Source organism: Agrobacterium sp. LEGMi-208b, from assembly GCF_059511785.1.
The window spans coordinates 2,844,627-2,900,297 of the sequence record NZ_CM183445.1 but is presented as its reverse complement, the minus strand read 5'-3'; the positions used below and the strand labels follow the sequence as shown (position 1 = coordinate 2,900,297).

The 55,671-nt window shown below is 59.5% G+C and carries 57 protein-coding genes and 1 tRNA gene (2 of these 58 running past the window's edge); 27 read left to right on the top strand and 31 right to left on the bottom strand.

Annotation, left to right across the window (positions count from 1 at the left end):
- The 3 genes from AC5YUO_RS14205 to AC5YUO_RS14195 form a co-directional block, all read right to left on the bottom strand.
- Positions 1 to 209 carry the 5' end (the start) of an SPOR domain-containing protein gene (locus AC5YUO_RS14205; RefSeq protein ID WP_496153741.1) on the bottom strand. The gene continues 2,842 nt to the left of window position 1, outside the view, so only the first 209 of its 3,051 coding nucleotides appear in the window; it begins with the start codon at positions 207 to 209; its stop codon lies beyond the left edge, outside the window.
- Positions 210 to 275: 66 nt separating this feature from the next.
- Positions 276 to 2,033, bottom strand: a complete 1,758-nt coding sequence (gene argS / locus AC5YUO_RS14200; protein ID WP_496153740.1) for an arginine--tRNA ligase — start codon at positions 2,031 to 2,033, stop codon at positions 276 to 278.
- Positions 2,034 to 2,108: 75 nt separating this feature from the next.
- Positions 2,109 to 3,326 carry a deoxyguanosinetriphosphate triphosphohydrolase gene (locus AC5YUO_RS14195; RefSeq protein WP_496153739.1) on the bottom strand — a complete coding sequence of 406 codons (1,218 nt, stop codon included), beginning with the start codon at positions 3,324 to 3,326 and terminating at the stop codon, positions 2,109 to 2,111.
- Between the two features lie 215 nt (positions 3,327 to 3,541).
- Between AC5YUO_RS14195 and erpA the strand changes: the two genes are divergently transcribed.
- Positions 3,542 to 3,874, top strand: a complete 333-nt coding sequence (erpA, locus tag AC5YUO_RS14190; RefSeq protein ID WP_404502603.1) for an iron-sulfur cluster insertion protein ErpA — start codon at positions 3,542 to 3,544, stop codon at positions 3,872 to 3,874.
- Between the two features lie 311 nt (positions 3,875 to 4,185).
- The gene (gene xth / locus AC5YUO_RS14185) at positions 4,186 to 4,983 is read left to right on the top strand and encodes an exodeoxyribonuclease III (RefSeq protein WP_496153738.1); all 798 of its coding nucleotides are present in this window, start codon (positions 4,186 to 4,188) and stop codon (positions 4,981 to 4,983) included.
- 58 nt (positions 4,984 to 5,041) lie between these two features.
- On the opposite strand, the gene exoR is transcribed toward xth, so the two are convergent.
- From exoR to AC5YUO_RS14140, 9 genes are all read right to left on the bottom strand, one after another.
- Complete coding sequence (gene exoR / locus AC5YUO_RS14180; protein WP_003509731.1) at positions 5,042 to 5,836, bottom strand: exopolysaccharide production regulator ExoR; 795 nt, start codon at positions 5,834 to 5,836, stop codon at positions 5,042 to 5,044.
- Positions 5,830 to 6,132, bottom strand: coding sequence for a hypothetical protein (locus AC5YUO_RS14175; protein ID WP_496153737.1), 303 nt, complete (start codon positions 6,130 to 6,132; stop codon positions 5,830 to 5,832). The genes exoR and AC5YUO_RS14175 overlap by 7 nt, the downstream gene beginning before the upstream one ends.
- A gap of 268 nt (positions 6,133 to 6,400) precedes the next feature.
- Positions 6,401 to 7,690 (bottom strand): outer membrane protein transport protein, encoded by a 1,290-nt coding sequence (locus AC5YUO_RS14170; protein ID WP_496153736.1) that lies wholly within the window; start codon positions 7,688 to 7,690, stop codon positions 6,401 to 6,403.
- A gap of 454 nt (positions 7,691 to 8,144) precedes the next feature.
- Complete coding sequence (locus AC5YUO_RS14165) at positions 8,145 to 10,988, bottom strand: valine--tRNA ligase (RefSeq protein ID WP_496153735.1); 2,844 nt, start codon at positions 10,986 to 10,988, stop codon at positions 8,145 to 8,147.
- 219 nt (positions 10,989 to 11,207) lie between these two features.
- On the bottom strand, positions 11,208 to 12,197 hold the full coding sequence (gene popZ / locus AC5YUO_RS14160; RefSeq protein WP_496153734.1) for a cell division protein PopZ: 990 nt from the start codon (positions 12,195 to 12,197) through the stop codon (positions 11,208 to 11,210).
- 388 nt (positions 12,198 to 12,585) lie between these two features.
- Entirely contained in the window at positions 12,586 to 13,257 is a 672-nt protein-coding gene (locus AC5YUO_RS14155) for a protein-L-isoaspartate O-methyltransferase family protein (protein WP_496153733.1), read from the bottom strand.
- A 180-nt stretch (positions 13,258 to 13,437) separates the two neighbouring features.
- Positions 13,438 to 13,635, bottom strand: coding sequence for a hypothetical protein (locus AC5YUO_RS14150; RefSeq protein ID WP_496153732.1), 198 nt, complete (start codon positions 13,633 to 13,635; stop codon positions 13,438 to 13,440).
- An 89-nt stretch (positions 13,636 to 13,724) separates the two neighbouring features.
- Positions 13,725 to 13,798, bottom strand: a tRNA-Cys gene (locus AC5YUO_RS14145).
- Between the two features lie 237 nt (positions 13,799 to 14,035).
- On the bottom strand, positions 14,036 to 14,188 hold the full coding sequence (locus AC5YUO_RS14140) for a DUF3309 family protein (protein WP_269314773.1): 153 nt from the start codon (positions 14,186 to 14,188) through the stop codon (positions 14,036 to 14,038).
- A gap of 701 nt (positions 14,189 to 14,889) precedes the next feature.
- Between AC5YUO_RS14140 and AC5YUO_RS14135 the strand changes: the two genes are divergently transcribed.
- A complete protein-coding gene (locus AC5YUO_RS14135; RefSeq protein ID WP_496153731.1) occupies positions 14,890 to 15,195 on the top strand; it encodes a hypothetical protein in 306 nt (101 codons plus the stop codon).
- 94 nt (positions 15,196 to 15,289) lie between these two features.
- Positions 15,290 to 15,535, top strand: coding sequence for a DUF982 domain-containing protein (locus AC5YUO_RS14130; RefSeq protein ID WP_496153730.1), 246 nt, complete (start codon positions 15,290 to 15,292; stop codon positions 15,533 to 15,535).
- A gap of 512 nt (positions 15,536 to 16,047) precedes the next feature.
- Here AC5YUO_RS14130 and wrbA read toward each other — a convergent pair.
- Positions 16,048 to 16,647 (bottom strand): NAD(P)H:quinone oxidoreductase type IV, encoded by a 600-nt coding sequence (wrbA, locus tag AC5YUO_RS14125; RefSeq protein ID WP_496153729.1) that lies wholly within the window; start codon positions 16,645 to 16,647, stop codon positions 16,048 to 16,050.
- A gap of 278 nt (positions 16,648 to 16,925) precedes the next feature.
- On the opposite strand from wrbA, the gene AC5YUO_RS14120 reads away from it, so the two are divergent.
- The 6 genes from AC5YUO_RS14120 (at position 16,926) to AC5YUO_RS14095 (ending at position 24,942) form a co-directional block, all read left to right on the top strand.
- Positions 16,926 to 17,717 (top strand): competence/damage-inducible protein A, encoded by a 792-nt coding sequence (locus AC5YUO_RS14120; protein ID WP_496153728.1) that lies wholly within the window; start codon positions 16,926 to 16,928, stop codon positions 17,715 to 17,717.
- Between the two features lie 205 nt (positions 17,718 to 17,922).
- Positions 17,923 to 18,768 (top strand): universal stress protein, encoded by an 846-nt coding sequence (locus AC5YUO_RS14115; RefSeq protein WP_400817758.1) that lies wholly within the window; start codon positions 17,923 to 17,925, stop codon positions 18,766 to 18,768.
- A 302-nt stretch (positions 18,769 to 19,070) separates the two neighbouring features.
- A complete protein-coding gene (gene gpt / locus AC5YUO_RS14110; protein WP_496153727.1) occupies positions 19,071 to 19,568 on the top strand; it encodes a xanthine phosphoribosyltransferase in 498 nt (165 codons plus the stop codon).
- 841 nt (positions 19,569 to 20,409) lie between these two features.
- The gene (locus AC5YUO_RS14105) at positions 20,410 to 24,228 is read left to right on the top strand and encodes a vitamin B12-dependent ribonucleotide reductase (RefSeq protein ID WP_496153726.1); all 3,819 of its coding nucleotides are present in this window, start codon (positions 20,410 to 20,412) and stop codon (positions 24,226 to 24,228) included.
- A 113-nt stretch (positions 24,229 to 24,341) separates the two neighbouring features.
- Complete coding sequence (locus AC5YUO_RS14100) at positions 24,342 to 24,620, top strand: BrnT family toxin (RefSeq protein ID WP_496153725.1); 279 nt, start codon at positions 24,342 to 24,344, stop codon at positions 24,618 to 24,620.
- Complete coding sequence (locus tag AC5YUO_RS14095) at positions 24,610 to 24,942, top strand: helix-turn-helix domain-containing protein (RefSeq protein ID WP_496153724.1); 333 nt, start codon at positions 24,610 to 24,612, stop codon at positions 24,940 to 24,942. Before AC5YUO_RS14100 ends, AC5YUO_RS14095 begins: the two co-directional genes overlap by 11 nt.
- A gap of 6 nt (positions 24,943 to 24,948) precedes the next feature.
- Here the strand turns inward: AC5YUO_RS14095 and AC5YUO_RS14090 are convergent, their stop codons facing one another.
- Positions 24,949 to 26,274 (bottom strand): Nramp family divalent metal transporter, encoded by a 1,326-nt coding sequence (locus AC5YUO_RS14090; protein WP_496153723.1) that lies wholly within the window; start codon positions 26,272 to 26,274, stop codon positions 24,949 to 24,951.
- 337 nt (positions 26,275 to 26,611) lie between these two features.
- Here AC5YUO_RS14090 and AC5YUO_RS14085 point away from each other — a divergent pair, with 337 nt between their 5' ends.
- Both AC5YUO_RS14085 and AC5YUO_RS14080 read left to right on the top strand, forming a co-directional pair.
- Complete coding sequence (locus tag AC5YUO_RS14085) at positions 26,612 to 26,977, top strand: VOC family protein (RefSeq protein WP_496153722.1); 366 nt, start codon at positions 26,612 to 26,614, stop codon at positions 26,975 to 26,977.
- A gap of 198 nt (positions 26,978 to 27,175) precedes the next feature.
- Positions 27,176 to 27,403 (top strand): hypothetical protein, encoded by a 228-nt coding sequence (locus AC5YUO_RS14080; RefSeq protein ID WP_496153721.1) that lies wholly within the window; start codon positions 27,176 to 27,178, stop codon positions 27,401 to 27,403.
- 25 nt (positions 27,404 to 27,428) lie between these two features.
- Here the strand turns inward: AC5YUO_RS14080 and AC5YUO_RS14075 are convergent, their stop codons facing one another.
- The gene (locus AC5YUO_RS14075) at positions 27,429 to 29,162 is read right to left on the bottom strand and encodes an ABC transporter ATP-binding protein (RefSeq protein ID WP_400817771.1); all 1,734 of its coding nucleotides are present in this window, start codon (positions 29,160 to 29,162) and stop codon (positions 27,429 to 27,431) included.
- 228 nt (positions 29,163 to 29,390) lie between these two features.
- Between AC5YUO_RS14075 and AC5YUO_RS14070 the strand changes: the two genes are divergently transcribed.
- Positions 29,391 to 30,629 (top strand): AI-2E family transporter, encoded by a 1,239-nt coding sequence (locus AC5YUO_RS14070; RefSeq protein WP_496153720.1) that lies wholly within the window; start codon positions 29,391 to 29,393, stop codon positions 30,627 to 30,629.
- Between the two features lie 491 nt (positions 30,630 to 31,120).
- Here AC5YUO_RS14070 and AC5YUO_RS14065 read toward each other — a convergent pair whose 3' ends face one another.
- Complete coding sequence (locus AC5YUO_RS14065) at positions 31,121 to 31,576, bottom strand: GNAT family N-acetyltransferase (protein WP_496153719.1); 456 nt, start codon at positions 31,574 to 31,576, stop codon at positions 31,121 to 31,123.
- Between the two features lie 106 nt (positions 31,577 to 31,682).
- On the opposite strand from AC5YUO_RS14065, the gene AC5YUO_RS14060 reads away from it, so the two are divergent.
- A complete protein-coding gene (locus tag AC5YUO_RS14060; RefSeq protein WP_400817777.1) occupies positions 31,683 to 32,102 on the top strand; it encodes a hypothetical protein in 420 nt (139 codons plus the stop codon).
- Between the two features lie 269 nt (positions 32,103 to 32,371).
- On the opposite strand, the gene AC5YUO_RS14055 is transcribed toward AC5YUO_RS14060, so the two are convergent.
- The 3 genes from AC5YUO_RS14055 to AC5YUO_RS14045 all read right to left on the bottom strand — a co-directional run bounded on the left by AC5YUO_RS14055 (position 32,372) and on the right by AC5YUO_RS14045 (position 34,830).
- Entirely contained in the window at positions 32,372 to 33,526 is a 1,155-nt protein-coding gene (locus AC5YUO_RS14055; protein ID WP_496153718.1) for a DUF2336 domain-containing protein, read from the bottom strand.
- A 105-nt stretch (positions 33,527 to 33,631) separates the two neighbouring features.
- Positions 33,632 to 34,249 (bottom strand): flavin reductase family protein, encoded by a 618-nt coding sequence (locus AC5YUO_RS14050; RefSeq protein WP_496153717.1) that lies wholly within the window; start codon positions 34,247 to 34,249, stop codon positions 33,632 to 33,634.
- Complete coding sequence (locus AC5YUO_RS14045) at positions 34,249 to 34,830, bottom strand: nitroreductase family protein (protein ID WP_400821153.1); 582 nt, start codon at positions 34,828 to 34,830, stop codon at positions 34,249 to 34,251. The genes AC5YUO_RS14050 and AC5YUO_RS14045 overlap by 1 nt, the downstream gene beginning before the upstream one ends.
- A gap of 109 nt (positions 34,831 to 34,939) precedes the next feature.
- Between AC5YUO_RS14045 and AC5YUO_RS14040 the strand changes: the two genes are divergently transcribed.
- On the top strand, positions 34,940 to 35,920 hold the full coding sequence (locus AC5YUO_RS14040; RefSeq protein WP_496153716.1) for an RgsD C-terminal domain-containing protein: 981 nt from the start codon (positions 34,940 to 34,942) through the stop codon (positions 35,918 to 35,920).
- A 223-nt stretch (positions 35,921 to 36,143) separates the two neighbouring features.
- Here the strand turns inward: AC5YUO_RS14040 and thrS are convergent, their stop codons facing one another.
- From thrS to AC5YUO_RS14020, 4 genes are all read right to left on the bottom strand, one after another.
- On the bottom strand, positions 36,144 to 38,147 hold the full coding sequence (thrS, locus tag AC5YUO_RS14035) for a threonine--tRNA ligase (RefSeq protein ID WP_496153715.1): 2,004 nt from the start codon (positions 38,145 to 38,147) through the stop codon (positions 36,144 to 36,146).
- A gap of 126 nt (positions 38,148 to 38,273) precedes the next feature.
- Positions 38,274 to 38,798, bottom strand: a complete 525-nt coding sequence (locus AC5YUO_RS14030; protein WP_496153714.1) for a DUF1697 domain-containing protein — start codon at positions 38,796 to 38,798, stop codon at positions 38,274 to 38,276.
- Entirely contained in the window at positions 38,795 to 39,154 is a 360-nt protein-coding gene (yidD, locus tag AC5YUO_RS14025; protein WP_496153713.1) for a membrane protein insertion efficiency factor YidD, read from the bottom strand. Before yidD ends, AC5YUO_RS14030 begins: the two co-directional genes overlap by 4 nt.
- A gap of 3 nt (positions 39,155 to 39,157) precedes the next feature.
- Positions 39,158 to 39,604 (bottom strand): iron-sulfur cluster assembly scaffold protein, encoded by a 447-nt coding sequence (locus AC5YUO_RS14020; RefSeq protein WP_496153712.1) that lies wholly within the window; start codon positions 39,602 to 39,604, stop codon positions 39,158 to 39,160.
- Between the two features lie 281 nt (positions 39,605 to 39,885).
- Between AC5YUO_RS14020 and folE the strand changes: the two genes are divergently transcribed.
- The 3 genes from folE to AC5YUO_RS14005 all read left to right on the top strand — a co-directional run bounded on the left by folE (position 39,886) and on the right by AC5YUO_RS14005 (position 42,125).
- On the top strand, positions 39,886 to 40,512 hold the full coding sequence (gene folE, locus AC5YUO_RS14015; RefSeq protein WP_003495569.1) for a GTP cyclohydrolase I FolE: 627 nt from the start codon (positions 39,886 to 39,888) through the stop codon (positions 40,510 to 40,512).
- Between the two features lie 125 nt (positions 40,513 to 40,637).
- Complete coding sequence (gene hisI, locus AC5YUO_RS14010; RefSeq protein WP_496153711.1) at positions 40,638 to 41,090, top strand: phosphoribosyl-AMP cyclohydrolase; 453 nt, start codon at positions 40,638 to 40,640, stop codon at positions 41,088 to 41,090.
- A 96-nt stretch (positions 41,091 to 41,186) separates the two neighbouring features.
- A complete protein-coding gene (locus AC5YUO_RS14005; protein ID WP_400821137.1) occupies positions 41,187 to 42,125 on the top strand; it encodes a patatin-like phospholipase family protein in 939 nt (312 codons plus the stop codon).
- A gap of 224 nt (positions 42,126 to 42,349) precedes the next feature.
- On the opposite strand, the gene AC5YUO_RS14000 is transcribed toward AC5YUO_RS14005, so the two are convergent.
- A complete protein-coding gene (locus AC5YUO_RS14000; protein ID WP_080816834.1) occupies positions 42,350 to 42,784 on the bottom strand; it encodes a CBS domain-containing protein in 435 nt (144 codons plus the stop codon).
- 154 nt (positions 42,785 to 42,938) lie between these two features.
- The gene (locus AC5YUO_RS13995) at positions 42,939 to 43,676 is read right to left on the bottom strand and encodes a rhomboid family intramembrane serine protease (RefSeq protein WP_400821132.1); all 738 of its coding nucleotides are present in this window, start codon (positions 43,674 to 43,676) and stop codon (positions 42,939 to 42,941) included.
- A gap of 353 nt (positions 43,677 to 44,029) precedes the next feature.
- Here AC5YUO_RS13995 and AC5YUO_RS13990 point away from each other — a divergent pair, with 353 nt between their 5' ends.
- From AC5YUO_RS13990 to AC5YUO_RS13980, 3 genes are all read left to right on the top strand, one after another.
- Positions 44,030 to 44,587, top strand: a complete 558-nt coding sequence (locus AC5YUO_RS13990; RefSeq protein WP_496153710.1) for a PAS domain-containing protein — start codon at positions 44,030 to 44,032, stop codon at positions 44,585 to 44,587.
- Positions 44,588 to 44,770: 183 nt separating this feature from the next.
- Complete coding sequence (locus AC5YUO_RS13985; protein WP_400821127.1) at positions 44,771 to 45,388, top strand: PilZ domain-containing protein; 618 nt, start codon at positions 44,771 to 44,773, stop codon at positions 45,386 to 45,388.
- Between the two features lie 718 nt (positions 45,389 to 46,106).
- Entirely contained in the window at positions 46,107 to 46,715 is a 609-nt protein-coding gene (locus AC5YUO_RS13980; RefSeq protein ID WP_035260634.1) for a transglutaminase-like cysteine peptidase, read from the top strand.
- A gap of 82 nt (positions 46,716 to 46,797) precedes the next feature.
- On the opposite strand, the gene AC5YUO_RS13975 is transcribed toward AC5YUO_RS13980, so the two are convergent.
- On the bottom strand, positions 46,798 to 47,232 hold the full coding sequence (locus AC5YUO_RS13975) for a DUF1489 family protein (protein WP_496153709.1): 435 nt from the start codon (positions 47,230 to 47,232) through the stop codon (positions 46,798 to 46,800).
- A 65-nt stretch (positions 47,233 to 47,297) separates the two neighbouring features.
- Entirely contained in the window at positions 47,298 to 48,701 is a 1,404-nt protein-coding gene (locus AC5YUO_RS13970) for an L-serine ammonia-lyase (protein WP_496153708.1), read from the bottom strand.
- On the opposite strand from AC5YUO_RS13970, the gene AC5YUO_RS13965 reads away from it, so the two are divergent.
- Complete coding sequence (locus AC5YUO_RS13965; protein ID WP_496153707.1) at positions 48,700 to 48,966, top strand: hypothetical protein; 267 nt, start codon at positions 48,700 to 48,702, stop codon at positions 48,964 to 48,966. The genes AC5YUO_RS13970 and AC5YUO_RS13965 overlap by 2 nt on opposite strands.
- A gap of 392 nt (positions 48,967 to 49,358) precedes the next feature.
- The gene (locus tag AC5YUO_RS13960) at positions 49,359 to 49,709 is read left to right on the top strand and encodes a hypothetical protein (protein WP_496154871.1); all 351 of its coding nucleotides are present in this window, start codon (positions 49,359 to 49,361) and stop codon (positions 49,707 to 49,709) included.
- Between the two features lie 9 nt (positions 49,710 to 49,718).
- Here the strand turns inward: AC5YUO_RS13960 and AC5YUO_RS13955 are convergent, their stop codons facing one another.
- Both AC5YUO_RS13955 and AC5YUO_RS13950 read right to left on the bottom strand, forming a co-directional pair.
- Complete coding sequence (locus tag AC5YUO_RS13955) at positions 49,719 to 50,471, bottom strand: phosphodiester glycosidase family protein (RefSeq protein ID WP_496153706.1); 753 nt, start codon at positions 50,469 to 50,471, stop codon at positions 49,719 to 49,721.
- Positions 50,472 to 50,589: 118 nt separating this feature from the next.
- Positions 50,590 to 50,751 (bottom strand): entericidin domain-containing protein, encoded by a 162-nt coding sequence (locus tag AC5YUO_RS13950; RefSeq protein ID WP_003495552.1) that lies wholly within the window; start codon positions 50,749 to 50,751, stop codon positions 50,590 to 50,592.
- Between the two features lie 193 nt (positions 50,752 to 50,944).
- Here AC5YUO_RS13950 and AC5YUO_RS13945 point away from each other — a divergent pair, with 193 nt between their 5' ends.
- Both AC5YUO_RS13945 and AC5YUO_RS13940 read left to right on the top strand, forming a co-directional pair.
- Positions 50,945 to 51,721, top strand: a complete 777-nt coding sequence (locus AC5YUO_RS13945) for a formyl transferase (RefSeq protein WP_496154870.1) — start codon at positions 50,945 to 50,947, stop codon at positions 51,719 to 51,721.
- A 91-nt stretch (positions 51,722 to 51,812) separates the two neighbouring features.
- On the top strand, positions 51,813 to 52,733 hold the full coding sequence (locus tag AC5YUO_RS13940; RefSeq protein ID WP_496153705.1) for a methylenetetrahydrofolate reductase: 921 nt from the start codon (positions 51,813 to 51,815) through the stop codon (positions 52,731 to 52,733).
- 52 nt (positions 52,734 to 52,785) lie between these two features.
- Here the strand turns inward: AC5YUO_RS13940 and AC5YUO_RS13935 are convergent, their stop codons facing one another.
- Complete coding sequence (locus AC5YUO_RS13935; protein WP_496153704.1) at positions 52,786 to 53,724, bottom strand: LysR family transcriptional regulator; 939 nt, start codon at positions 53,722 to 53,724, stop codon at positions 52,786 to 52,788.
- 126 nt (positions 53,725 to 53,850) lie between these two features.
- On the opposite strand from AC5YUO_RS13935, the gene AC5YUO_RS13930 reads away from it, so the two are divergent.
- The gene (locus AC5YUO_RS13930) at positions 53,851 to 54,069 is read left to right on the top strand and encodes a hypothetical protein (protein WP_496153703.1); all 219 of its coding nucleotides are present in this window, start codon (positions 53,851 to 53,853) and stop codon (positions 54,067 to 54,069) included.
- Between the two features lie 269 nt (positions 54,070 to 54,338).
- Positions 54,339 to 55,379 carry a GlxA family transcriptional regulator gene (locus tag AC5YUO_RS13925; RefSeq protein ID WP_496153702.1) on the top strand — a complete coding sequence of 347 codons (1,041 nt, stop codon included), beginning with the start codon at positions 54,339 to 54,341 and terminating at the stop codon, positions 55,377 to 55,379.
- A 267-nt stretch (positions 55,380 to 55,646) separates the two neighbouring features.
- Here the strand turns inward: AC5YUO_RS13925 and AC5YUO_RS13920 are convergent, their stop codons facing one another.
- Positions 55,647 to 55,671 carry the final stretch of an NAD(P)H-hydrate dehydratase gene (locus AC5YUO_RS13920; protein ID WP_496153701.1) on the bottom strand. It continues 1,451 nt past the right edge of the window, so the window shows 25 of its 1,476 coding nt (coding positions 1,452–1,476); its start codon lies beyond the right edge, outside the window; the stop codon is at positions 55,647 to 55,649.

Below are 55,671 nucleotides of genomic sequence, written 5' to 3'. Positions count from 1 at the left end.
ACTTCGAACTCCCGAAGCAACTCGTCCTCGAGGTTGAATTCGGGTTCGCGACGGGTTGCCGGTGAGGCAGCGCGCGGCGCAGCCTCGGAACCCGCAGGCGAAGGACGATCTTCAAAGCCGACGATACGCGCCAGTTCTGCCAGAGGATCGTTGTCAGCGAACCCTTCGGACCGGGCGTCCCGGTTATACGCGACATTTTTTTCGACCATTACGTGTTCCACCATCTACGCATTGCAGCTCTTGCCAGCGTATTGTGAGCAAATAATGGTGATATGTTATCGCATTTCAGCAGGTGCGTCCGCTCCTAAAAGCGTGAGGCCGGACCTCAAAACATTTGCGACAGCATTCACCAGCCCAAGTCTGGCAATGCTCAATTCTCGGTTTTTATCGTTAATAAAACGTAATTCCGGCTGGTCTTTACCCTTGTTCCAGTGTCCATGGAAGGAACTGGCGAGATCGTAGAGGTAAAAAGCAAGCCGGTGCGGCTCGTGCGAAAGGGCCGCGGATTCGATCAGGCGCGGATATTCGGCGAGCTTCGCAACCAGTTGCAACTCATTGATATCACTGATCAAAGCAACGGATGCCGCCATCTCTTCCGCAGAGGGAGAAAGGCCCGGAAACGCCTCCTGCGCCTGCCGGAAGATCGACATCGAGCGGGCATGCGCATATTGCACGTAAAAAACCGGATTATCCTTCGATTGTTCGGTCACTTTCGCGAAATCGAAGTCGAGCGGCTCGGAATTCTTCCGATAAAGCATCATGAATCGCACCGGATCGCGACCCACTTCGTCGACAACATCGCGCAGCGTCACGAAGTCGCCGGACCGTTTCGACATCTTCACCGGCTCGCCGTCACGGAACAGCTTGACGAGCTGGCACAGAAGCACCGTCAGCTTCGACTTGCCCTCGGAGACGGCGCGCGCAACGGCTTCCAGACGCTTGACGTAACCGCCATGGTCGGCGCCGAGCACATAGATCATCTCGGAGAAACCACGGTCGAACTTGTTCTTGAAATAGGCGACGTCGGCGGCGAAATAGGTGTAGGAACCGTCCGACTTCATCAGCGCACGGTCCATGTCGTCCCCCACTTCCGTGGAGCGGAACAGCGTCTGCTCGCGGTCTTCCCAGTCCTCCGGCAATTCACCCTTCGGCGGCGGCAGCGTGCCCTTGTAGACATGGCCCTTGAAGGTGAGATCGTTGATGGCCGAGAGGATCGGGCCACCATTGCCCTCATGCAGCGTGCGTTCCGAGAAGAACACGTCGTGCCGGACGTTGAGCAGCGCCAGATCTTCGCGGATCATCGCCATCATCGCGTCGATCGCCTTGTCCTTCACGATCGGCAGCCATTTTTCTTCCGGCATGGCGCGTAGCTTGATGCCATATTCATCCGCCAGCGCCTGGCCGACGGGAACGAGATAGTCACCGGGATAAAGACCGGACGGAATGGTGCCGATATCTTCGCCCAGCGCCTCGCGGTAACGCAGGAACACCGAACGGGCCAGCACATCGATCTGCGAGCCGGCATCGTTGATGTAATATTCCTTGGTGACGCCGTAACCGGCAAAAGCGAGCAGGTTCGCCAGCGTGTCTCCCACCACGGCGCCACGGCAATGGCCGACATGCATCGGGCCGGTCGGGTTGGCGGAGACATATTCGACGTTGATCTTCTGGCCCGCACCAATGGTGGAGCGGCCGAAATCGATGCCCTGCCCGATCATATCGGCCAGCAGACGCTGCCAGTAACCAACGGAGACCTTGAGATTGATGAAGCCCGGGCCGGCGACATTGACGCTGTCGACATCGCCATCCGCCTGAAGGGCGGGCACGATGAGTTCGGCCAGCGCCCGCGGATTGGTGCCGAGCGGCTTCGCCAGCACCATGGCGGCATTGGTTGCGACATCGCCGTGGCTGAGATCGCGCGGGGATTCGACGGTAATTCGACTGAAATCGACCTTTTCGCGGTTCTCTTTCACGAGATCGAGGGTCTCGAGCGCGTTTTTGATCCTGGTATCGAAATCGGCAAAAATGTTCATCGTTCCAACCTGCGCGAAGGGCTTCTGTTTAGTCCGGCCATCATAACCGGGTCGGCTTCGCGATTGCCCGCTGCCCTATCGCAAATCGGGGGTGTGGTCAAACAGCCGCTGGTGGGCGCGCAGTGCATAACTGTCGGTCATGCCGGCCAGATAGTCGCCCACATGCCGGGCTTTTGCGGCCACGCTCATGCCGGAAATGCTGTCCACCCAGTAATGGCTCTGCATTTCCGCCGGCGTTTCCATATAACGGTGGAAAAGATCGGTGACGATCTGCGTCGCGCCGGCGCGGATGCGCATGATTTCCGGATGCCGGTAGATATGGCCGAACAGCAACTTCTTGATCTGGCGGTCGGTCTCGGCCATCTCAGGTGAGAAGGTCGCGACGGTGAAATCGGCGGCGCGAATATCCGCCGCACTCTTCGGCTTCAGACGGGCGAGATTTTGCTGCGCAACACCGATCACGTCTTCCACCATATGGGTGATCTGGCGACGCATGATTTCGTTGGCGAAACGCTCCTTGTCGAGCACGGGATATTTCGCCCGCACCTCGGTCATCAGGCCGCCGAGGAACGGGACCTCCTCCAGCATCTCGAAGGTGAGATAACCGGCGCGCAACCCGTCATCGATGTCGTGGGTATTATAGGCGATGTCATCGGCAATCGCCGCCACCTGCGCCTCGAGGCTGGCATAGCTGCCGATTTCCAGATCCTGCAGCTCGCAATATTCGAGAATGGGCAGCGGAACCGGTCCCTTGATCCCCTCGCCCCTGGCATTGACCAGCGGGCCATTGTGCTTGACCAGCCCTTCCAGCGTCTCCCAGGTCAGGTTGATACCGTCATATTCGGCATAACGGCGCTCCAGCTTGGTGACGATGCGCAGCGACTGGGCATTATGATCGAAGCCGCCATAGGGCAAAAGCACCGCATCCAGCGCATCCTCGCCGGTATGGCCGAAGGGCGTGTGGCCGAAATCATGCACCAGCGCCACGCCTTCGGCGAGATCCTCGTCCAGCTTCAGGGCGCGGGCGAGCGCCCGGGCGATCTGCGCCACCTCGATGGTGTGGGTAAGCCGCGTGCGATAATGGTCGCCGTCAGGGCTGATGAACACCTGCGTCTTGTGCTTCAGGCGGCGAAAGGCGGTCGTGTGGACGATGCGGTCGCGGTCGCGCTGGAATTCCGAGCGCGTCAGGCTTCCCTCTTCCGGAAAAAGACGCCCGCGCGTGGTCCATGGATCCGAGGCGAAAACCGCCCTCTCGCCGCTTCCGAAACCCAATGCGCGCTGGTCTATGATCATGCATCCACCTGTTGTCTTCGCCGGCCGGGGCTTCCTTTTGGTCTCGGCCATTGACCTTTTCATTCACCCTTCATACCTATCGCAGAGGTCGGCGCAAAGCATCATCGCCGCGCTGACCGCCTTCACACAGGCTATAGACCGTTAATTTGACCGGTTTATAATGGTGACAACGAGATTATTGCTCTCCGGTTCTTGACCCCGGCAGGAGAAACGACATGGAAAACAGCGACATTACCCTTTCTGAAGCTGCGGCGAAGCGAATCGCGCAGATCGTTGCCGCCGACGCCGGCAAACAGGCGCTGCGCGTCTCGGTGGAGGGCGGCGGCTGCTCGGGCTTCTCCTACAAGTTCGATCTGGCCGAAGACCCCGCCGATGACGATATCGTGATTGCGCGCGGCGACGCCAGGGTGCTGATCGACAGCCTGTCGGTCGTCTATATGGCCGGCTCGGAAATCGACTTCGTCGACAATCTGCTCGGCCAGTCCTTCCAGATCAAGAACCCGAATGCCGTGGCAAGCTGCGGCTGCGGCACCAGCTTTTCTATTTGAGTGGGAAATACCGGCGCGCAATCCGCACGCCAGTCACCAAGCTTTGAAGTAACTCGTATCTCTCTCCTCTCCTCATTCCTGTGCTTGTCACAGGAATCCAGTCGACGCGCGTCTGCGCGGCGGGAAGAGTCCTTTCAGCCCAAGGACTTGGGCTGACTGGATTCCTGTGACAAGCACAGGAATGAGGGAGGAGAAACACAGCGACCCCTCCCGCCTGGCGTCTTTCCACCACATCCGCACCACCAATGTCCAAAAACGGTGGCAATCGCTTTTGCATCGGGTAAAAGTACCCTCACAAAAGGGAAACTCCGATGAAGATTGTCACCTGGAACATCAACGGCGTTAAGGCGCGTATCGAAAACCTCTGCCAGTGGCTGCAGGATTCATCGCCCGATATCGTCTGCCTTCAGGAAATCAAATCGGTCGACGAAGGTTTTCCGCGGCTGGAGCTGGAGGCGCTCGGTTATCACGTCGAGACCCATGGCCAGAAGGGCTTCAACGGCGTCGCCCTGCTCTCGAAGGTCAAGCCCGACGAGGTCAATCGCGGCCTGCCGGGTGACGATGCCGACGAACAGGCGCGTTTCATCGAAGGCGTGTTTTCCGTCGATGGCGGCGCGATCCGCGTCTGCTCGCTTTACCTGCCGAACGGCAATCCGCCCGACGATCCGGTGAAATATCCCTACAAGCTTGCCTGGATGGAGCGGCTGCGGCGCTTTGCCGAAGACCGCCTCGCGCTTGAGGAGCCGCTCATTCTGGCGGGCGACTATAACGTCATTCCCGAACCCTTCGATTGCCATGACCCCCGTGTTTGGGAGGGCGACGCCCTGTTCCTGCCGAAAACACGCGCAGCCTTCCGCAAGCTGGAGAATCTGGGTTTCACCGATGCCGCGCGTGCAACCACGGATGAAGCAGGACTTTATTCCTTCTGGGATTATCAGGCCGGCGCATGGCCGAAAAACAACGGCATCCGCATCGATCATCTGATGCTGTCGGCCGAAGCTGCCGACAGGCTGCAATCCGTCAGCATCGAAAAACATGTGCGGGCCTGGGAAAAACCGTCCGACCATGTGCCGGTCTGCGGTTATTTCGATTTTAATCCGGTCGGCTGACCCGCTTCCATCGGGCGGATGAAACCGTCCCGATCGGCGTTCTCAATCCGGCCCATTCTCAATCAGGATCGTTGAACTGCATGTTCTGCGCCATGGCGATGGCGGCGCGGCGATCGTTTTCGCCGGCCAGAGAAAAGGCCTGCTCCTGCAGGTTCTGGATCCAGGTACAGTCGGCCGCCGTGCATTTGTCGAGCGCCGCAGTCATGAAGGCCAGCCCCTGCGTCGTCTGGCCTTCCTGAAAGATCAGATTGCCGAAAATCGACATGGCGCCGGCATGGCCGTGCTTGCGGGCCTGGTTGAGCCACTTCTTGGCCTGCTGCACATCGGCGCGACCGCCCTCGCCGGCAAGGATCATCTCCGCCAGACGGAACTGCGCTTCAGCGACGCCGAAGGTGGAAGCCACCTGGAAATAAAGCTGGCGGGCCTGCGAAAGGTCCATTTTCACCGGGCTGCCGGGAATGCCGTGACGGTAATAATCGGCGAGCGAAAGAAGTGCGTTGACGAAGAAGCCGGTATCTTCCGAACCGGGCTCCACACCCTGATTGGCGATTTCGCTGTAGATCTTGAAAGCTTCGAAGTCGTTCTTGGCGACGCCATCGCCATAGGCATACATATTGGCCAGCGCCCAGCGCGAGCCGGTATGGCCCTTTTCAGCCGCGTAGCGATAGGCCTCGACGGCTTCGCCCTTGTTGCCGTTCTTGTAGGCCTTGAAGCCGAACTTGAACAGGTCGAAGGGGCCGGATTCCTTGGTCACGCCCGCATTGATGTCAAAAGCCGCAGCAGGCATTGCGAGCGACGCAAGCAACATGCCCATAAGGAGCGGCTTTAAAACGTTGGCTTCACATTTCAGCATTTCAGCGAACTTCTCTTAACTCTTCCCGGCATATAGCCAATACTTGCGGAATACTGCAAAGCCGAACCCCGCCGGGTCGCGATTTTTCGAACACACTGCGTCTTTCCGGCAGCACTTTCCAGCGCACCACCGGTGGTCTTTTGCGGCAATTGCCCTAATTTTCCAGTGAGACAGATATAGGCATAATTTCCGGCAATATAACGGCATTCCGCCGCCCGCCAGTCAGTGCCAAACAAGAAAGCCGGATGAAATTCCCGTATTACTTGCTTAAACCCTGAATCCAAATCCGTTTTCACTTTCCGGCCTTGCGCACCACCACATCAAACGCCTGCATGTTCTTTCATTCCCGCGTCCCTAAACATAAGCCAAGCACCCTGTTTGTGGCGGGAAATGGACAGATATGCTCACATTCCAACGCGACCACACGCTTGCAGAAAAGTGTTGCCAAATCGTCACAAAACTTTTGGCCTAGAAAATTTTATCGAGAAGGAATCATAGTCGCGCATGAAAAAAGGCCCGGCTGGTAAACCGGACCTTTATTTTAGCTTCTGCGGAAGGATGGTGTCAGAACTTGACCTTTACGCCCGTGGAGATTGCTGCCACGAGGTCGTTACCGAAGTCGTAGCCCGCTTCGTTGCCGCAGGTGAACCCGGCACCGCACGGTCCGCCATTGATGGAAGAGCTACCGGAGGTCAGGAGGCCGAGAGCACCGGCAATCTTGAACTCGATATTCTTGTTCGGGGAGTAGACGATCTGCGTGCCCAGCGTCCAGGTGTCGGTCTGGGTGCCGATGACAGTCGATGTACCGCGATCCCAGGTCAGGCTCACAGCACCGCTCCACTGCTCATTGAACTTGTGACCGACGCCACCGGAAATCGTCCAACCGTCGCGATAAAACAGGTCGAGCGTGTTCAACGTGTCAGCGCCACTCGGAACGCAGGGAGACGTGCCCACCGCGCAGAAAGGAATGACCTGAATCTGGCTCCAATCGGTCCATTTCACCGAACCGAAAGCAAGCCAGTCCGGCGCAATGCCGGATTGCACCTTGAGTTCGATGCTGTCTGGCATGGAAACAGAGCCGTAGATCGGCACGAGCTTGCCACCGTATTTCGCAAGCGTCGGCGAAATGGACACCGGCGTCTGCGGGATCGCCCTGACGTCGGCAAAACCGGTCAGGTCGTGATCGACGGCGCTGTTATAAACGAGGCTCGCACGGAAGGCGATCTCGGGAATCTCGTAGGCCATGCCGGCGCGCCAGCCCCAGCCGTCACCTTCCATCTCAAGTTTGCCAACGCCGCTGAAGCTGGACCAGGCCGGATTGAGGCCCAGAACGGCCGGCCCGAGAACCTGACGGTATTTATAACCGCTGAGTTCCTGATAGAAACCGCCGCCGATGATCGAGAAGTCGCCTTTGCCAAGATCGAACTTCACCCGGCAGGTGGTGGCGTAATTGTGCGACTTGACCTTGGTTTCGATATTGTAGCTCGATCCCTGCCAGATGCCGGGATTGAGATGCGCGCCCCAGGGCTGCGAATAATCGAACATGCAGTCGGCAAAATCGCCGATTGCCGCCTTGGCGCCGATGCGGGTCGACCAGAAGTTTTCAGAGTCGTCTGCGCTCCTTGACCAGGTCGCAGGCAGCGGGCCGCTCTTCAGCGGATTGTCGCGCGCATTCTCCACCTTGCGCTGCGGCGCGACGAAGGTTGCGGAACTGTCGAGAACATAATCGGACGGATCGAACAGCAGGTCGATATTGTAACCGCCGCGCTCAAGGCCGCCGGCCAGTGAGGGCGTTACCGCCGCGATGCTGACTGCGAAACATACCGCGCCGCGAAAAATTGCAGTTTTTGCCATCTCTCTCCCCAATCAAGGCAATGTGATCGTCAAAAGAGTGAAGCGCTTCGCGGCAAATGACAATCTGCCGCACTCTGGCACAGTTCTGCGACACTTCTCCATTTTTTACGTAAGAATTTCATGTCGATCCCCTTGAATAATCATTTTAGGTTATTTTTCTAATCCAATTGAAGCAATCAGACATAAAATGAAACAAATTCCCACTTGAGACCGGAATTGTCGCCAAATAACCACACTCGTGAGTTTCCCGAGGAAACACGCTTATCAGGCCGTTTTTGTTGGTTTTTTCGGGTGTTTTCAGCGATTTCGGCCGGATAAGGCGTGAAATAATCGCTCTTTCAGCGCGCATGATTCGCCATTGCAGTGCAGCAATCAATCGAGACGAATTGTTACGCCAAAGAAAAAACGCCCCGTTGCAAACGGGGCGTTTTGTTCTGCAAAGCCGTAAGCGGTATTACCCCGCTTCGCTGACCCGTGTGAGCGCCGTTCTCAGGCTTGCGAGCTGAACTTCCAGCTCCGCCTTGCGCTCGCGCTCGGCGGCGACGACTTCCGGATCGGCATTGGCCACGAATTTTTCGTTCGACAGCTTCTTGTCGATACGTTCCATTTCCGCATCCACCTTGCCGATCGCCTTTTCGAGACGGGCTTCTTCGGCCGCAAGATCGATGAGGTTGCCGAGCGGCAGGCAGACCGTGGCCTCACCGACGATGATCTGCGCGGAACCCTTCGGCGCAACATCGGCGGCGCGGATTTCATCCGCCCGCGCCAGGCGCCGGATGGCGGCGGCATGGCGGTCGAGCCGCGCTTCGGTAGAGGTATTGGCACCGACAACCACCAGCGAGGCGGTGGCGCCCGGCGGCACGTTCATCTCGGCGCGCGCCGAGCGGATGCCGGAGACGAGATCGATCAGCCAGTTGATTTCGGCCGCTGCGGCATCGTCGCGGAATTCCGGTTCCGGCCAGTCGGTGAGGCAAAGCAGGTCATCCCGCTCCTCGCCCTCGCCCGCCGTGTGCGCCCACAGCTCTTCGGTCATGAAGGGCATGAAGGGATGCAGCAGCTTGTAGATCTCCTCCAGAACATAGGCCGCGCAGGCCTGCGATTCCCTCTTTGCCTTCTCGTCCTCGCCGCTGAAGACGGGCTTCAGTAGTTCCAGATACCAGTCGCAGAACTGGTTCCAGACGAACCGATAGAGAATGCCGGAGGCATCGTTGAAGCGGAAATTCTCAAGCGCCGCCGTCACGTCGCGCGCCGTATTGGCAAGCTCGGTCAGGATCCAGCGGTTGATGGTGAGCGAGGCGGTTTCGGCGAGGAAATGCGGATCGCGCTTCACGCCGTTCATCTCGGCAAAACGCGTCGCGTTCCAGAGCTTGGTGCCGAAGTTGCGGTAACCGGCGATACGCGCCGGATCGAGCTTCACATCACGGCCCTGCGCCGCCATGATGGCCAGCGTGAAACGCAGCGCATCCGCGCCATATTCGTCGATCAGTTCCAAGGGATCGATGACGTTGCCCTTGGACTTCGACATCTTCTGGCCGTTCTTGTCGCGAACCAGCGCGTGGATATAGACCGTGCTGAAAGGCTCGACCGGGTTGCCGGCGTCGTCCTTCATGAAATGCAGGCCCATCTGCATCATCCGCACCACCCAGAACGGGATGATGTCGAAACCGGTGACCAGCACGTTGGTCGGATAATAACGCGCCAGTTCCGGCGTCTGCTCGGGCCAACCGAGCGTCGAGAACGGCCAGAGCGCCGACGAGAACCAGGTGTCGAGAACGTCTTCGTCACGGGTCAGGATTTCGCCCGGCTTGAAGTTCTCAAGCTTCTCCTCGACCCAGGCCTTCCACGGACCTTCATGGGCGATGTAATGCTGGATGGCCGCCTGCAGCGCCTCTTCTTCGGTCTTTTCAACAAAGACCTGCCCGTCCGGGCCATACCATGCGGGGATCTGGTGACCCCACCACAATTGCCGCGAAATGCACCAGGGCTGAATGTTTTCCATCCACTGGAAGTAGGTGTTTTCCCAGTTCTTCGGCACGAAATTGGTGCGGCCTTCGCGAACCGAGGCAATCGCCGGCTGGGCGAGCGTCTTGTTGTCCACCCACCACTGGTCGGTCAGGCGCGGCTCGATCGGCACACCGCCGCGGTCGCCATGCGGCACCACATGCTTGTGCGGCTCGATCTTGTCGAGCAGGCCAGCCTCCTCGAAGATTTCCACGATGATCTTGCGGGCGGTAAAGCGGTCCTGCCCTTCCAGACGATCCCACGCGCCATGCAGGGCTGCGGGATGGCTGAGGCCTTCGAGGAAATCCTCGTTGTCCTTGATCGAAATCGTGCCATCAATATTCATGACATTGATGGCGCGCAGGCCACAGCGTTTGCCGACTTCGAAATCGTTGAAGTCATGCGCGGGTGTGATCTTGACCGCGCCGGTCCCGGCCGTCGGATCGGCATAATCATCGGCAACGATCGGGATCTTGCGGCCGACGATCGGCAGGAGGACATGCTTGCCGACAATGCCCTTGTAACGCTCGTCTTCCGGGTTCACCGCAATACCGGTATCGCCGAGCATGGTTTCCGGACGCGTCGTGGCGACGACGATATAATCGCGGGTTTCGAACTCGGTGGGCTTGCCCTCTTCGTCGAAAGCGATCGGGTACTGATAGGTGACGCCCTTTTCCAGCGGGTAACGCAGGTGCCAGAGATTGCCCTTGACCTCGATCTGCTCGACTTCCATGTCGGAAATCGCGGTCAGCAACTTCGGATCCCAGTTCACAAGGCGCTTGTCCTTGTAGATCAGGCCCTGCTTGTAGAGCGTGACGAAAACTTCCAGAACGGCCTCGGACAGACCTTCATCCATGGTGAAGCGCTCACGCGACCAGTCACAGGAAGCGCCGAGACGTTTCAGCTGGTTGAAGATCAGGCCGCCGGATTCGGCCTTCCATTCCCAGACCTTCTCCACGAAAGCCTCGCGGCCCATCTCGCGGCGGCCCGGAAGCTGCTGCTCCATCAGCTTGCGCTCGACGACCATCTGCGTGGCGATGCCGGCATGGTCCATGCCCGGCTGCCACAGCACGTCCTTGCCGCGCATGCGCTCGAAGCGGACCAGAATATCCTGCAGCGTGTTGTTGAGCGCGTGGCCCATATGCAGCGAGCCGGTCACATTCGGCGGCGGGATGACGATGGTGAAGGTTTCCGCGCCCGGCTTGGCGTTGGCGCCGGCACGAAAAGCGTTAGCCTCGTCCCAGGCTTTGGCGATCTTCGGTTCGACGGATGCGGAATCGTAGGTCTTTTCGAGCATTTCCTGACCTGAATTTTAGAGTTCTTGTGTGGATTTTTTTAAATAAGGATGGACGGGAGAGAGTCAACAGAAACCCGCCCGCGAGCCAACCATTGAGTGGACCCACGGGTGACTATGACCCCATAACACCTTCATCTTCAACAAAAAAGCCGCCCCTATGCCGGAGCGGCCCCTGTTTCATCGCATCCGCCGCAATCGCGGATGCGGCACGAGCTTGACTTAGCGGCGCGAACCGCGCGCCACCCGCTCGATTTCCTCGCGCACGAGACGCTCCACCAAAGTCGGCAGATTGTCTTCCAGCCAGTCCTGCAGCATCGGGCGCAGCATCTCGGCGGCCATATCCTCGATCGAGCGCCGCTCGACACCGTCGAAAACCTCCGCCAGCTCGCTGAAGGAACGGGCGATCTGCGCGCCGGCAGCGGCGGAAAGCAGATTGAGCGACAGACCGTCCGCAATATCCACCTCGTCTTTTGCCTGTGGCTCAGCCAGATCGAATGTGGGTTTTTCAACGACGGGCTCCAGCACCGCGATATCGAAACGCTCCGCTGTCAGCGGCGTTTCGATGGCACCGCGCAGCGAAAGCTGATCGAAGCGGCTTTCGGCCGAAGGCACGTTTTCGATGGCGGCAGCGGCGGCGCGATCCTCAGCGGCAAAAGATGCCGGGTGTTCGTTCACGCCTGCGGCGGCCGCAGCGGCCATCAGCGGACGAACATCCGTCGGGCGCTGCGGTGCGGCGCGTTCGGAAGACGGTGCGGACAAAGGCTGCGATACAGTCGGTACAGCAGCAGCAGCCGACGGCGTGGTCTCGGCCGCGCCGCGCTGTGCCTGAGCTGCAAAAGCCTGCGGTCCCATGGCGGCGTTACGGTCGGCGGCGGCACGCACACGGGCGGCAACATCGGCAAGGGACATGGTCTTGTCGGCGGAGCTTTCCTGCCGTTCAGCCATGGCCTTTTCGGAGACCGGCGAAAAATCCTGCGCAGGCCGTGCGCCAAAAGCCTGGTTTGCGGCGGGGGGAACGCGCGCCGGCGGGCTGATGGGCTCCGCCACGAAGGCCGCTTCGCTGGCAGCCTCGTCTTCGTCGTCATAGACCGGCGGCAACTGCCCGGAAAACGCACCGGCAGGTCCGGTCTCGTTGCTTTCGATGATCCGGCGAATGGACGCCAAAATCTCTTCCATGGACGGTTCACGCGCTACGCTTGGCTGAGCCATATCAATCCCCGGTTTCCACTCTGAGCGCCCTTACCGTATCCATCGGACACCGGAGGAAGCGCTCCTTGACCTGTTCAATGCACACATCGCGCTCGCAACGACCGAAATCGATCGCCACACCGATGCTCTGAAACACGGTCGGCCAAAGCGCCTGAGCATTTTGCCGTCCCTGTCGCAGGATCATGCGGGGCAGAAATACGCACACCCCGAATCACCCTTAGTTTAGGTCAGCATAGCGGGGAACTAAATCACTGATTCGACAAGTTTCGGGATGATGCACAGCTTTGTGAAATCGGCACGGCAGAAAGCGCCTTGCCGGCAAACCAAACACAAAACGCCGGGGCAGAAACTCCACCCCGGCGTTTAGAAGAAAAGGATCGCTTGCCGATCAGAAAACGAATTCGGCCGCCTTGGCAAAACCCGGCAGCGGCTTGACCGAAGCATTGAAGAAAGTGGCGGCCGATGTGCTGTTGCCATCGCGGCGATAGACGGTGGCCTTGGCGGCGCCGCCATATCCGACAACGACGACCAGACGTCCGCCGTCGCGCAGCTGATCGGTCAGGGCGGACGGCACTTCTTCCACCGCGCCGTTGATGAAAATGAGGTCATAGGGCGCTTCGCCCGCATAGCCCTTTTCGAGATCGCCGGTCACGACGGCGACATTGTCATATCCGAGCGAAGCGAGCGTCTCGGTCGCCTGTGCGGCCAGCGCCTCATCGCTTTCAAGCGAAACCACCGAACCGGCGAGCTGTGAAAGGATCGCAGCCGCATAACCCGCGCCGCCACCGACTTCCAGCACCACGTCCTCCTTCGACACGGCCGAAAGCTGCAAAAGCTTCGCCAGCGGCGAGGTCTTCATGACATAACGGGCCGGACGGCCATCGCGGGCGGGACAGATCTGCAGATCCTCGTCCACATAGGCAATCTGCCGCACGCCCGCCGGCACGAAAGCCTCGCGCGGCACGCTCAAAAACGCTTTCAGCACGGAATGCGACGTTACGTCGGTCGTGCGCAACTGGCTGTCGACCATATTGGCGCGTGCGGTTTCGAAATCCATCATATCGTGTCGCCTCAATTTCAAGGATAGGGCCAAACGAGCCCAAAGTCGGAAGATGCAGCCGACCGTTAAAACAATCTCATAATTGCCAGAAGCTGCGCTTTCAAGCGCGCTCATCGGATGTGATCCCAAAAAGCGTCGGCTGAGGGCGCAAATTTCTCGCGATGGCCATGAAATATATCGTCAGGAGGCGGGAATATCCGGCATGATCCACCAGAAAAGCTGAACAAGATCGCTCCAGAGCCGGGCGGTGTCCTCCATCATCTGGATCGTCGTGGTATAGGCATAGATAGAAAGAAGGGTCACGACACCCAAGAGCAGCCAGGGCCAGAGCCGTCGCTTGCTCCCGCTATCCGTACCGTCCTGCCGATCCTCATTCATGGCTGTTCTCCCACATCGTCACCATAAACGATGCGCATGCGCGATCTGGCGACCAAGGACGTCTATCATATTCATGATGGGAGAAATTTTGGAGGCCTCGCCCGGAATTGAACCGGGGTACAAGGATTTGCAGTCCTCTGCGTCACCACTCCGCCACGAGGCCTCACACGCTCTTCAATCAAGCGATGGCGGGCATTTAGAACGAATCCATTATGGGCGCAAGAGGGTTCGTTCCGAATGTGGTGTTTTTTCGGATCGGACCGGCGCGCCGTGACAGCCGAACTCCTAAGCACTTAAGATTCCGAAGCTTTTTGTATCTGCCTCATATTTCAGAAAAACAAAGCCCGCATCCGACGCATCTGCGCCGTTGCGGGCAATGCTGCATTTCCGTGCCGGCCGCTCAGAGCCGCCCAAGCAGAACCAGGATCAGAACGATCACCAGAACCAGCCCGAGGCCGCCCGACGGACCGTAGCCGTAATTATGGTAACCCCAGCTGGGCAATGCGCCGATCAGGAAAAGAATGAGCAGGATGACGAGGATGGTGCCGAGCATGTGTAACCCTCCACTATTGGCATGTGTCCTGCCTGTTTGAATGATGAAGCGCGCAAAAGGTTCCCTTGCCCGCATACCCCCCGCGACACAATCATCGTAAAGCATCCTCTTGCCTTTCAACGGGTTACACTGGCAATTCAGGACTATGCCGCCTCTCCGGGACAAATTTTCCGGCTAATTATATCGCGACGGGAAGCCCCGGATGCGAAGGAGCGGCAGGTCTTTCCGGAGACCGACTAAAGCAGCGATTTATTCGAGGTAATTTCTCGGCCTATGTCTATCGGCAGTTGTCCGTCATATTAGTGCCAGTCCCCCGTACCCTGAAACTGGCGGGAGACGGAGAGATCCGGCATCACTGGCAGTGCGCCGGATCTCTCCCGCCCCTCCCCCACGACCTCGAAGTCTCCTTTGCAGGCACACGGATATTTTACCGGCTGTGTGATGCGTTTCCCTTGCCTTGCCGGTTTCACTCCGGCTAGACCCCGGACCGGGAGGGAGAAACGAGAATCATATGTCCGGTTTTGCGAACCTCATCCCGCTTTTCATCTTCGGCCTCCTCGTCTACCTTTTCTTTCGCTGGGTCGCGCGCGACATTCAGAATCCCAAGAGCAAATAATCGGGGAAAATCGTCTCCGGCCTCTTGCCCGCCGGGAACCGCCGCGCCTGCCCATCGTTTTCACGGACGCACCTGGGAGGACAGGATGAAAACGCTCGCATCAACGGCCATTATAACGCTCGCACTGGCAATTGCGGGATGCACCGCAGGCGGACCGGGCGTCTATCTCGGCCCCGCGCCCTATGTCGAACCCATCCCCGGCAGCATCATCTACAGGGGCCAGCCCCGCACCAAGCTGACGAAATCGCCGATCGGCAGTACCTTTACCCATGAATTCCGTATCGACGCCAGCACGAGAGCGGTGGAAACCTATCGCATCGCGCCTGATCGTTCGCTGGAACTCATCGACCGCCGCATCATCCGCGAATGGCTGTTCGGGCGCGACGACTGACCGCACCGCAACGGCAAGAAACGGGCCGGGAACGGGATTGCGCATCCCGGCCGCTTCGTTTAGAGCCGGGCGCAACGACCAATATGGATAGGCGATGAATACGCGCTGGCAAAAACCCGTCCTGATCGCGTTCGAAGCGCCGGGCGACTATACGAGCATCGACACCACGCAGGCAGCCTCCTGGGCGCTGATCGAGGATTGGCCGATCGAAGACGGCGATGCGCTGGACAAGGCGCTGCTGATCTGCGCCGCCGTCGATGCCGGCAGGAAAAAGCCCGAGGACGCCCGCAAGGCCTTCATCGCAGCCGCAATCGAAGCGGGTCTCGATATCAAGGCCTGAGAGCGGAATACCTGCAGGCCGCAGACCATAAATGCCGCTTGCGGGTGCGAGATTTTCAACAAAACGGGTTCGATGGATCGCAACAGATGGAAGCTTCCGGAAACATGAAAAAAGCCCTGTTCATTTTTCTCCTCTCCTGCCTGGCGATCGGCCTTCTCGGCCATCTCGTGGTCGCCTTCGTCGTCACGGGCTGAAGCGCGAAAATGCCCTCTGCCGAAAGGTGGAGCGGCCGGATTTTAGAATTTCCTGAATTTCATTCTTTCGTTATGGAACCGCGATAAACTTCGACCGTTCTCTTTTCACTCAACAGGAGGAGGGTTGGAATGCGTGACGGATTGAACGGTTTTCTCGAAATCTCGATGCTCGGCTTCGTGGTCGCAAGCTGCCTTTTCATGGTCAACCTGCCGATCTGACCGCTTCAAAAGCTCTTTTCCGAAAGCACCGGCGACGTGAAGTTCCGGTAAAAAAATGCGGCCTGCCGGCCGCATTTCATTTTTCAACACATCGTCAAATCAGGCCGAAAGCTTGGCCGCCAGTTTGGCGACATGGGCGCCCTGATAACGGGCGGCTTCCAGCTCGATTTCGGAAGGCTGGCGCGACCCGTCGCCATCGGTGATGGTGGAGGCGCCATAGGGCGAACCGCCCTTGATTTCATCGACGCCCATCTGGCCCTGGAACGCGTAAGGCAGACCGACGACCGCCATGCCATGGTGCAGGAAGGTGGGGATGAAGCCGAGAATGGTCGATTCCTGTCCGCCGTGCTGGGTGGCGGAAGAGGTGAAGGCCGAGCCGATCTTGCCGACCAGCTTGCCGCTGAACCACAGGCCACCGGTCTGGTCCCAGAAATTGCGCATCTGCGAAGCGACCGTGCCGAAACGCGTGCCGGCGCCAACGATGATGGCGTCGTATTCGGCAAGCTCGTCCACCGTCGCCACCGGAGCCGGCTGATCCAGCTTGAAATGGGAGGACTTGGCAACCTCTTCCGGAACGAGTTCGGGAACGCGCTTCACCACGGCTTCCGCGCCGGTGGACTTCACGCCCTCGGCAACGGCATAGGCCATTGTCTCGATATGGCCGTAAGAGGAGTAATAAAGTACCAGAACCTTCGTCATTCTCTTCGTTTCCTTTGCTGGAACTGTTTCCGGCGTACCGGCGACAAGCTTCTTTAAAAACTCGATGATCATCGGCGTTGACCTGTAAAAAGCGTATGACAAAAAGGTAGCGGACGGATCGGCCCCCCGCCAGCCAGGGATTGGCATACGCACTGTTCACGATGAGTGAACGCTCGGGGCCATCGTCAACCAATCCCCCTTTTGCGTTTCTTTAAAACCGCTTTGCATTCGCACTGGCGCGGCGTTAACGTCTGACAAAACAGATGACGAGTGCAACCATGTCCAATCCCTCCTCCGCCCAGTCCGTCGTGACCGCCGCCATGCTCGCCATTGGCGACGAACTGCTTTCGGGCCGCACCAAGGACAAGAATATCGGCCACCTCGCGGATGTGCTCACCATGTCCGGCATTGACCTCAAGGAAGTGCGCATTGTCGCCGACGAGGAGGAATCGATCGTCGAGGCGCTGAATGCGCTGCGAAGCCGCTATGATTATGTCTTCACCTCGGGCGGCATCGGCCCGACCCATGACGATATTACAGCGGATGCGGTATCGGCGGCGTTCGGCCTGCCCTGCGAACACGATGCCGAGGCGCTGCGCCTGTTGGGCGACATGTACCGCGTCCGCGAAATGGAATTCACCGAGGCGCGCAAGCGCATGGCGCGCATGCCGAGAGGTGCGGCGCATATCGCCAACCCCGTTTCCGTTGCCCCCGGCTTCGTCATCGGCAATGTCCATGTCATGGCCGGCGTGCCGCAGGTGTTTCAGGCGATGCTCGACAATGTCATGCCGACCCTGCGCACCGGCGCGAAGGTCATGTCGCAGGCGGTGCGCTCGCCCTATGGTGAGGGCGATATCGGCACGCCGCTGACGGCCATCCAGAAAGCCCATCCCGAAACCAGCATCGGCTCCTATCCGAAATATGACGGGCAGCGTTTTTCGACGGAGATCGTGGTGCGCGCCCGCGATGCCGGCGTGCTGAAGGCGGCAACCGACGCGGTTGCGGCCATGATCGAAACCATCGGCCATGAAAAAAGACTGGCAGCCAGCAGCGGCGATGCAACCGCATGAGACAGAAAAGGCTTGAGACCGGGAAGCTTTGACCAAAATCAAGGTGGCGGCCTGTAAAGGCGGCCACTCTCCCCCTGAGCATTTCCGGGAAAAGCGCAACAGCTTTTCCGTCCGGACAATGCGTAAAACAGAGACTTGGATCACTCTGGCGATTCGAAGAAAAGCCGGAACGATCTGAAAACGAGATGTCACCGAGGAGAGAGAAATGGGTTACAAGACGATATTGGCAGTGGTCGATAATGTTTCGAACACGCAGAAGCTCGGCGAATTCGTGGTGAGCCTTGCCGACCAGTTTTCCTCGCATGTGATCGGCCTGCATATGGAAACGCTGGCCGCCGTTCCCCTCGTCGCGCCGATGGAAATTCCCGACCCCGCCACCGTGCAGGCGCTGCAGGATGTGGCGCACAAGGAAACCACCGATGTCGGCACGCTTTTCGAGCGCACGCTGTCTGCCAACGGCGTCTCGCATGAATGGCGCAGCTTCGTCACATCGGTGGGTTACGCTTCCGCCTCGGCCATCGACAGCGCCCGCTGCGCCGATCTCATCGTCGCCCGCCAGAGCAGTTCTTCCGCACTGTCGGACAGCCGTTCGGATATTGACGGTTTCCTTTATGAAAGCGGCCGCCCCGTTCTCCTCGTGCCGCATGTGCTGACGGTGGCCAAACCGATCAAGCGCGTCCTTATCGCCTGGAACGGCTCGCGCGAGGCGACCCGCGCCACCTTCGACGCCCTGCCCTTCCTCAAGGCGGCCGACAGCGTCGAGATATTCTCCGTCGATCAGGCCGAGAGCGAAACGCAGTCTTCCGGTCTTGCCGGTGCGGAACTGGCCGCCACGCTTGCCCGCCACGGCGTCAATGTCACGGTCACCTCGCAGGAAAAGATCGCCGGCGTCTCGCCGCAGGCGGCCATCGAAAACCGCCTGTCCGATAACAGCATCGACCTTCTGGTCATGGGCGCTTACGGCCATTCCCGCTGGTGGGAACTGCTGTTCGGCGGTGTCACCCGCACCCTGCTCGATTCCATGACGGCGATGACGTTGCTGTCGCGTTGAAAATGGATTGGGCGCGGATAACCCCTCGACATTCGACATGAAGCGGGCGATTGCCGCTTGTTTCTTCTCCCCGCCGGGGAGAAGTCCGCGGCAGCGGGATGAGGGGGCAAGCTCTCCGCATATCTCTACCGTTGCCCCCTCATCCGGCCCTTCGGGCCACCTTCTCCCCGGCGGGGAGAAGAAACAGGCGGCAATCTCTCGGCCCCTCCACAATAACAGTCCTGTGCGCAAAGCTTGCCTTTTTGCCGGTCTTGCGGCTATTAGCCAAAGCCATCGACAATTTTGACCAGATGGTAGACGACATGTCCCTTCCCGATAAAGCCTTTCCCGTCTCCTGGGACCAGTTCCACCGCGATGCCCGTGCGCTTGCCTGGCGCCTTGCCGGTCTCGACAAAGAGTTCCGGGCGATCGTCTGTATCACCCGCGGCGGCCTCGTTCCGGCGGCGATCATTTCCCGCGAGCTGAACATCCGCATGATCGACACGGTCTGCATCGCCACACGTCATGACTATGTCAATCAGGGCGACACGGTTCTCCTGAAGGGCGTGGCCCCGGAACTGACGGCTGATGCCGGCGACGGCGTGCTTGTCGTCGACGATCTCACCGATACCGGCAAGACGGCGCTGGAAGTGCGCGAAATGTTGCCGAAGGCGCATTTCGCCTGCGTTTACGCCAAGCCGAAGGGCGTGCCGACCATTGACACTTTTGTCACCGAAGTGAGCCAGGACACCTGGATCTATTTCCCCTGGGATATGGGTTTCACCTATCAGGAGCCGATCGCCAAGGGATCGCGCGGCTGATTGCCCACAGGGGAACCCATTTCTCTTCCGTCATTCCGGCCTTGAGCCGGAATCCAGCCACGGTGCGTCTGCGCCGTGAGAAGAGTCTCTCGCGATCAAGGACTTGATCGCGCTGGACCCCGGATCTGGTCCGGGGTGACAGAGTGCGGATGCACCAACCGCGCAAAACTTCGCCCCCAGCAATATCCACTCTTTCGCCGCCCCACCGAGGGCGGTTTTTTGTGGAGAAACGTCTTTTTTGACGGCTGCGAAAAACACGGAAAAGCCGCAGTGTCGCCATTATGCCTCACCCCGGAAATGCGGGGTTTTGCCTTTCCGTTGCGGAAACCAGCCTCGCGCAAGCTTCAAATTTCCCCGCCAAGTCACTGATTTTTCTAATCGCTTTTCCTATCCCCGTTTTCCACAGGCACTCCACACAATATCTTGTGGTTAAAAATGGGTTTCAATCTATGGCTTGACGAATCTGTGCCGCGAGAGGAAAGTGACAATTATGTTGCGGCGGCAACGGACCGGAAAGTAACGAGGCCGGTTCCTCTCCATCTTCAGCGCGCATGTTCAAAGCGGCGTCCCGGCCATGAGGGGGCGGTTCGCCGCGGGCTTTTGCGCGCCTTTAGGAAACCGCCAAAAACATGATGCGGGGACTGGCGGCAGGAAGCTGTTGATACTATATTTAGTATTCCAAACTATGCTTGCAGCCGAATAAGCCACGAGATACAGGGATGACATCCAAGGATGAACATCCCTTACAGATCGGCAACACCCGGCTGCGCGAAGGCATCGCACGGCTGGACCGGATTTTTGCGCCCTTCACCGGGCGCCCAATGGACGAGGACAGGAAACCATGCGCATTGAACGCCGCTTCACGAAGCCCGGCCAATCGCCTTATGCGGAGATCGACTTCCGCAAGGCCGTCAGTGAAATCAAGAACCCGGATGGATCGATCGTGTTCCGTCTGGCGGATATCGACGTTCCCGCGCAGTTCAGCCAGGTTGCCACCGACGTTCTGGCGCAGAAATATTTCCGCAAGGCAGGCGTGCCGAAGTTCCTGAAGAAGGTTGAGGAAAACGACGTTCCTTCCTTCCTGTGGCGCTCCGTTCCCGATGAGAAAGCCCTGAAGGACGTGCCCGAAGCCGAACGTTACGGCTCCGAGACCGATGCGCGCCAGGTTTTCGACCGTCTGGCCGGCACCTGGGCCTATTGGGGCTGGAAGGGCAAATATTTCTCGTCCGAAGAAGATGCGCTCGCCTTCCGCGATGAGCTTGCCTACATGCTCGCCACCCAGCGCGTTGCGCCGAATTCCCCGCAATGGTTCAACACCGGCCTGCACTGGGCCTATGGCATTGATGGCCCCGGCCAGGGCCACTTCTATGTCGACCCCTTCACCGGCAAGCTGACCAAGTCCAAGTCCGCTTACGAACATCCGCAGCCGCATGCCTGCTTCATCCAGTCCGTCGAAGACGATCTGGTCAACGAAGGCGGCATCATGGATCTCTGGGTGCGTGAAGCGCGCCTGTTCAAATATGGCTCCGGCACCGGCTCCAACTTCTCTTATCTGCGCGGCGAAGGCGAAAAGCTTTCCGGCGGCGGCAAGTCCTCCGGCCTGATGAGCTTCCTCAAGATCGGTGACCGCGCGGCGGGCGCCATCAAGTCCGGCGGCACCACGCGCCGTGCGGCCAAGATGGTCGTCGTCGATGCCGATCACCCCGATATCGAAGCCTATATCGACTGGAAGGTGAACGAGGAGCAGAAGGTTGCCGCTCTCGTCACCGGCTCCAAGATCGTCGCCAAGCACCTGAAGGCCATCATGAAGGCCTGCGTCAATTGTGAAGCTGACAATGGTGACTGCTTCGACCCGGCCAGGAACCCTGCCCTGAAGCGCGAAATCCGCGCCGCCAAGAAGGACATGGTGCCGGAAAACTACGTCAAGCGCGTCATCCAGTTCGCCGAACAGGGTTACAAGGATATCCAGTTCAAGACCTATGACACGGATTGGGATTCGGAAGCCTACCTCACGGTTTCGGGCCAGAACTCCAACAACTCCGTCTCGCTGAAGGATGACTTCCTGCGCGCTGTCGAAAATGACGGCGACTGGAACCTCACCGCCCGCAAGGACGGCAAGGTCATGAAGACGCTGAAGGCCCGCGATCTCTGGGAAAAGATTTCCCATGCCGCCTGGGCGTCCGCCGATCCGGGCCTGCACTTCAACACCACCATGAACGACTGGCACACCTCGCCGGCCGAAGGCCCGATCCGCGCCTCCAACCCGTGCTCGGAATATATGTTCCTTGACGACACGGCCTGCAACCTTGCCTCGCTGAACCTGCTTCAGTTCAAGGATGCCAAGACGAAGCGCATCGATATCGCCGATTACGAACATGCCGTGCGCCTGTGGACCGTCGTGCTCGAAGTCTCCGTCATGATGGCGCAGTTCCCGTCGCGCCAGATCGCCGAGCGCTCCTACGAATACCGCACGCTCGGCCTCGGTTACGCCAATATCGGCGGCCTGTTGATGTCCTCGGGCATTCCCTATGACAGCGATGAGGGCCGCGCCATTGCCGGTGCGCTCACCGCCATCATGACCGGCGTTTCCTACGCAACCTCCGCTGAAATGGCCGGTGAGCTTGGCCCCTTCCCGAGCTTTGCACCGAACCGCGACAACATGCTGCGCGTCATCCGCAACCACCGCCGCGCCGCCCATGGCCTGTCGGATGGTTATGAGGGCCTGTCGGTCAACCCGGTCGCTCTCATCCATGCCGATTGCACGGATCAGGACCTCATCGCCCACGCAACAGCCGCCTGGGACAAGGCGCTGGAACTTGGCGAAAAGCACGGCTACCGCAACGCCCAGACCACCGTCATCGCGCCGACAGGCACGATCGGCCTCGTCATGGATTGCGACACGACCGGTATCGAGCCTGACTTCGCGCTGGTGAAGTTCAAGAAGCTTGCCGGCGGCGGTTATTTCAAGATCATCAACCGCGCGGTTCCGGATGCACTGCGTTCGCTTGGGTATTCCGAAAGCCAGATCGCCGAGATCGAAGCCTATGCCGTCGGCCATGGCAATCTCAACCAGGCGCCGGCCATCAACCCCTCGACGCTGAAGGCCAAGGGCTTCACCGATGAGAAGATCGAAGCCGTCAACGCCGCGCTGAAGAGCGCCTTCGACATCAAGTTCGTCTTCAATCAGTGGACGCTCGGCGCCGACTTCCTGAAGGGCACGCTCAAGGTTTCCGACGAGCAGCTCTCCGACATGAGCTTCAACCTGCTCGAGCACCTCGGCTTTGCCAAAAAGGACATCGAAGCGGCAAACGTTCACGTCTGCGGCGCGATGACGCTGGAAGGCGCACCGTTCCTCAAGGCAGAGCACCTGGCGGTGTTCGATTGCGCCAACCCCTGCGGCAAGATCGGCAAGCGTTATCTCTCGGTCGAATCGCATATCCGCATGATGGCGGCGGCACAGCCCTTCATCTCGGGTGCGATCTCCAAGACGATCAACATGCCGAATGATGCGACGGTGGAAGATTGCGGCGCAGCCTACATGCTCTCCTGGAAGCTGGCGCTGAAGGCCAACGCCCTTTACCGCGATGGTTCCAAGCTTTCCCAGCCGCTCAACGCCTCGCTGGTGGAAGACGAGGACGAAGAAGACCTGATCGAAGAGCTGATCCAGCAGCCGGCTGCCCAGCAGGCCGTGACGATCACCGAAAAGATCGTCGAGCGCGTCATCGAACGCGTCTCGCGCGAGCGGGAAAAGCTGCCGAACCGCCGTCAGGGTTACACCCAGAAGGCGACCGTTGGCGGTCATAAGGTCTATCTGCGCACCGGCGAATTCGGTGACGGCCGCATCGGCGAAATCTTCATCGACATGCACAAGGAAGGTGCCGCCTTCCGTGCGATGATGAACAACTTCGCCATCGCCATTTCGCTCGGCCTGCAATATGGCGTGCCGCTGGAAGAATATGTGGAGGCCTTCACCTTCACCAAGTTCGAACCGGCCGGCATGGTGCAGGGCAACGACGCGATCAAGAACGCGACCTCGATCCTCGACTACGTGTTCCGCGAACTCGCCGTCTCCTATCTCGGCCGCCACGATCTGGCCCATGTCGATACGTCGGATTTCTCCAACACCGCACTCGGCAAGGGTATCCAGGAAGGCAAGACCAACCTCGTTTCCACCGGCTGGACCCGCGGTTACAAGCCGACGCTGGTTTCCAGCAATGGCGGCGAACGTTCGTCTTCCGAACCGAAGGGTGCGGCAACGGCAGCCCCTGCCCGCGCCTCGGCCAACGTGACCTCCTTCGCCGGCTCCGCCGCCCGCAAGCTGGAACCGACGGTCTCCATCGCAACCTCCGAAATCGTCTCCTTCAAGCGGGACTATGAAGAGCGCGCCAAGGAACTGGCCGAAGAAATCGCCGAGGAAGTGATCGACGAGGTCGTCCAGGAATCCCAGCAGACCGCCACCGCTCTCTTCTCCGACAAGGCCGCCGCAGACGCCGCATCGGCCAAGACGGAAGCCAAGAAGGTGGAAAACGAACGCCGCATGCGCTCGATTGCACAGGGCTATACGGGCAACATGTGCTCGGAATGCCAGAACTTCACGATGGTGCGGAATGGCACTTGCGAGAAGTGCGATACTTGCGGTGCGACGAGCGGTTGCAGCTAAGCGTTAGCTTGCGCACCAAAAATGATTAATCTTGAGGGCTCTTTCAGATATGAAGGAGCCCTTATTGTTTTGATGTTTTATTTATTGCAACTACTGGAAGCCCGTAGTTCAGAATGTTATATTTCGAATGGGATGCACATAAGGCGTCAGCCAATCTCGCCAAACATGGCGTCAGTTTTGAAACCGCCCGCAACGTTTTTGACGATCCCTTCGCTGTGGATATGGAAGACCGTTCGGCGAATTATGGTGAAGTTCGACGGCGTATAGTGGGATTAGGCAACGGATTGGTTCTGACCGTTATCTACACCGAACGAAGCGAAACAATCCGCATCATTTCCGCACGAAAAGCGACACGCGCGGAGCGTAAGGAATATGGCGAAAATGGCTGGTAAAATCGATCAAACCGACTGGAACCGTCTTCACGCGATGACTGATGAAGAGGCGGAAGCCAATGCGCTGGCCGATCCAGACAATCCGCCGCTTTCCGCCAAACAGCTCGCCTCGGCCCCCAGAATGCCACGCATCAAAATCATCCGCCGGGCGCTGAAGCTGACGCAGGAGGAGTTTTCCGTCCGTTATCATATTCCGCTCGGCACCCTGCGCGATTGGGAACAGGGCCGCAGCGAGCCGGATCAACCGGCCCGCGCCTATCTGAAAGTCATCGCTGTTGATCCCGAGGGAACGGCAGCCGCGCTCCGAAAGGGCGCGGCCTGACCCGCCTCACCCCATAAAATCCACCAGCAACTTCACATTCAACGCCGCAATCACCACCGCGATCAGCCATGCAAAGGCCGAGAGCCAGAGCGGTGAGCGCAGCTCGCCCATCTTGGCCTTGTCGGCAGTGAACATCACCAGCGGGAAGACCGCGAAGGAAAGTTGCAGGCTTAAGACCACCTGCGTCAGGATCAGCAGTTCCGCCGTGCCGCTGTCGCCATAAAATATGGTGACGCCGGCAGCGGGAACGATGGCGATGGCGCGGGTGATGAGGCGGCGCAGCCAGGGCGCGAGCCGCATCTTGAGGAAACCCTCCATCACGATCTGGCCGGCAAGCGTTGCCGTGACGGTGGAATTGATGCCGCAGCACAGAAGCGCCACACCGAACAGCGTCGGCGCAATGGCAAGGCCGAGCAGCGGTGCCAGCAGATTATGGGCTTCGCCGAGTTCGGCGACATTCGTCTGCCCCGCTTTGTTGAAGGTCGCCGCCGCCAGGATGAGGATCGAGGCGTTGATGAGCAGGGCGAACATCAGCGCGATGGTGGAATCGAGCGTCGCGAATTTCAGCGCCTCGCGTTTTTCGGCAATGGTGGGGCCGATTTCGCGGGTCTGCACGATACCCGAATGCAGGTAGAGATTATGCGGCATGACAGTCGCACCCAGAATGCCGAGCGCCAGATAGAGCATGTCCGGATTGGTGACGATCTCGGTCGTCGGCGCAAAACCGAGGATCACCTGCCCCCAATCAGGGTCGGCCAGCGCCACCTGAATGGCGAAACACACGGCGATGACGCCAAGCAGCGTGATGACCAGCGCCTCCACCCAGCGGAAACCGAGCTTCTGCAGATAAAGGATCAGGAACACATCGAGCGCGGTGATGAGAACGCCGAGTTCGAGCGGAATGCCGAAGATCAGGTTGAGGCCAATGGCCGTGCCGATCACCTCGGCAATATCGGTGGCGATGATGGCGATTTCCGCGAGCAGCCACAGCACCATGGCAACGGGTTTCGGATAGGCGTCTCGACAGGCCTGGGCGAGATCGCGGCCGGAAGCAATGGCAAGACGGGCGCAGAGTGACTGCAGCACAATCGCCATGATGTTCGAGACCAGCGCGACGGTGAGCAGCGTGTAGCCGAATTTGGAGCCGCCGGCGAGCGACGTCGCCCAGTTGCCGGGATCCATGTAACCGACCGCGACGAGATAGCCGGGGCCGAAAAACGCCATGGCCCGGCGAAACGTGCTGGCATCCGGTTTGATACGGATCGAACTGTGAACGTCGGACAGCGAGAGATCATCGCCGTTCCGCCGCCATCCAAAGACTGGCTTGTCCATCTTCTATGCTTTCAAATGGGAGAATGATTTAATGCAATTGCAAATCATTCGCATAAACGCAACAGGCTGGCAAGCGGGCTTTTCGGCCACGCGCCATCGCGGCGATTGCCGCGCATCTTGCAAGCAGGCATCGCGGCAGAGGATACCCTTCCCGGACCAGATAAGAGAGCCGTGCCGAAAGCAGCCTGGCCAAAACGCGTGCAGAATGGCCAGAGTTTGCGCCGCCCGCGGCAGGCATCCCTTCGACCGCTCCGCCGACCCATTGACAGCCGCGATGTAGTGCCGTGTACACAGAGCTTCGATAGGTTTCAGACATATTTACAGAAGGAGCAGGCGCGTGAACCTGATTGCCCATGTCGAAATTCCCGTAGTTGATATTGAAAGGGCGATGCGTTTCTACAGCATCGTTTTCGATGTGAGCTTTGCGGAAATCGTCACGATCCACGACAATAAAATGGCCTATTTCCCCTTCGAGGAAGGCAAGGATGGGGCAAGCGGCGCGCTTGCCGAGGGTGAGGCCTATGTTCCCACGAAAGATGGGGCGATCGTCTATCTTGGCGTGAAGGACATTGACGATGTCCTTGAGAGAGCCGTGCGGGAGGGCAGCGAAATCCTGTTTCCCAAAACGCCGGTCGATGACACGCTCTTCGTCGCCGAAATTTCCGACAGCGAGGGAAACCGCATCGCGATCCAGTCCGCCTGATCGGCCGGATATATCGCGAACCGGGGAAAGACCGGGGATATCATCTCGGTTTCTGCGCCGCGCCCGTGGCCGCAACAGGCTTGGCCGAACAGGTCGCAGTCCTCACGGCCTTGTCATCACCCCTGCCCCGCCGGTGCGGAACAGCCGCGCACCCGCCTGCGTTGACCTTTCAGCAAGCAATCTATTGCGGGGAAGTTCATGCGAGACGGCGAAAAATTCAGCCTGGTGAACCATCCGAGCCGATGGCCGAAATATATCATGGCGCAACGAAGGCCACGCGACTGGCTGATGACGATCAGCGGTATCGTCCTGCTGTTCGTGGTCGCCGCGGCGGTCGCCATGGGTTATCTCGTCACCAGCCATCCCGGCAAGCCGGAACCCAATCCCGGCATCGTGGAGGAACAGGCAGCGGAAAACGACGGGTAAGCGGCGGCGCAACTCGCGCCGCGCATCAGCTCAGGCCGGCAAGATGCCCGCTGAACTGCGCCTCGTGCAGACGGCTGTAATGGCCCTTGGCGGCCAGAAGTTCGGCATGACCGCCGGTCTCGGCAATACCGGTCTGGTCCACCACCACGATGCGCGAGGCGTCGCGGATCGTCGCCAGCCGGTGGGCGATGACGAGCGTGGTGCGGCCCTTGGCAAGCTCCGTCAGCGATTGCTGAATGGCCCGCTCGGTTTCCGTATCGAGCGCCGAGGTCGCCTCGTCAAGAATGAGGATCGGCGGGTTCTTGAGGAACATGCGCGCGATGGCGAGACGCTGTTTCTGACCACCGGACAATTTGACGCCGCGTTCGCCGATGACGGTGTCGAGCCCGAGCGGCATCGCCTCGATGACGCTGTCGAGGCGCGCGCGCCGCGCCGCATCCATGATTTCCCCGTCTGAAGCGCCAAGCCGGCCATATTCGATATTCTCGCGGATCGTGCCGCCGAACAGGAAGACATCCTGCTGCACGATGCCGATCTGGTTGCGCAGCGAGGCAAGCTTCATCCTGCGGATATCGATGCCGTCAATGGTAATCGCACCGCTGGTGACATCGTAAAAGCGCGGCAGCAGCGAACAGAGCGTCGTCTTGCCCGCGCCCGACGGGCCGACAAAGGCCACCGTCTCGCCGGCGCTGATCTTCAGGTCGATATTGTCGAGAACCCTTTTACCCTCGGCATAACCGAAACCGACATGGCGATATTCGATTGCGCCGGAAAGCGCCGGCGCTTCGATTGCGTCAGGCGCATCGACAATATCAGGCGCAGTATCCAGAAGCTCGGTAAAGCGGCGGAAACCGGCGATACCCTTCGGATAGGTCTCGATGACCGAATTGATCTTTTCCACCGGCCGGAAAAACACGCCGACCAGCAGCAGGAAACCGACAAAGCCGCCTTCCGTGAGACTGCCCGTCAGCACGAACCAGGCGCCGCAGATCATCACGATCATCTGCGTCAGCCGCATGCTCATATAGCTGAGCGAGGTGCTGGCCGCCATGATCTTGTAGGCGTCGAGCTTGGTGCGGCGGTATTTCTGGTTGTCCTTCTCGAACAGCGCCCGTTCGTGATCCTCGTTGGCAAAGGCCTGCACCACCCGCATGCCGCCGACATTTTCCTCGATACGGGCGTTGAAATCCCCCACCCGGCCATAAAGCGCGCGGAAATTCTGCGTCATGCGGCCGCCGTAACGGCTGGTCACCCAGGCGGTGACCGGCACGACGGCGGCGGTGATGAGCGCCAGCGGCACATTGACCGACATCATCAGCAGGAAGGCGCCGATGAAGGTCATGATGGCGATGAACAGATCCTCGGGGCCGTGATGGGCCACCTCGCCGATCTCTTCCAGATCCTTGGTCAGCCGCCCGACAAGGTGACCGGTCTTCTGGTTGTCAAAATAACGGAAGGAAAGTTTTTGCAGATGATCGAAGGCCAGACGCCGCATGTCGGTCTCGATATTGATGCCGAGCATATGTCCCCAATAGGTGACGGTCGCCATCAACCCGGTATTCAGCACATAGATGAGGAGCAGCCCCACCGAGGCGGCAAGGATGATCGCCCATTCACCGCCCGGCAGAAGCACGTCCACAAAGGCCTTCACGGCCATGGGAAAACCCAGTTCGAGCACGCCCGACAAAACCGCGCAGGAAAAATCGAGAATGAACAGGCTGCGATAGGGACGATAATAGGCGAAGAAACGGCGGAGCATGGCATGACCTGGAGATCGGACGCGGCAACCTGACGCCGCAGAAAAACGGAGTTTAATTGTCATATTTCAAGGCGCGCGCCAAGGCTGATGTTCTATTTTTACCAAAATCGTTCAATAGCTTCAGCAATAAACACACAACGGTAATGTGATCCGATTATATTGCACTTATATGTGTCGGTGTGACAGAGTGAATGCACCCTTCGGGGAGAATGCGAGAAAGAGCCTGCCGTGAGTAACATTGACAGCCGTAAGCAGAATGGCGAACCGAGATGGCTTGGTCCCGCCAGCCCGACGCGGATCGCCCTGATCCCGCCCATCTCGGCTGCGCGCTGGCTGCTCGTTCTCGTCGCCCTTGCGGGTATTTATTTCTTCCACGGCTTTCTTGTTCCCGTTCTCGCCGCCCTCGTCATCGGTTTCGCCAGCTGGCCGGTCTATACGCGGCTCCTGCGCCAGGTGGGCGGCAACACCACGCTCGGCGCCACCATCGCCATCATCCTCATCCTCGCCTTCCTCGTGGTGCCGATCTTCATCGCCGCCTCCTATACGGCGAGCGAAATCCGCGAATGGTTCGGCTGGGCGGTGCATGTCAACAAGACCGGAGCACCCGTGCCGGACTGGATTGCGGCGCTGCCCGCCGTCGGTCCCTGGCTCGGCGAACAATGGGTGAAATATATCGGCACGCCAGGCGCCATCGGTGAGCTCATCCAGCTCGTCAGCGGCGCCAATATCGGCAATATCTATCGGGCGATCCTCGCCGCCGGCAACGGCGCCTTCCATCTGGTGCTGACGCTGCTCTTCATGCTGATCGCGCTGTTCTTCGTTTATCGTAACGGCGCGGGCTTCACCCGGCAGGTCGATCTGGTGGGTGAGCGCATCCTGCCGACGCGCTGGGAACGCATTTCCCGCGTCGTGCCCGCCACCATCAGCTCCACCGTGACCGGCATGACGCTGATCGCCATCGGCGAAGGCATCATCCTCGGCATCGCCTACTGGATCGCCGGCGTGCCCTCGCCCGTCACGCTTGGCGTGCTGACCGGCGTCATGGCGCTCATTCCGGGCGGCGCGCCGCTCTCCTTTACGCTGGTGTCGATCTATCTGGTCGCCAGCGGCTCCCCCGCCCACGGGCTGGCGCTGTTCGTCTGGGGCTCGGTCGAACTCTTCATCGTCGACAAGACCATCCGCCCGAAGCTTGTCGGCGGGCCGATCAAGCTGCCCTTCCTGCCCACCTTTTTCGGCCTCGTCGGCGGCGTCAAGACCATGGGTTTCCTCGGCCTCTTCATCGGCCCGGTGCTGATGGCGCTGCTGGTCGCGATCTGGCGCGAGTGGGTACGTGAAGTGGAAATCTCCGCTGCCGCCAGCGCTGAGCTTCCGCCTCCGCCGCCCACACGCAACGATCCCACAGCGGAAGCTGTTTCGCGTGAGGACGACAGCGACGAAACCACGGCGTTTCGGAAAGCGGCCTTTTGATTGGTGAGGCCTGCGGCAGGTGCCGCGGCTATGGGAACGATAGATAATCCTTGAACCTCGCATCCGTCATGCTCGGGCTTGTTCCGAGCATCTGCGATCTATCGGTTCTCCGGTACGGGATTTGATTCTCGGTACGTTGCCGTCACCCTCAATTTTAAGTTTTCATTGAGGTCTGAAGCCGGTTGGGAGCGGTGAATACACCATCGGCGTCATCCTCGGCCCTGTGCCGAGGATCTAATCACGTCGAATAAAATCAATCGGTTGCAGATAGCAGGGACAAGCCCGAGGATGACGTCAGAGTGTTTGGCGCCCTTCGCTATTCACCTGACGACGCCATTCCCCAATTCACGTCCAAATCGCGGAAAACAGCTAAAAACAAGTAGAATCAATGTCGTAAACCTTGTCCAGAAATTTAAACCGGACAGTAGTGGTACGAGGCCGAGGATGACGTATGGGATACTGCAAGGTCGCGGCGAACCTGTGCCGTAGACTTATAGCGCCTTCTCCATGAACAGGCTGAGCGGATCGGGCTTATAGGGCGCAAAGGCCTCGATCTCGACAAATCCCGCCTTGCGGTAAAGACCGATCGCCTCCGGCTGACTGATGCCGGTTTCGAGACGGATGGCGGAAAGGCCAAGCTCCGTGCCGCGCGCAACAAGCGTATCCATGATCAGCTTGCCGATCCGCAACCCCCGCGCATCGGGATCAACGAACATGCGCTTGATTTCCGCCGTCCCGTCACCCGCTTCCACCAGCGCCCCGCAGCCGACGACGCGGCCCTCGTGCCGCACCACGAAAAACGAGACATTGTCCTTCTCGAGCGCGCCAATATCGACCAGATGATTGCTCTCGGCGGGATAAAGCGAGGCCATATAGGCGTTGGAAAGATCGATGAGGCGCAGAACCGCGTCCTGCCGCGGTGTTTCAAGTTTGACTTCGGTGGCCAATACGATGCCTGCTTTCTCTCAAAAAATGCGTATTTCGTCGTAATGTCACTGCAATCGGGATAGATGAGTTTCTAGAGCATTATTCCCGACAGAGGCAACACACCCCATGAAAACAGCCCTCGTTCTCATGACCTTCCTTGGCTGCGACGACAGCGCCACCGATTGCCATTACCTCGCCACCTCGCAGCAGCGCTGGACGAGCATCGAACTGTGCGACGCCGTGTCGGAAAAGGAGCTGGAACGCTTCGCCAACGCGTCCTATCCGGTTGTGGTGGCCGTGTGCCAGACGCCGGGTGAGCAGACCCCGCAGACGGCCGGCACGCAGCCCCCTGCTGCGGCACCCGCCGATGCCCAGCCGGCAACGGCGGCGGTTACGCCGAAGGAAGAGGAAAGCCTCACCAAACAGGCGATCAGCCGCGTCAGCCGCATCCTGCCTTCCACCGAGGGCATAAAGCACCTGCTGGGGACGCCGGTCAGGATGGTCGAGAACAGCTATTCGTGGATTGCCAAGCGGTTCGACAAGTGAGGTGAATGCGGGCAAAGCGGCGTCGGCTTTCTGTGCCAATGCGATGCAGAGATTTCCTCGGACGGGCAAAGCGCCCACCTCCCTCATTCCTGTGCTTGTCACAGGAATCCAGCCGGCGCGCGTCTGCGCGGCGGAAAGACTCCTCTCAGCCCAAGGACTTGGGCTGGCTGGATCCCTGTGACAAGCACAGGGATGAGGATGAGAGGATGTGCCCAGCCCGGAAAAATCGCAGCCGCATGGATTTGCATCAGCCGGAAAACAACCAGCCCTTACGCCGCCTCAACCGAAAGCGCTTCCGCATAATACCGCGCCTTCTGCCGCTCCTCCGCAATGGCCAGCTTGCGCACGGCATGCAGCAGTTCGAACAGCGTTTCGGAGCCGCTCACGTCGCGGAAATGCGCCAGCAATTCGGCCGAGACGGAGGCCGCGGCTTCAGAAAGCTGCGAGCGGGCGGCGCGGCGCCACATCAGCGTCGCTTCGATGAAAACGTCGACCACATCACCCAACAGACCGATCGACTGGAACAGGGCCTTCAGCGCATGCGGTCGCCCGGTGGCCAGAATGGCGCGCACCTTGCGGTCATCGAGACCGGAAAGATTGACCATCGCCGCCGTGAAGAACTCCAGCCGCCCCGAACAGACGGCGTGGATGAGCAGCGCCGGGGTCAGTTCCAGCCGCTGGCGAAGATGTTCCACCAGCGCCGGCAGTTCCGGTGAAGAAACACCGGCAGCGATGAGGATGGTGGCGGCATCCTCCGCTTCGCGGAAAAGACTGTCGGCACGGTTGCGCGCAATCATCGCATGAACCAGCGCGGAGCCCGCAAGCGCTTCGCTGATACGGCCCATCAACAGGTGACACGCATCGGCCGGCAAGGCGTCACGACGAAGCAGGAGGTCGCGGATATCGGCATCCGAGCCATGACGCTCGGCAATGCGCCGCAGCGAAAACGGCGTGATGAAGGCATCGTCATTTTCAAGCAGGATGAGGGTTTCCGGCAGATCGCCAACTTCGGCGAGTGCGGCGCAGACACCGCGCGGCAGACCCGGCCTTGCGGCGATGAGGGAGCGCGTCAGGCTTTCGCCGCGCCCGGCGAGATCGACCAGGTCCGCCTCGCCGAGAACCGGCGAACGGGCAATCACCGTGCAGGCGATTTCCGGTTGGTCTTCGGCCAGCGAAACGAGAATGGCGCGCGGCGCATCATGGGCATCCGCCAGCGCCTCGGCAAGCGCCAGCCGCACACGCGGCGAAGGATCATCGAGAAGATAGGTCATCGCCATATAGGCGGCATCGCGGTTTTCCCGCGCCATGTCGGACTGCAGATAGGCACGGCCGAGCGCATTGGCGGCTTTTGCCCGCTCACCCGATCCAGCCTTTTCAGACCAGCGAAGAAATGCCTGTACGATCACCTGAGCCTCGAAACACATTCATACAATGGATGACGGCATCATCGCCGCCACCATGTATAAAACTCTAGGCGCAAATGGTTTACGTTTGGTTCACCATAAAATTTAACCCTTGCCGGCGAAGGATTATACTGATGGCGCAGCAGAGGGGCGCTGCAGCTGGAATACATCGCTGCCGCCATCGCAGTAATCCATATAGCCCATGCGCGCCACGGGACGCGCGAGCCCCATGTCGATGCGGCCATCACGAATGATCGTCTCATCGATATGGATCGCCACGACCTGCCCGATCACCATCCACGATTCGGATGGCTTTCCCTCGACATCCATCAGTTGCTGGATCTGCGTCACGCGGCACTCCAGAGCCGCAAGAGCCTCGCCCACATAGGGCGCATCCACAACCCGGCCGGCAACGGCGGTGAGGCCCGCAAGCTGAAACTCATCCACATCATAAGCAACCGGCGCGGAAGACGCATTCATCCGGTCCACCAGATGGCGGCTGACGAGATTGGCGGTGAACACCCCGCTCTCCTCGACGTTACGCAGGCTGTCCTTACGGCCGCTCGAGGAGAACATGACGAGCTTCGGCCGGTCCGAAATCGCGTTGAAGAAGGAATAGGGCGAGAGGTTCAGGACACCCTCCCTGCCCTTCGAACCGATCCAGCCGATCGGCCGCGGCGCGACGATCGCCTTGAACGGGTCATGCGGCAGACCGTGCTGGTTGGTATCCGTGGTGTAGAACATCAGATGTCCCCGACCCAGGTGACGACGTCCGCCAATTCGGGGCGTGGTCGCTCCACCGGCGGAAATGTCGTCGAGCCGATGTGGATATAGCCCGCTACTTTCTCTTCAGCGCTGACGCCGATCTCCGCAAGGAAGGCCGGGTCGAAAGCAAGCCATTCCGTCAGCCAGTTCGCCGCAAAACCATTGGCATTGGCCGCGAAGATGACGTTGAGGCACACGGCACCGGCGGACATGACCTGTTCCCATTCGGGAATCTTGAAATGCGGTTTTGCGGTGCTGATGACGGCGATGACGACAGGCGCGCGGGTGAAGCGCGTACGCTCCGCTTCCTGCTGCTGCAGATCGAGATCGGGATTTTTCTCGAGCGCGATCCTGAGCGCCGTCTCGCCGAGACGCACCCGTTCCTCACCGCGATAAACCACGAAACGCCAGGGGGCGAGCTTGCCATGGTCGGGCACGCGCACGGCAAGGCGCAGGATTTCCTCGATTTCACCTTTCGAAGGTCCGGGTTCGCTGAGTTGCAGGGCCGGTATGGAGCGGCGAACCTTGAGATAATCGAGGAGCTTGATATCGCTGGTCATGGTCAAATATCTTCCATTCTGCTGTCATCGAGAAACTAGGGCCTTGAAATAGCCACGGCATTGGTTTTGAAGTGATCCGGGAAAATCAAGAAGTCAATCGGTATCGAAAATGTCGGCAATCAAAATCGCGGCACGTCTGGTCATTGCGTTCGCCGCGATCGGCGTTTTATCACAGGCAGCCTTGTCGCAGGACGCCTTTAAAGATTTCAAGCAACTCGGCGGCACGCCGAAAATGCCGAAACTCAACGCTTTCACCGCCCCTTCCGCTCCCAACGCCCCGACCAGCACCGCCCGCGATATCGCGATGGAAGCCAAGCTGACGAGCGAAGGCGAAGCGGTGAAGGAAGGCCTCTCCTGGCGCGTCTTCAGCCCCATTCCCGGTGCGGACGGCAAGTTGCCGATGCTGGCAAGCTCCGAGGGCGGCTCGGCGGAATTCCATCTGGTGCCGGGCGAATATTTCGTCAACGTCGCCTTCGGCCGTGCGGGCGTTACCAAGAAGCTCAATGTGCCGGCCTCCGGCAATGTCCAGAAACAGGTTCTGATTCTCGATGCCGGCGGTTTCGTGCTGAACGCCGTTGCCGGCTCCGACAAGCAGATTTCCGGCAACCAGCTGAAATTCTCCGTCTATTCCTCCGATGCGCGACCGGATGGCGAGCGCGGTCTCGTGATGGCCGATATCAAGCCCAACACCATCGTGCGGCTGAATGCCGGCACCTATCACGTGGTTTCGGAATACGGCAACGTCAACGCCGTGGTGCGTGCCGATATCCAGGTCGAAGCCGGCAAGCTGACTGAAGCGACCCTGCAGCATCAGGCGGCGCAGATCACCCTCAAGCTCGTTTCCGAAGAGGGCGGCGAAGCCATTGCCGACACCGCCTGGTCGGTGCTGAACGGCGGCGGCGACGTGGTCAATGAAAGCGTCACCGCCTTTTCGACCATGGTGCTGGCGGAGGGCGAATATACCGCCATCGCCCGCAACAAGGACAAGGTCTTCCAGCGCAATTTCAAAGTTGCGTCGGGGCGGGATTCGGACGTGGAAGTGCTGATGAAGGACCAGGCGCCGGAAGACATGACCGGGGATTTTGAGTAGGCGTCACCTACATCTCATCCGTCATGCCGGATCAAGTCCGGCATCCAGCCACGGCGCGTCTGCGCCGTGTGAAGAGTCTTTTGCGATCAAGGACTTGATCGCGCTGGACCCCGGATCAAGTCCGGGGTGACGGAGTTTGGATGCTCCACCTCTACCAATGATATCACTACCACTTTACACCACCCCGCAAACAAAACGGCCCCCGAAGGGGCCGTAACTGTTATCAGGCAACCTGCTTCTTCGCCGCAAGCTTGCGCTTGACATCCGGCGGCGTCGCCTCGTCCACGAGGCTTGTAATCGCCTCCTCGAGCGACATCGACGTCTGGTTCTGCGAACCGAGACGACGGATGTTGACGGTGCGCTCTTCCGCTTCCTTACGGCCGCAGACGATGATGACCGGAACCTTGGTCACCGAATGCTCGCGGACCTTGTAGTTGATCTTTTCGTTGCGGAAGTCGGTCTCAACCGCCATGCCCGCCTCGCGGAGCGCCTCGGCAACTTCACGGCCATAATCATCCGCATCCGAGGTGATGGTGGCAACCACGACCTGAAGCGGTGCGAACCACAGCGGCATGTGGCCGGCGAAGTTCTCGATGAGAATGCCGAGGAAGCGCTCCATCGAGCCGCAGATGGCGCGATGGATCATCACCGGCTGCGTCTTTTCGGAATTCTGGTCGATATAAAAGGCGCCGAAGCGTTCCGGCAGGTTGAAGTCCACCTGCGTTGTGCCGCATTGCCATTCACGGCCGATGGCGTCCTTCAGCGTATATTCGAACTTCGGCCCGTAGAAGGCACCCTCGCCCGGCAGGATGCCGGTCTTGATGCGGCCTTCGGACTGTTCCTCGATGGTCTTCAGAACCTCCAGCATCACGCTTTCGGCGCGATCCCAGAGATCGTCGGAACCGACGCGCTTTTCCGGACGGGTCGAAAGCTTGACGACAATCTCGCTGAAGCCGAAATCCTCATAGACCGAGAGGATCAGGTCGTTGATGCGCAGGCATTCCGCCGCCATCTGCTCTTCCGTGCAGAAGACATGCGCATCGTCCTGCGTGAAGCCGCGAACGCGCATCAGGCCATGCAGTGCGCCGGAGGCCTCATAACGATGCACGGTGCCGAATTCCGCAAGACGGACAGGCATTTCGCGGTAAGACTTCAAGCCATGCTTGAAGATCTGGACGTGACCGGGGCAGTTCATCGGCTTGAGCGCAAACACACGCTGATCCGCTTCCTCGTCATCGGGATGGGTAAAGGCATGGGCGGATTTCACCGCGAACATGTTTTCCTGATACCAGCCCCAGTGACCGGAGGTTTCCCACAGCGACTTGTCCAGCACCTGCGGCGCGTTGACTTCCTGATAGGTATTGGCGAGCCGCCGGCGCATATAGGCCGTCAGCGTCTGGAACATGCGCCAGCCCTTGCCGTGCCAGAACACCACGCCCGGCCCCTCTTCCTGGAAATGGAACAGGTCCATTTCACGGCCGAGGCGGCGATGGTCGCGCTTTTCAGCTTCGGCCAGAACGTGCAGGTAATTGTCCAGCTCTTCCTGGGTCGCCCAGGCGGTGCCATAGATGCGCGACAGCATCGCATTGTTGCTGTCACCGCGCCAATAGGCGCCCGCCACCTTCATCAGCTTGAAGGCCGTGCCGATCTGGCCCGTGGAGGCCATATGCGGACCACGGCAGAGATCGAACCAGTCGCCCTGATAATAGATCTTCAGGTCCTGACCTGCCGGAATGGCATCCACGAGTTCGACCTTGTAGTTCTCGCCCTTGGCGGCGAAGACTTCCTTGGCCTTTTCGCGCGACCAGATTTCGCGGGTAAACGGCTTGTTGCGCAGGATGATTTCCTTCATCCGCTTTTCGATCTTCGGCAGATCTTCCGGCGTGAAGGGTTCGTTCTTGGCGAAGTCGTAATAAAAGCCGTTCTCGATCACCGGACCGATCGTCACCTGCGTGCCGGGCCACAGTTCCTGCACGGCTTCCGCCATGACGTGCGCGGCATCGTGACGGATGAGCTCCAGCGCACGGCCGTCTTCACGCGTGACGATCTCGATTTTGCCATCGGTGATGGTCTCGGACAAATCGCGCACGGTGCCGTCAAGCGCAATGGCGACGGCCTTCTTGGCAAGCGATTTGGAGATGGATTCGGCGACCTCGCGGCCGGTCGTCCCGGCGGGGTAGCTGCGCACGGATCCATCGGGAAATGTAAGGGAAATAGCTTCAGACATCGTCTCGTGCTCCTGTCCAGTCCCGCCAACGAATGCGGGTGGTGTTGGAATAATGATCTGCCCGCGATAAGCGAACAGGCAGGCTGATAAAGGCTTTTGCCATTGCAGTCAAAGGTGAAGGGCAGGTCAGCGAAGCATTTCCGCGAGACCATTGACCGTATTGGCGTTGCGGGTCGTGCCGATACCAAGCCTTTTGGTGGTCAGGACCGACAGCAGCCGGCTCTCGCTCGGTTTCCCCTGAAAATCGATCCACAGGTCACCGCCGACCACGGCAACCTCTTCCCGCTGACGGGACTTATCGAATAATCCGAGAACTTTCCCGTCCAGCGGCTCCCGCATGACCCGAACGCAGACGTCAGGCGGATTGCCGTGCGGAAACGGATTATCCGCCGCCAGTTTCAGCCAGTCGCTACCCGAACGAACGAGAATATCGACATGTTTGCCGAAGCGGTCTTCGAAGGCGCGCTCCAGCCTGTTCTCGATCTCGCGAACAGGTGCCGCCTCAGTGCGAAAAACCAGATTTCCTGTCGCGACAAGTGTCCTGCATTCTGCAAATCCCAGCTCTTCCGCCAGTGCCCTGAGATCGGCCATGATGAGCCGCTTGCCGGGGCCAAGCACGATGCTGTGCAGCAGGGCCACATAGTCATTCATCGATGTCGGCTCCAGTAACGCCACGGCATCCACCAGCGTTTGCTGCCATCGAGTTCTTCCGGCACCGGGTCCAGCCCGCTGGTGCCGCCAGGGCCGCAGCGCGCCACACGAAACAACGTCATCCAGCCGCCGGCCCAGAGCCCGTGGCGGGCAATCGCCTCATAGCCATATTCGGAACAGGTGGGGATGTGGCGACAGGAGTTGCCGACGAAGCCCGACAGCGTCAGCTGATAAAGCCTGATGAAGCCGACGCCGAAAAGCCGTCCCGGCGTCTTCGCAAAGCTGCCCGCCCAGTTGCGGGATCGCCCGGTTTTCACCGTTGTCTGCTGGTGCCGGCAGCCCGGTTCGCCGCACATCAGCTAACCCGCGACGTTGAGAGCCGGCCGGCCTTCGATCTGGTCGAGCGCATCGACCACCGCCTCAAAGGTCAGCATGGTGGAAGCGTGGCGCGCCTTGAAATCCCGCACCGGCAAAAGCACGCGCATATCCGCAAAACGGCCCGTCGGTCCCTCACCGTCCTGTTTCAGCATGGCGAGCATATCTTCCCGCGCCTGCCGGATTTCGCCGCTGGAAGCCCCGACAATGTGATGCGCCATGATGGAGGCCGAGGCCTGCCCCAGTGCGCATGCACGGACTTCATGCGAAAAAGCCGTCACGGTGCCGTCTTCGACCTTCAGATAGACCTTGAGTTTAGAGCCGCATAACCGCGAGTGTTTTTCAGCACTGGCATCGGCATCCTCGAGAATTCCCGTCAGTGGAATATTCCCGGCAAATTCCAGAATGCGATTATTGTAGATATCGTCCATCGAAAGTGTCCGGCGCGCTCAAAAATGCCCAAAACGGGACAGGTCAGATTTTTCAAACACAGCGTTTGTCGCAGTGAAGCTTTCCTGCCCTTCATTCTCATTATATGCTAACGAGCTTTCTGGACATCAAGCCGTGATCAAATTAACGGCTCCGATACCGAAAAAACAGCATCGGCCTTGCCAAAATGCTGTAAAACAACCAGATAGCAGCAGCTGCGAACATGGGTTCGCGATGAAAAACGAATTCAGGTGCGGCCTTTACCCGCATCGGGAGAGACGGAATGGATGCGATCGTGAAGAATTTCCCCGGCGCTGGCGCAAAACCAGACGTGGCCGAAGCTCGCCCAAGCCAGGCCGAAGCGGAAGAAGCCGTGCGCGTTCTCCTGCGCTGGGCAGGAGAAAATCCCGCCCGCGAAGGGCTTCTGGATACGCCCAAGCGCGTCGCCAAGGCCTATCGCGAGCTTTTTGCCGGTTATGAGCTGAATGTTCAGGACGTGCTTGGCACGACCTTCGAGGAAGTCGGCGGTTATGACGATGTGGTGCTGGTGCGCGACATCCCGTTCTTCTCCCATTGCGAGCACCATATGGTGCCGATCGTCGGCAAGGCGCATGTCGCCTATCTTCCGGCCGGCCGTGTGCTTGGCCTGTCGAAGATTGCCCGCGTCGTCGAAATCTTCGGGCGCCGCCTGCAGACGCAGGAAAACATGACCGCGCAGATCGCAAGATCGATCGAAGAAACGCTGAAACCGCGTGGCGTTGCCGTCATGATCGACGCCGAACATATGTGCATGTCCATGCGCGGCGTAAACAAGCAAGGGTCCACGACGCTCACCACCAGCTTCACCGGCACGTTCAAAAACGACCCGGCCGAGCAGGTGCGCTTCATGACCATGGTGCGGAACCGCTGAACATCGGACCGGAAACTGTAGCGCGGGTTTCCTGAAACCCGCTGCTCAGACAAATCTTGGAGTGGCGGACTGATTCCATAGTCTCCGCCGCTCCGGAACCTTCCGCTTTTGTCCCCGGGGTCGCCATGTCCATTTCGTTTCCGTCCGCGCCTGCGGACAAGGAAGTGCTCGAAAACGCAGGTCTCTTTTCGCCGAAATTCGATGCCCACGGCCTCGTCACCGCCGTGGTTACCGATGCGCGCGATGGCGAATTGCTGATGGTAGCGCATATGAACGCGGAAGCCCTGTCGCTGACGCTCGAAACCGGCATAGCCCATTATTACAGCCGCTCCCGCGACAAGATCTGGAAGAAAGGCGAAACCTCCGGCAACTTGCAGACGGTGAAGGAATTCCGCACCGATTGCGATCAGGACGCCGTGTGGCTGAAGGTCTCCGTCGCCGGCCACGATGCGACCTGCCATACCGGCCGCCGCTCGTGCTTTTATCGCACCGTCGAGCTCTCCAACGGCGATGCCGTGATGAAGATCACCGACGACACCCGCCATTTCGATCCGGCCACCACCTATTCCAACACATAAACGGCCACCTTCCATCGGCCGCACCAATTTGCTACCAATATAACGGGCTCCAAGGGATTTGGGGGGAGCCCGAAGGAACTGGCAGGGAGTGCGGTCATGTTGGGATGGGGAAATCGTCACAATAATCTTGCGGCTGGAAATCCCGAAGCCACCGGCAATGAGCCGCCCGTCACCCAGATTGTCGATACGCGCCGAATAGCGCTCGCCCTTGGCGGCGGGGCGGCCCGCGGCTGGGCCCATATCGGCGTGTTGCGGGCGCTGGACGAAGCGGGCGTGAAGATCGGCATGATCGCTGGCACCTCGATTGGTGCCCTTGTGGGCGGTTGTTATCTCGCCGGCAAGCTCGATGAGCTGGAGGAATTCGCCCGGTCGCTGACGATGCGCCGCATTGCCGGCCTGCTCGACCTGACGATCGGCGGCGGCGGCCTCTTTGGCGGCATGCGGCTGACCAAGCGCATGCAGGAGCATCTGGAAGGCCTGCGCGTCGAAAACCTCGACCACCCCTTCATCGCCGTCGCCACGGAACTGCGCACCGGCCACGAGGTCTGGATCCATCAGGGCGATCTCGTCACGGCGCTGCGCTCGTCCTATGCGCTGCCCGGCATCTTCGAGCCCGTGCTGTGCAACGGTCGCACCCTGATTGACGGCGCGCTCGTCAATCCCGTGCCCGTTTCCGTCTGCCGGGCCTATGAGCAGGCGCTGGTGGTTGCCGTCAACCTCAATTACGATCTCTTCGGCCGTTCCGCCGTGGTCAAGCACGCGGCCTCACCGCATGGCGGCGGCACGCCACCTGTGGAAACGGCGCCGCGTCCCGGCCTGCCGGGCGTCATGGTGCAGGCCTTCAACATCATCCAGGACAGGATTTCGCGCTCGCGCCTGGCGGGCGATCCGCCCGATCTGATGCTGCATCCGCGCATCAACGATATCGGCCTCTCGGAATTCCATCGCGCCAGCGAAGCCATCGACCGGGGATATGAGGAGACGCGCGCGCGTATTCCGGAACTTGAGCGCATGCAGCAGGCATTTCGGCGCTGAGGGCGACACTCCCACGCCACGCCGCGTCCCTCATTCCTGTGCTTGTCACAGGAATCCAGCCGACGCGCGTCTGGGTGGCGGAAAGAGTCCTTTCAGCCCAAGGACTTGGGCTGACTAGATTCCTGTGACAAGCACAGGAATGAGGGAAGTGTACACTCCGCGATCAGAAATTCTTGCCTATCACAACACATCTGAGATCGCGCACCGCCGACGCGAGAAGAGCCTCACCCGGCAATATAGGCCTTGATATGCTCCGCTTCAGCTTCGATCTCGCCGATCCGCGCCTTCACCACGTCACCGATGGAGATGATGCCGGCAAGGCGGCCGTTCTCTTCAACCGGAACATGGCGGAAACGTCCGCCGGTCATGATTTCCATCAGCTCATCGGTGGTGGAATTGTGATGACAGCGGATGACGTTCTTGGTCATGGCCACCGACACGGATTGCTGGAGGGAAGCGGCACCCTGGCCCGCCACGGCCTTTACCAGATCGCGTTCCGTGAAGATGCCGAGAACCACGCCATCGCCATCGGTTACAACGACGGAACCGATCTTGTGCGCATGCAGCGTTCCCGCCGCCTCGCCGATGCTGACCTCCGGCCCTACAGTCACGACGTCCCGTCCCTTGCGGTCGAGAAGATCCTTTACGAATGTTGGCATGCCTTCCTCCTCTTTTCAGCGATACGCAGCGCCGCAGTCTCCCCCGGCGGTTGCAAATCATGGGATATGGTGCGCTGAGGTCCGCATGAATGCAATCCCGGATGGGACGTGCGAAAGCAAATTTGCGCCACGGCCGACAAGGAGCGTGATCGGCTCAGACCAGTTGCCGATCGAAAAGGCCGAAGAACAGGAAGCCGAGCAGAAAGCCGAAGACATGGGCGTCCCAGGCGATTTCACCGCCAACATCGCCGAACAGCGGCACGCCGACCGCAATCAGCACATTGCCGAACAGCCACATCAGCGTGAAGATCAGCACGGTGCGGTTGGAAAGCGCCCCAACAATGCTCTGCCGCGGCATCAGATGGCCGAAGGAGGCGCTATATCCGCCGCGCGCGGGGAAAGCAAAGCGGCAGGCCGCCCCCATCAACGCCGAAACCACACCGGACGCCCCGATCAGCACCGTTACATCCCCCCAGTTCAGCGCGGCATGGCCAAAGGCGGAAACGGCGGCGGAAATGCACCATAACAGCACGAAGCGCACCGTTCCGATCCGGCGCAGAACCGGCGCACCGAAGGCCATCAGCCACAATCCGTTAAAGAGAATGTGCTCGATGCCGCCATGCAGGAAAGAATAGGTCACCGGCGTCCAGAGCCATTCCAGCCCCTGCTGGGAAAACGGCACCGCATAACGCAGCGGAATGAAGCCGAAGGTGAAGATGAACCAGCCATTGCCTTCCTCCGAAAGAAGATAGGCGGGAATGACATAAGCGACAATCAGCGCGGCCAGGATGCCGACCAGCAGCGATGGCAGGTTGAAGACGGGATTGTTCGTGTCGTCTTTCGGCTCCGGCGTTTCCGAAACCGGCGGCTGTTCGCCGTCCCCGTAGGACATGATGCCATCCCTGTCTGATCGAATTTTGCGTTCCCCGAGCAATATAGGAAGCCCGGACGAAAAAAAAGCCGTACCGCCTTCGAAGCGCACGACGCCAGAACCGCAACCGGTGAAGGCGCCGGGCCAGGAGCGGTCCGGCTTGCAGGCCCGCCGTAAATGAACGGGCGGCACCATCGAATTGTGCTGACGGAGCTTTCCCCGACATGGCCGCACCGATGCCACGACCATTGCCATCGGGCAACATCAACCCTTTGTTAACCTTAACAAATCCAGTTGGCACAAAAATCGCTACACCTCCAGATACAGACGTTCGGATGGACATGATGTCCCAAAAACGAACATGGAGAGATGCTATGAAGAGCATGGCCGGACTGGACATATATGCCTATTGGGATGAACTGCGCGGCAAGCGATCGGCCCCACGACGCGAGGACCTCGACCCCGCAAAGCTGAAACATCACCTCGGTGATCTTTTTATCCTCACGGACAAGGGAGAGAACACGCCGTTCTTCCGCCTTGCCGGTACTCGCCTTTGTGATCTGTTCGGCCGGGAATTGCGGGATCGCCCGTTTTCGGAATTGTGGCAGCCGGCAAATGCCGTCTTCCCCTGCCGCGTCGCGCGCGGCATCCTGCACCACCAGTTGCCCGTGGTCTTCGATGTCGAGGCGGAGGACAACTATGGCGCCGAGCCGCTGGCATTCGAAATGCTGCTCCTGCCGCTGCGCACCGACCCCGAAGTCGCTCCAAGGCTGCTTGGAGCGTTGCTTGCCGAACGGCCACGACCCGAATTCGCCGCGCCCATCCAGTGCCTGTCGATGAAAAGCAGCCGCCTGCTGCGCCTGGACATCGCGCCGGCAGGGTATCCGCTGAATGAAGGGGCCGTCGATACACCCCGCGCCGAAAGCTGCTGACGGGTCTGTTCCAACGCTCCCAGCGCCTCTGGGAGAGGTGCGACAGCACCGAAATCTCAAAAAAATACGTCAGAACTGTAACGATATTGCCGATCAGAAAAATTGTAGAGATTAAACAATACAGTCTGTTAACTCGCGCAGGGTAGAAACTTACCGTCATCATTCATTACAATTGCGCTGCCCATGTTTTCGTCCCGTTCGGTCAACACTGCCCAAATCCTGCGTCCGGTTGAGGAAGCTCACCTCGATGACGCCGTCCGTGTGTCCTTCACCGGCCGCCTGATGTTGCCCGACCATGAGGAATATGATTGCACCGCGACGGAAATGACCGCCGAAAGGGCGCAGTTCACCTGCTCGGGCATTGCCCGTCAGGGTGACCGCGTCATCGCCTATCTTCAGCATATCGGCCGGATCGAAGGCACGGTGACATCGCTCACCGCATCGGGCTTCCTCATCGCCATCAACGCGCCGGAGCGCAAGCGAGAGAAGCTCGCCGCGCAGCTCGCCTGGATCGCCAAGCGCCAATTGCTCGGCCTGCCGGAAGACCGCCGCCACGACCGCCTGACGCCGCGTAACGCCAAGGCACAGCTCGTTCTGGAAGACGGCGTGCTCGTCGCCTGCCGGCTGATCGACCTTTCCCTGTCGGGTGCGGCCATCGAGATCGAAAACCGGCCGCCGCTCGGAAGCCGGGTCCAGCTCGGCAAGAATATGAGCGGCAAGATCGTGCGCCACTTCATGGAAGGCGTCGCGGTCGAATTCGACCGGGTGCAATCGCCCGACGCGCTGATTGAATTTCTCTAAGTAGTTCCACCAAACGCGGCAGGTTTTGCGCCCGCAAAATACGTGCGGCGTTTTCAGGACGCGTTGCGCTCGCCCCATCGTCTCATAATTGAGAAGATTCCCTGATCGCGGTGTGGCAGTCTATGTTCTGCCCTTCGCGGCAGCGTCACGATCACACATCGCTCATCGCGTCCGCCGCTCCATTCTCTGTTTCTCGCCGCCGAACCTCCACTTTCACGCCGTAACCGCGTCGGGTATTTTGCGCATGCGCAGCATGCTGATCCGAGACAGCGCCGCGGACCTTTTCGCGTCCTCGATCCGGTCAGCCGCCGCGCGAACTGGGACGAAAAACGCTCCGCAAAACATTTTTTCCAGAAAAAATGCAGTTTTTTTGAAGTTTTTTTGTCGCCTTTTCCGGCCTGTCCCAGCCTGAAACAGCCATCCCAAAACGGGAAATCCACCTCTTCGTCGAGCGCCGCGAACCGGCCCCGCGTGGCCACGAAAACCGCAGGACGCGGAAAATCGCTGTCAATACAGCGGCCTAGATGGCTATCAAAAGCCTAAAGCCCGGATGCGTAAAATTGTAATAAAATTTGCTTCAAACACGCGTAAAAACTCACTCAAATACAGTTCAAAACAACGGCTAATTTGCTGAAATTTAAGCTCAAATTGCGCTTCGCAAATTTCCGCCGGGTCAAAATATACCTGCGAATGTCTCCTCACCACGGGGAGACAAGCAATGAACAAGAACAACCGTTTCGTTTTCACTCTGATCGCATTCATCGTCAGCGCCTTCGCACATCAGGCAAGCGCCTCGCCGGCCGCCGTCATGCGCGTCATCGGCAAGGCCAATCCGCCGATCGGCCACTATGAATTCTGCCAGACCTATCAGAGCGAATGCCAGCCGACCTCGCTGGACAACGGCCCGATGAAGCTGACCGAAGAGCGCTGGAAGACGATGCTCGACGTCAACTACACCGTCAACACCACCATCACGCCGATGACCGACATGGAAATCTATGGCGTCGAAGAACGCTGGGCCTATCCCACCACGGTCGGCGATTGCGAAGACTTCGTGCTTCTGAAGCGCAAGATGCTGATGAACAAGGGCTTCTCCGCCTCCAACCTCTTGATCACCGTGGTTCTGCAGCCGAATGGCGAAGGCCATGCCGTTCTGACCGTCCGCACCGATCGTGGCGATTTTGTTCTCGACAACATGCGCAACAAGGTCATGAACTGGTCGGAAACCGAATATACTTACCTGAAGCGCCAGGACACCGCCAATCCCGGCCGCTGGGTGAAGATTCAGGATGGCCGCGCCACCAATGCGGTCGGCGGCATCAACTGACCGCACGACCGACCCGTCTCCCCAAATGAAAAAGCCGGCTCTGCAAGGATGCCGGCTTTTTCATTTTCAAATCCGTTAAGCGTCAGAGCAGCCCAAGCTCCGCCAGTTCCCGCCTGAGATCGGAAGGCATGTCCTCGCCGCCCGTGCCGCCGCCGAGATCGCGGGGCGCCTCGTCATTCTTCAGGTAACGCCAGCCCTGAAACGGGCGCTTCGGCGCCGGTGAGGTTTCGATAACCTCCGGGCCGAGAATGAGATCGCAGCGGGAAATGCCGTCTTCGCCCTTGAAGGAGCGGATATCGAGAAGTTTCTGCCGCGCCTGCACCTGCCCCTTGATGACCCAATAGAGCGAACCGCCCTCGAGCAATTCCTCGACACGTTTCGGGATCATCCGGGTGGTGTGGACGCTGTGCGGCTCGAGGCCCGCGGCAATTGCGGTCAGCGCGCGATGCGCGACCCAGTCTCTCAAGTCCTGGATTGAATCCGCGCCGACGCAAAGTTTGATGAGATGTAGAGGCATGCTTCTATCAATGCCTTTTTGCGGCGGGCGTCAAGCATGGCGACCATGCCTGACGCCCTGCCCGCTCAGCACTCCACAACGTTCACGGCGAGGCCGCCGGTGGAGGTTTCCTTGTATTTCTCGCTCATGTCATTGCCGGTCTGGCGCATGGTCTCGATACAGGCATCGAGCGGCACGAAATGCTGGCCGTCGCCCTTCAGCGCCAGCGAGGCCGCCGTCACCGCTTTCACCGCGCCCATGGCATTACGTTCGATGCACGGCACCTGCACAAGCCCGGCAATCGGATCGCAGGTCATGCCGAGATGATGTTCGAGCGCGATCTCGGCGGCATTTTCCACCTGTTCCGGCGATCCGCCCATGACCGCGGCAAGGCCCGCCGCCGCCATGGCGGAAGCCGAACCCACCTCGCCCTGACAGCCCACTTCCGCGCCTGAAATCGAGGCATTGTGCTTGATGATGCCGCCGATGGCCGCCGCCGTCAGCAAGAAGTCGCGCACGTCGTCGACGCTCGCATCCTCATGGAAATGCCGGAAATATCTGACGGTCGCCGGAACGACACCTGCCGCACCATTGGTCGGTGCGGTGACCACGCGGCCGCCGGCGGCGTTTTCCTCGTTCACGGCCATGGCGTAAACGCTCAGCCAGTCATTGGCCATAACAGGGTTCAGCCGGTTGCTGCGCCATTCCGCATTGAGCTTCTCGTAAATGGAGCGGGCGCGGCGGCGCACCTTCAGGCCGCCGGGCATGATGCCGTCCACCTTCAGCCCGCGCTCGATGCAGCCGTTCATCGCCTCCCAGATCTGGTCGAGGCGCTCGTTCAGCTCCTCGCGGGAAACCACCGTCTCCTCATTGGCGCGCTTCATCTGGGCGATGGTGCGGCCGGAACGGGCCGCCATATCCAGCATTTCCCGCGCGGAGGCGAAGGGATAAGGCACGCGCGGACCATTATCGATGGTCTTGCCGCGCTGCTTGATCGCCTCCAGCTCCGTATCGGTCACGACGAAACCGCCGCCGACGGAATAATAGATGCGCTTGATGAGCAGCCTGCCCTGATTGTCGAAGGCGGAAAAGGTCATGCCGTTGGCATGGCCGGGCAGCGGGTTCTTCTTGTCGAAGACCAGATCTTCGGCCGGGCGGAACACGTAGGACGGATGGCCGGGCGGCGTCACGGTGCCGGCCTTTTCCACCGTCTCGATAATGGCGTCCATCGCATCGGGGTCGACAATATCCGGCCGTTCGCCGGTGAGGCCGAGAATGACGGCACGCCCGGTGCCGTGGCCGATGCCGGTAAAGGCAAGAGAACCATGCAGGCTGACCTTCAGCTGCGCAACGGCTGCGCCCGCCGGACGCGGCCACTCATCGCTGAGGATCAGCGCCAGGAAGCGGTTGGCCGCCGTCATCGGCCCCATCGTGTGGGAGCTCGAAGGACCGATACCGATCTTGAAGACGTCAAAGACCGAAAGAAACATGAAGTTCGTCCGGAATAAGAATGGATTCCACCACCATCATATCCAAAGCCGAAGCGGATCGCCACAAAAGAGCGTCAGCGGTTTGCGCAGCTGCGACATAATTGCCTTCAAACGAAAACAGCACGGTTTCCGAAGGAAAACCGCGCCGTTTCAAAACCCGTCATTCAGGAGAGATGCTTATGGGCTGCCAAAAATGTACGTCAATGCGAGAAAAGCGGCAAAGCCTGCAAGTGCGCGCAAGGTGACGCCCCAGCAGGATTTCTGAGCGGTTTCTTCCATGATTACTCCAGCTATTCACTCTCCGGGGGATCTTCAAGACCCGGCCCGTTGAGGCAAGCATTTATTAAAATCTGGCGGCGAAGGCAAATGCAAAAAGCGGCTAAATGAAGGCGTTTTCGATAGGCTGCCATTCGCCCCGTGCATAGGTATGTGAAAAAACAAGGTGTTAGCGCGAGGCGTGAAATGGCACCGTTTTGGGCTTCGCCGCAATTTAGGCTAAAGTGTAACCGTTATTTAAAGGTTATGCACAAACGCATGTTGAAAACCCTCACGGCAGAACACCTTACAGTCGAATTTTTTCCGCGGAAATGCCGAGCCTTGAAAGCCCGCCAGTGCTGCTTTATCGACGATGGCAACGACAACGATGCGAGTCTTTCCATGCAGCAGGCATCCTCCTTCCCCGATCGCGAAACGGTCGCATCGAAACTCACTTCGCTTGCAAGCGAGGATAAAGCCTGGGTGCTGCTGTTGATGGAAAACGCCCTGCAGGACGAAAACCTGCTGGCCGGCCTCAATCTTTATCTCGACCAGCAGACCAACGCCCGTTTCCTCAACAGCCTGAAGCTGGAAACGACCGGCGAATGGCTTGGCGGCAATGCCCCTGCCCGGCTGCAGATCCGCATCACGGAAACCGCAAAAGCGAGCCAGCACCCCGCCTATCTCGCCTTCCGCAAGGGGCTGACGGCGTCGGCCGGTCTTGAAAAGGCCTATCCCAAGGCCCCGATCTGATCCTGCAGGTTAATCCGGCACCCTGTCGACAACCGCAATGATCGGCCCCATCGGAAACAGCTGGTCCCGCCTTTTCATTGCGGGAATATCGACGCTGGATATGGTGCCGTCGAGATAGAGCGCATTCGGCGCATCCAGCACATCCCTGAACAGCGTGGCGAAATCGTAAAAGCGCACGGTATTTTCCGAAATGGCGAAATGCACCATGCCGTTGCGGGAGATGCCGACACCGTTGCGCCGTTTCAGACTGTCGCTATCGGGCAGAAAACGCGGATGCAGCTTGCCATCGATGACGAGCATCGGCCCGGATTGAGTGGCGAAATCCGGTTTCGGGTCCGCCGCCAGATAGGCCTGCGTTTCCAGCACGCCGGCCGCGGCCCCCTTCAGATAAAACACGCCATTGGGCAGAAGATGAAAATTGCCCCAGCCGCCGCCGGTGCTGATCGGCGAGCGTTCGATGCCATTTTCGATGAAGAGCCCGACGGGGGAATAGTCCGAATGGTACATGCCGCCATTCATGGCGAAGACGCTGAACATGTGCTGCCGCCACAAGGCCGATGAGAGAGCGGCGAAGGAGCCATATACCTGGCCGGAGACATGATCGCGGTCGTAAATGCGGATGGTGCTTTTTGCCGGATCGAAACTGCAGACGGTATAACGACCGCCCGCATGGTCCATGATCCTGCAGAAATCCGCCTGTCCGCCGGCCTCAGCCGAAAACGGCAGCAGCAATGGCAACAGCAGCTTCGCCAGTCTTTTCATCGATCCGTTCATGCCCGCCCCGCGATTCTCGTCGGGGCACATTCGCAGGAAAATTCGGTCAAAGAAAAGGCGTCACCCGTGTTTCAGGATGACGCCGGACCTTTAAGGGGAGATGTCGTCAGCGACGGGCGGCGCGGTCCACATTGCGGCCGGCATCCTGCGTCGCGTCGACGGCGTTCGCCGTGTCCCGGCCCATGCCGCGAATGGTGTTACCGCACGAGCTCAGGGTGACAACGGTCAGCAAAGCCACGAAAACGGTCGAAAGAATACGTGTGATCATGTGAAACTACTCCCCTATGACTTGCCGTCCAAAGGCAAGCACCGATGTGATATGCGTCACAATAACGTTACGTCCCAAAAAACGGTTCCAGTGGCATTTCAAAAAATCCTGTCGATGAAAATTAACAGGGTTTTGAAGTTCCCGAGAGAAACTCGGCATCCGGATCGTGGCTTAGGAAAATCCCGTGGGTGATATGACTGACATCAACAATCGACTTCTGGTGATGACGGCAGGCGGCGTGAACCCCAATGTCATGATCAATGCGCTGGCGGCCCGGTTTCCCGACATTCATGTTTTCATGGAGCAGCCGGAAAGCAAGTCGGTCATTTTCAAACGACGTGCACGACGGCTCGGCTGGCTTGTCGCGGCGGGCCAGATGGCGACGATGATCGCCTCACGGCTCGGCAAGCGCTTCACGGTTCGCAGAAGCAATGAGATCATCGCCGAACACGGTCTTTCTTCCGATCTCCACCACAGCCTTCCCGTCACCCGGTTCGCCTCGCTCAACGACGAGGAATGCCGCAAGGCCGCCAGTCTGCTGAAACCGGCAGCGATCTTCACCATTTCCTGCCGCCTGCTGACACCACCCACGCTTCAGGCCCTGCAATGCCCGGTCATCAATTTCCATGCCGGCATCAACCCCGCCTATCGTGGCCAGATGGGCGGATACTGGGCGCTGGTGGAAAGGGACCGCGGCAATTTCGGCGCGACCGTGCATCTGGTCGACAAGGGCGTGGATACCGGCGCCACGCTTTACGAGAAGCGACTGAAGCCATCCCCTTCCGACACGATCGCCACCTATCCGCTGCTTCTGACCGCCGCTTCGGTGGATATCGCCGTCAGCGCCATCGAGGACGCCCTTTCCGGCAGCCTCGCGCCGCAGCCGCCCTCACCCGGAAAATCTGTACTGCGGTTCCCGCCGACCCTGTGGACATGGTTGTGGAACGGCCTGACGAAACGGATCTGGTGAAAGCGCGCTTCAGGGGGTTGCAGCCGAGCTTCGTCGCAGATGCAAGCCTGACTTGCCGCAACAGGCACAGACTTCGCCGCGAAATCGGTGCATGATAATAAAAAGGATCACGCACAAATTGCTCGATATTTCCGCCTCCTCCATCATTCCGGCCTCCATCGAAGCCTCACCCGCGCAGGTGCTCGGCGCCACAGACCTTGCCGGCCTCTTTCCGCAGGGTGTCCGCGTTTATCTGACCGACACCGGCGCGGCCTCGCAGGAAAAGCTCGTTGATGCCGCCAGACATCTGCGTAACCTCGGTTACGAGCCGGTGCCGCATCTGGCGGCGCGGCGCGTCACGTCCAGCGCGGGGTTTGAGGAGCAGGTAAAGCGGCTGGCGGGCGAAGCGGGCGTAACGGATGTGCTGGCGGTCGGCGGCGGCGTCGACAGGCCCGCCGGTCCCTTCGCATCCAGCATGGACATGCTGTCGTCAGGCATTTTCGACCGCTATGGCATAAAACAGATCGCCATCGCCGGTCACCCCGAGGGCAGCCCGGATTTCAGCGACGAGACGGCGATGGCCGCACTCCGGCTGAAACGCGATTTTGCGGAAAGAAGCGATGCGGTCCTGCGCATCGTCACCCAGTTCGGTTTCGATCCTGCCCGCTTCATCGCCTGGGCCGAAGGGCTTGCGGCATCAGGCATCGATCTGCCGGTGCATATCGGCGTTTCCGGCCCGGCCAAGATCACGACGCTCTTGAAATATGCCGCGCTCTGCGGTGTCGGCAATTCCATCGCCTATCTCAAGAAGAACGCGCTTTCGCTGACGACGCTTGCCAAGGGCCATTCACCGGAAAGCATCGTCGGGCCGATCGAGCGGCACTGGCAGGCCAATCCGCAGGGGCCGATACGGCAAATTCACGTCTTCCCCTTCGGCGGATTGCAGAATTCGGCGGACTGGCTGGTCAAACGCGGCAGCTGGCAAACCGGCGCAGCGGACCGTTCGGCATCGCCGGATTCAATGGCTGGCTAAAAGCCGCCATTCTAACGGCGCGACGGCCACGGCCGCCGCGCACCCCAAGATCTCAGGCCGCCTTGGCGACTTCGACAAAAGCGTTTCGGATGCTTTCAGCCACGGCAAGAACAGGGCGGGATGCCTTGTCACCCATGATCAGGCGGATATCGAAACAGCCGAGTTCCGGCAGGCCTTCCTTATCGCCCAGAATGACCATATCGTTCTGCACATAGGACCGCGGCAGCGGGGCGATGGCGAGATCGGCGGCAATCGCCGCACGCTGCGCCATGGTATGACCACTGAGATAGGCCACGCGGAAATTGCGCCCGCGCCGTTCCAGCGAATGGATCGCTTCCGAGCGCCAGATACAGCCCTCTTCCCAGATGGAGATCGGCAACGGATCGCGCAGATAGGCGGTACCGCATTTGGCACCCGCCCAGACGAGGCGTTCACGCATCAGTACCTCACCCGTATCCCGCAGCGGATGGGAGGCACAGTTGACGAGGGCGAGATCGAGCCTCTGCTCATCCATGCGCTTATAGAGATTGGAGCTGGAATCGATGGTGACGTCGATCATGATGCCGGGGAAAGCCTCGGCAAAACGCTTGAGAATGCCCGGCAGCAGGCCACGCTCGCCAATATCCTCCGGCGCGCCGAGACGGACGACACCGGAAAGCTCCGGCATGACGAAACGCGACACAGCCTCGTTGGAGAGCGCGATCATGCGCCGCGCATAGGTCAGCAGCGTCTCCCCATGCGCCGTCAATGTCACGGAGCGGGCATCGCGCAGGAACAGTGTCGTCTTCAGCTGCTCTTCAAGCTTCTTGATCTGCATGGAAACGGCAGAGGGCGTTCTGAACACCACTTCCGCGGCGGTCGAGAAATTTCCCGTTTCCGCAATGGCGATGAAGGTTCTCAATATGTCGTTATCCAGCAACGGCAGCGGTTGGCGGAAAGTCACGGTCATGGCACGCACCTTCAAATATTTTGATTTATAGATGGATATCATTTCGTTTGATTGAATGTCAACAAGCGCGCACCATCCGGGACATCGATTGACGGGGCGGATTGAGCCTCGCCGGCAAGCGCATACCGAAGTCGCAAACAGGATCGTGGTTCAGGAAAGGATCAAGACATGACCATGATACATTATCTCCCAGTGGCGAACCGTTCCTCGCAGCGTCCGTCATCCAGCGGCTGGCTTCATCGCCTGTCCGACCATGTTTCCGCCCGTTACGCCGCATGGCGTCGCGAAAAAATGCTTCGTGCACTGGAGGCATTGCCGCCTGAAACATTGAAGGATATCGGATGGCCGACGACCGAAACCAGCCACACACGCGCCATCCGCAAATGATGACCGATCGGTGGCTCGCAACCATTGCGCGTCTTGCGAGCCACACCTGCCCGCGTTCACCTCAGGACAAGGGCGCAAAATAGCCTGCCTGTTTTGCATGCGACACGCCGCCCTTTTTAAAGGCTTGTCGCAAAATTTGCATATTTCAAAAGCGATTTTTTGACAGCCCCGATTCCACGGCGTATTTTTCGTTAAAGATGTCGTAAACAGGACATCCAGAAGACCAATTCCAAGAGAGGAATTGCGTATTCGCAACGGAGCACGGGCAAATGAGCAGGAACTCCCAGAAGAAACGCTCAATCGTCTTTTTTCTCATTCCGCAATTTACCATGCTGCCTTTCGCCGCAGCGGTTGAAACGCTTCGCATCGCCAACCGAATGTTGGGCTATCAGGCCTATGAGTGGCGCCTCGCCTCGCTCGATGGCCAGAAGGTCATGTCGTCGAGCGGCATCTGTCTTGAGGCCGATACCTGTCTTGCCGACGAGCGGCGCTACGTCAGCGGCGAAAATCGCCCGGAAATGGCGATCATCTGTTCGGGCATTGATGTGGACCAACACATCAACAAATCTGTCAATGCCTGGCTGCGCGAAGCCTATAATCGCGGCATCGCCATTGGCAGCCTCTGTACCGCCGCCCATATTCTCGCACAGGCGGGCCTTTTGAACGGCAAGCGTTGCGCGATCCACTGGGAGAACCTTCCCGGTTTTTCCGAGGCCTTCCCGGAGGTGGAAGTCTATGCCGATCTCTTCGAAGTCGACAGCAACATCTACACCTGCGCTGGCGGCACGGCCTCGCTGGACATGATGCTGAGCCTGATCGGCCAGGATTTCGGCGAGAACCTCGTCAACCGCGTCTGCGAACAGCAATTGACCGACCGGGTCCGCAGCCCGAACGACCGCCAGCGCCTGCCGCTGCGCGCCCGGCTTGGCGTACAGAACAGCAAGGTTCTGTCGATCATCGAATTGATGGAAGGCAATCTCGCCGAACCGCTGTCGCTGCTCGACATCGCCGATGCCGCCGATCTGTCGCGCCGCCAGGTGGAGCGCCTTTTCCGTCAGGAAATGGGCCGCTCGCCCGCCCGTTATTACCTCGAAATCCGCCTCGACCGCGCCCGCCACCTGCTGGTGCAATCGGCCATGCCGGTGGTCGAAGTCGCCGTCGCCTGCGGTTTCGTGTCAGCTTCGCATTTTTCCAAGTGTTATCGCGAAATCTACAATCGCACGCCGCAGCAGGAGCGCGCCGAACGCAAGCTCTTGATCAGCGCCTCGCGCATGGCGATGGCGAGCCAGGCAGGCAAGGCCGCGCATTGAAGGCGGAGTTGAAGGCCTCAAACGCGACAGAACTTGTCTCAGAGCAAAAACCTCTCCTCCGTCATGCCGGACTAGATCCGGCATCCAGCCACAGCTCGTCTGCGCCGTGAGAAGAGTCTTTCGCGATCAAGGACTTGATCGCGCTGGACCCCGGATCAAGTCCGGGGTGACGGAGTGGGGATGATGGAACTGCGGTAAGATCGCAGGTTCAGCGAGCAGCCAGCAAAGACCCGGTTCACAAGCCTGCCCCAACACAATCAGACCAATTCACCCAAACGGCCGAACCGCATGG

Coding starts and splice junctions, on each gene's coding strand:
- argS (WP_496153740.1), bottom strand. CDS start 2,033: ATGAACATTTTTGCCGATTTCGATACCAGGATCAAAAACGCGCTCGAG.
- AC5YUO_RS14195 (WP_496153739.1), bottom strand. CDS start 3,326: ATGATCATAGACCAGCGCGCATTGGGTTTCGGAAGCGGCGAGAGGGCG.
- erpA (WP_404502603.1), top strand. CDS start 3,542: ATGGAAAACAGCGACATTACCCTTTCTGAAGCTGCGGCGAAGCGAATC.
- xth (WP_496153738.1), top strand. CDS start 4,186: ATGAAGATTGTCACCTGGAACATCAACGGCGTTAAGGCGCGTATCGAA.
- exoR (WP_003509731.1), bottom strand. CDS start 5,836: ATGCTGAAATGTGAAGCCAACGTTTTAAAGCCGCTCCTTATGGGCATG.
- AC5YUO_RS14170 (WP_496153736.1), bottom strand. CDS start 7,690: ATGGCAAAAACTGCAATTTTTCGCGGCGCGGTATGTTTCGCAGTCAGC.
- AC5YUO_RS14165 (WP_496153735.1), bottom strand. CDS start 10,988: ATGCTCGAAAAGACCTACGATTCCGCATCCGTCGAACCGAAGATCGCC.
- popZ (WP_496153734.1), bottom strand. CDS start 12,197: ATGGCTCAGCCAAGCGTAGCGCGTGAACCGTCCATGGAAGAGATTTTG.
- AC5YUO_RS14155 (WP_496153733.1), bottom strand. CDS start 13,257: ATGATGGATTTCGAAACCGCACGCGCCAATATGGTCGACAGCCAGTTG.
- AC5YUO_RS14150 (WP_496153732.1), bottom strand. CDS start 13,635: ATGAATGAGGATCGGCAGGACGGTACGGATAGCGGGAGCAAGCGACGG.
- AC5YUO_RS14140 (WP_269314773.1), bottom strand. CDS start 14,188: ATGCTCGGCACCATCCTCGTCATCCTGCTCATTCTTTTCCTGATCGGC.
- AC5YUO_RS14135 (WP_496153731.1), top strand. CDS start 14,890: ATGAAAACGCTCGCATCAACGGCCATTATAACGCTCGCACTGGCAATT.
- AC5YUO_RS14130 (WP_496153730.1), top strand. CDS start 15,290: ATGAATACGCGCTGGCAAAAACCCGTCCTGATCGCGTTCGAAGCGCCG.
- wrbA (WP_496153729.1), bottom strand. CDS start 16,647: ATGACGAAGGTTCTGGTACTTTATTACTCCTCTTACGGCCATATCGAG.
- AC5YUO_RS14120 (WP_496153728.1), top strand. CDS start 16,926: ATGTCCAATCCCTCCTCCGCCCAGTCCGTCGTGACCGCCGCCATGCTC.
- AC5YUO_RS14115 (WP_400817758.1), top strand. CDS start 17,923: ATGGGTTACAAGACGATATTGGCAGTGGTCGATAATGTTTCGAACACG.
- gpt (WP_496153727.1), top strand. CDS start 19,071: ATGTCCCTTCCCGATAAAGCCTTTCCCGTCTCCTGGGACCAGTTCCAC.
- AC5YUO_RS14105 (WP_496153726.1), top strand. CDS start 20,410: ATGCGCATTGAACGCCGCTTCACGAAGCCCGGCCAATCGCCTTATGCG.
- AC5YUO_RS14100 (WP_496153725.1), top strand. CDS start 24,342: ATGTTATATTTCGAATGGGATGCACATAAGGCGTCAGCCAATCTCGCC.
- AC5YUO_RS14095 (WP_496153724.1), top strand. CDS start 24,610: ATGGCTGGTAAAATCGATCAAACCGACTGGAACCGTCTTCACGCGATG.
- AC5YUO_RS14090 (WP_496153723.1), bottom strand. CDS start 26,274: ATGGACAAGCCAGTCTTTGGATGGCGGCGGAACGGCGATGATCTCTCG.
- AC5YUO_RS14080 (WP_496153721.1), top strand. CDS start 27,176: ATGCGAGACGGCGAAAAATTCAGCCTGGTGAACCATCCGAGCCGATGG.
- AC5YUO_RS14075 (WP_400817771.1), bottom strand. CDS start 29,162: ATGCTCCGCCGTTTCTTCGCCTATTATCGTCCCTATCGCAGCCTGTTC.
- AC5YUO_RS14060 (WP_400817777.1), top strand. CDS start 31,683: ATGAAAACAGCCCTCGTTCTCATGACCTTCCTTGGCTGCGACGACAGC.
- AC5YUO_RS14055 (WP_496153718.1), bottom strand. CDS start 33,526: ATGTGTTTCGAGGCTCAGGTGATCGTACAGGCATTTCTTCGCTGGTCT.
- AC5YUO_RS14050 (WP_496153717.1), bottom strand. CDS start 34,249: ATGTTCTACACCACGGATACCAACCAGCACGGTCTGCCGCATGACCCG.
- AC5YUO_RS14045 (WP_400821153.1), bottom strand. CDS start 34,830: ATGACCAGCGATATCAAGCTCCTCGATTATCTCAAGGTTCGCCGCTCC.
- AC5YUO_RS14040 (WP_496153716.1), top strand. CDS start 34,940: ATGTCGGCAATCAAAATCGCGGCACGTCTGGTCATTGCGTTCGCCGCG.
- thrS (WP_496153715.1), bottom strand. CDS start 38,147: ATGTCTGAAGCTATTTCCCTTACATTTCCCGATGGATCCGTGCGCAGC.
- AC5YUO_RS14030 (WP_496153714.1), bottom strand. CDS start 38,798: ATGAATGACTATGTGGCCCTGCTGCACAGCATCGTGCTTGGCCCCGGC.
- yidD (WP_496153713.1), bottom strand. CDS start 39,154: ATGTGCGGCGAACCGGGCTGCCGGCACCAGCAGACAACGGTGAAAACC.
- AC5YUO_RS14020 (WP_496153712.1), bottom strand. CDS start 39,604: ATGGACGATATCTACAATAATCGCATTCTGGAATTTGCCGGGAATATT.
- folE (WP_003495569.1), top strand. CDS start 39,886: ATGGATGCGATCGTGAAGAATTTCCCCGGCGCTGGCGCAAAACCAGAC.
- hisI (WP_496153711.1), top strand. CDS start 40,638: ATGTCCATTTCGTTTCCGTCCGCGCCTGCGGACAAGGAAGTGCTCGAA.
- AC5YUO_RS14005 (WP_400821137.1), top strand. CDS start 41,187: ATGTTGGGATGGGGAAATCGTCACAATAATCTTGCGGCTGGAAATCCC.
- AC5YUO_RS14000 (WP_080816834.1), bottom strand. CDS start 42,784: ATGCCAACATTCGTAAAGGATCTTCTCGACCGCAAGGGACGGGACGTC.
- AC5YUO_RS13995 (WP_400821132.1), bottom strand. CDS start 43,676: ATGTCCTACGGGGACGGCGAACAGCCGCCGGTTTCGGAAACGCCGGAG.
- AC5YUO_RS13990 (WP_496153710.1), top strand. CDS start 44,030: ATGAAGAGCATGGCCGGACTGGACATATATGCCTATTGGGATGAACTG.
- AC5YUO_RS13985 (WP_400821127.1), top strand. CDS start 44,771: ATGTTTTCGTCCCGTTCGGTCAACACTGCCCAAATCCTGCGTCCGGTT.
- AC5YUO_RS13980 (WP_035260634.1), top strand. CDS start 46,107: ATGAACAAGAACAACCGTTTCGTTTTCACTCTGATCGCATTCATCGTC.
- AC5YUO_RS13975 (WP_496153709.1), bottom strand. CDS start 47,232: ATGCCTCTACATCTCATCAAACTTTGCGTCGGCGCGGATTCAATCCAG.
- AC5YUO_RS13965 (WP_496153707.1), top strand. CDS start 48,700: ATGAAGTTCGTCCGGAATAAGAATGGATTCCACCACCATCATATCCAA.
- AC5YUO_RS13970 (WP_496153708.1), bottom strand. CDS start 48,701: ATGTTTCTTTCGGTCTTTGACGTCTTCAAGATCGGTATCGGTCCTTCG.
- AC5YUO_RS13960 (WP_496154871.1), top strand. CDS start 49,359: ATGCAGCAGGCATCCTCCTTCCCCGATCGCGAAACGGTCGCATCGAAA.
- AC5YUO_RS13955 (WP_496153706.1), bottom strand. CDS start 50,471: ATGAAAAGACTGGCGAAGCTGCTGTTGCCATTGCTGCTGCCGTTTTCG.
- AC5YUO_RS13950 (WP_003495552.1), bottom strand. CDS start 50,751: ATGATCACACGTATTCTTTCGACCGTTTTCGTGGCTTTGCTGACCGTT.
- AC5YUO_RS13945 (WP_496154870.1), top strand. CDS start 50,945: ATGACTGACATCAACAATCGACTTCTGGTGATGACGGCAGGCGGCGTG.
- AC5YUO_RS13940 (WP_496153705.1), top strand. CDS start 51,813: ATGATAATAAAAAGGATCACGCACAAATTGCTCGATATTTCCGCCTCC.
- AC5YUO_RS13935 (WP_496153704.1), bottom strand. CDS start 53,724: ATGATATCCATCTATAAATCAAAATATTTGAAGGTGCGTGCCATGACC.
- AC5YUO_RS13930 (WP_496153703.1), top strand. CDS start 53,851: ATGACCATGATACATTATCTCCCAGTGGCGAACCGTTCCTCGCAGCGT.
- AC5YUO_RS13925 (WP_496153702.1), top strand. CDS start 54,339: ATGAGCAGGAACTCCCAGAAGAAACGCTCAATCGTCTTTTTTCTCATT.